The organism is Methylobacterium tarhaniae, from assembly GCF_001043955.1.
Lineage (GTDB): Bacteria > Pseudomonadota > Alphaproteobacteria > Rhizobiales > Beijerinckiaceae > Methylobacterium > Methylobacterium tarhaniae.
Map to the genome: position 1 here is coordinate 1 of NZ_LABZ01000070.1, position 57671 is coordinate 57671.

Genomic DNA, 57671 nt, shown 5'->3' on the forward strand with positions numbered 1-57671 from the left:
GGTCGGGGTGGTGGTGGTGTAGCGGGTGCCGCTGGTCACGCGCGGCGCGGCCGGGGGGGTCGCGTCCACGGTCAGGCTGACCGAGTTCGCGTTGGCCGACTTGTTGCCGGCCGCGTCGGTGGCATAGGCGGAGATGGTGTGGCTGCCGTCGGTCAGGGGCCGCTTGGGACCCTCGATGCTGAAGACGCCCGTATCGCTCGCCATGGTGACGCCGGCGGTGCGTCCGTCGACGAGGATCTGGATCTTGCTGCCGGCCTCGGCGGTGCCGGTGATGGTCGGAGTGCTGTCGTTGGTCAGCGTGCCGGCGGTCGGGGCGGTGATGACCGGGGCGTCGGGGGCGGTGGTGTCGATCGCGATGGCCTTGGCGTTCCCGAGGGAGCCGGAGGCTCCGGGGGCGGCCAGGGTGAGGATCGCGGCGTTGCCGGCCGCATCCGTGATCGTGCCGCCGTTGAGCGCCAGGGCGTTGGTGGCGACGACGTCGAGGTCGGCGGCGGTGTCGCCGGCCTGGACGGTGTAGGTGAAGGTCAGGCTGTTGCTGCCCGAGCCGCTGGCATAGTCCACCGCCCGGCCTGTGCCGCCGGTGGCGAGGGTGAGCTGGGGCGTGCCGGTGACGGTGACGGCCTCGGAGAACCCGACCTGCAGGCTGATCGTGGCGCCGGCCTTGTAGGTGCCGTCGGCGGTGGTGGAGCTCACGCCGGTGACGGTCGGGGCGGTGGTGTCGATCACGATGGCCTTGGCGTTCCCGAGGGAGCCGGTGGTGCCGGGGGCGGCCAGGGTGAGGGTGGCGGCGTTGCCGGCCGCATCCGTGATCGTGCCGCCGTTGAGCGCCAGGGCGTTGGTGGCGACGACGTCGAGGTCGGCGGCGGTATCGCCGGCCTGGACGGTGTAGGTGAAGGTCAGGTTTTTACTGCCCGAGCCGCTGGCATAGTCCACCGCCCGGCCTGTGCCGCCGGTGGCGAGGGTGAGCTGGGGCGTGCCGGTGACGGTGACGGCCTCGGAGAACCCGACCTGCAGGCTGATCGTGTCGCCGGTCTTGTAGGTGCCGTTGGCGGTGCTGGCGCTCACGCCGGTGACGGTCGGGGCGATGGTGTCGACGACGACGCCGGTATCGGCGCCGGTGGCGGTCGACAGGTTGGCCAGGTTGAGTTCCGCGCCCGCCGACGAGAAATTCAGCCGCACCGAGACCGTTTTGCCGTTCTCGTCCGTCATCAGGACATCCGGCCGCCCATCGCCGTTCACGTCACCCGTCGTCATGGCGCCGGGTGCCGATCCGACGGAGTAGGCGAAGCCTTCGAGGAAGGTGCCGTCGCCCTTGCCCAGGAACAACGACAGGGTTTTGCTGTCTTTGTTCGCGATCAGGACATCGAGCTTACCGTCACCGTTCAGGTCCCTCGCCGCAATCGAAGCGGGGTTCAGCCCGGTCGGAAGCTCGTCCTGCTGAGGCACGAAGGTGCCGTTTCCGGCGCCGAGCCACACTTTCGCGGTCTGCTTGCCGGCGAGCAACGCCAGGAGGTCCTGCTTCCCGTCACCGTTGAAATCCGCCATCGTCACCATGCTGGGAGCGGAGTTGCTCCCAGTGTCGAGGTCCTGCCGGGTCGAGAAGTTGCCGTTGCCGTCGTCAATCAGCACCGACAGGGTATTGTTGCCGCTATTCGCGGTGACAAGTTCAACCCTCCCGTCTCCGGTCAGGTCCGCGACAGCTACGGAGGTGGGTTTGCTGCCGGCTCCGGTCGATATGGTCTGGGAAAACCGGAGGGTGCCGTTGCCGTTGCCCAGCAGGATCGATACGCTGTCACCACCGAAATTCGCGGTGACGAGATCAGGCTTGCCGTCGCGGTCGACATCCGCGACCGCCACCGATTTGGGGTCGGTGGTGTTGCTGCCGCCGCCGGAACCCATGGTTTTCTGCTGCTGGAACGTGCCGTCGCCGTTGCCCAGCAACACGCCCACTGCAGAGTATCCGATCGCCGAGTAGACGATATCGAGCTTGCCGTCGCGGTTCATATCCGCAGTCGAGACCGATGCGGGGATCATAAAGTCCGAATACCCGGCCGGGAAGGTCCGTTCGGCCTGGAAGCTTCCGTTGCCATTGCCCAGCAGAACCGAAGCTGCACCGCCGTTTTTGTTCACGGTGATGAGGTCGAGATTGCCGTCGCCGTTGACATCCGCGCTCGTCACCGCGACCGGATTGCTCGTTATGGAGTCGGTCGTCGACGGGCTGAAGCCGTTGACGCCCGGCATGCCGATCAAGCCGCCGTTCAGGGTCAGGCCGGTGACCTTCAGGCTGGTCGTGTCATCGCCGGCCGCCACCGTATAGGTGAAAGCCGGGTTTCCGTTAGTGTCGGAGCCGGTATAGGCCGCCTGCTTCCCGTTGCTCAGGGTCAGGTACGGCGTACCGCCCGTCGTATCCACCTCGACGGGAGCTTCGGGGGTGAGGGACAGCGTCAGCTGGTCCCCTGCCTTGAGCTTGGCACCCGAGGCCTGAGAGGCATTGACGGCCGTGATGCCGACCGCCTGCGCCCCCAGAAGCACCGACACGTTGCCGGCGCCGTTATTCGCGCTGACGAGATCGAGCTTGCCGTCTCCGTTGAAGTCCGCGACCGCCGCGGAGTGGGGTGATGTCCCGGTGCCGAAGGTCTGACTGGCCTGGAAGGTGCCGTTGCCATTGCCCAGCAGAACCGACATCGACGTGGCATTCGACTCCGTGACCACGAGGTCGAGCTTGCCGTCCCCGTCCACGTCGGCACTGGTTACCGAAGTGGGCCCGTCCGAAGCGTCGATGCTGATGCTGTGCTGCGTCTTGAAGGTGCCGTTGCCGTTGCCCAGCAGAACCGACACGGTTTTGTCGCTGACGTTCGCGGTGGCGATGTCGAGGTTGCCGTCCCTGTCGAAATCCGCAATCGCCACCGCTCTCGGACCGGCTCCGATGCCGAACGTTTCCTGGGCCTGGAACGCGCCGTTGCCGTTGCCCAGCATCACCGACACGGTGCCGGTGGCGAACGTCGTGACCACGAGGTCGAGCTTGCCGTCCTTGTTGACGTCCGCAAGCGTCACCGCGGAGGGCTGGCTCCCGACGCCGGTGGTCTGATGGGCCTTGAACGTGCCGTCGCCGTTCCCCAGCAGAACCGAAAATGTGTTCTGGTTGTAGTTCGTCGTGAAGAGATCGAGCTTGCCGTCCCCGTCCACGTCGGCGAGCGCCACCGAGCTAGTGCCGGCTCCTGCGGCGAGGGTCCGCTGGGCCTGGAACGTGCCGTCGCCGTTCCCCAGCAGAACCGAAACGTTGTTGCTGCCGAAGTTCGAGGTGATGAGGTCGAGCTTGCCGTCCCGGTTCACGTCCGCAAGCGACGAAGTGAGAGGGATGCTGCCCACGCCGAAGGTCTTCTGGGCCTGGAACGTGCCATCGCCGTTGCCCAGCAGAACCGAAACATTGGAACCAGCGACATTCGTGACCACAAGGTCGAGGTTGCCGTCCCGGTTCACGTCCGCGGTCGCCACCGCGTTGACGCCAGACCCAGCAGCGAAGGTCTGCTGGTTCTTGAACGTGATGGTCATGCGTGTCTCGCTCGCTCTTGTGCCGTGCGGTCATGGTGCCGCCCGCGTTGCTCGACCTGTGCCATCTCCTCCGGGGCAGGACGGATGGCGGCATCGATTGCGGAGCGCGCCGGTCCACCCGGCTCATGCCACTTCGGTGATTACGCAGATGAGGTACCGCATCCGATCGGCTTACGCAACGAGGACCGCAAGAGACCGGCAGGAGAAACTGTTGCGCCTTAGGCATTTCGATGGGGTGTATCTGCGTCGCAATTATCAGTTCTCAGGGTAAAAACACATAAAATCAGCAGTTAATTTTTTATTAACAATAATTTTGTTATTGAAAATATATCATAATCGACCAATCAACGCGCCGGAAGGCGTCTGGACTGATCGAGCAACATGCCGGAAAACGAGCATGAGCCGGGCGCCGACAGCTTGGCTGTTCTGGTTCGCCCGCCTTCAGAGCGGGGCGTGGGCCAGGATATGGAGCGCGAGCCGGTCGGTCAGCGCGGTCCCGCCGAGCGCCTCCGAGTGACCCTGCGGCAACGACGCGGCACGCGCCTCCTCGGCCCAGCCCTCGCGCTCCGCCCCGGTCCGGCGCAGGCTCCGCCCGTGCAGCCGCGCCAGGGCGGCGCTCTCGGGAAAGGCCGCGCAGGCCCGGCCGAGGAGCGCGCAGCGCTCCGCCTCGCTCTCCTGGCGCGACTCGGTGACGACCTGCACCAGGGACGCGGCGAAGCCCTCCCGCTCGGGACCGTGCAGGACCGGGCCGAAGCGGTCCACGGCCTGCTCCAGCGCTGCCATCCGCCCCTCGGGCAGCAGGGCCGCGGCCAGGAGGGCGATCACGGCATTCTCCGGCAGCGACGCGACGGCGCGGGCGGCGAGGCCGGCGCCGTCCGGCTCACCGGTGACGGCGGCCACCCGCAGCCGGTACTGCCAGGCCGTGATGACGGCCGGCTCGGCGGCGATCACCGTCTCCAGGCACCGGCGGCTCGCCGCCACGTCCCCGTCGAGGAAGAGCGCGCGGCCGAGCTCGGCACCGAGGGCGGTGTCGGACGGGTCGCAGGCCAGCGCCCGCCGGAGGATCTCCAGGGCCGGCGCGATCTCCCGCCTGGCGAGGCCGGACCTGGCCCGCGCCCGGGCCGCCATCCGGTGCCCGGGCTCGGCCGCGAGCAGCCGGTCGAGCCCGGCCCGGTCCTCCTCCGAGAGCGGTCCGCCCGCGAGGGCCGCCTCGTCCGGGGCGAGGTCGATGGCGTGGTAGCCCGGCGCGGCGTTGAGCCGGGCCCCGCGCGGCGGTCCCGCCCGGCGCACCAGCGTCTCGTACCAGGCGAGGCGCTCCCCGACCCGATCCGGGAGACGCCGTGTCTCGCACATGCGCCGGTAGGCTTGGGCCCGGATCCGCTCGCGCAGGGCCGCGTCCCCGGCGAGGCGGTCGAGGCCGGCGCACAGGCCGGCGGGATCGCCGAACAGCAGCCCGGTTTCCCCCGGGACGACCCGGCCCTGGTAGGGATCGAGGTCGGCATAGAGCCCCGCCACCCCGCGGGAGGCGTATTCGAGATGCTTCACGTCCGAGCGGCCGCGGTTGTAGCCGCTCGGCAGCAGCGGCGCGAGGCCGATATCGAGACCGTCGAGGAAGCCCAGATAATCGGCGCGGCTGCCGAAGGGGACGAAGCGGTAGCGCTCCGGCGGCAGGTCGAAGAAGGCCCGGGCCGGTTCCCCCGTCATGATCGCCAGTCGGGTCTCGGGATGGGCGTCGAGCCAGCGCTGGAGCGCGGGCGCGATCCAGTAGAGATCGGCGAAATGCCCCGGCGAGCCCGCCCAGCCGATGGTCAAGGGGCCGGAGCGGGGAGGGGACAGGGGCGGCGGTGCCTCGGCGAGGTGGTTGTCGAATACCGCGACCTCCCGTGCGCCGAGGTCGCGCCAGCGCTCGGCGAGGCGGGGCGTGCTGGCCTGGACGCCGTCGGCCGTGCGCAGCAGGTGCCGGTAGAGTGCCGGCACGGCGGGTTCGGCCCAGGTCCCGGCGATGGGATTCCAGGGCTGCAGGTCGAAGAAATCGTCGTTGGCCTCGAACACCGTCGGGCGGCCCTCGGCCCGGCGGTGCCGCACGAGGTCGGCGAGGCCCGCATCGTCGGCGAAGTGGAGCACGAGGAGATCGGCGCGGCGGGCGAGCGTGAAGCCGTGGCGCCCGGCGAGATGCGCATCGACCATCGTGACGCCGGGCAGGCTCGCGAGCGCCTGGGCGGGTTCGTGGATCCGGTAGAGGGCGTCGCCGTCCCGGCCGAAGCCGCAGAGCTGAACGATCCGCATGACGGGCTCCCCCGGCCGTGATAGGTGCGGTCTCCCCTAGAGGAAGACGCGGGCCGGGACCATCCCGGACGGCCCGGGCGCGAGGCTGACTGGGCGTGAGGATCGGCGCATGAGGGTTCCGGCCCGGCATGGCAGGGCGTCCGCCTCCGGTCCCGGACGGCGATGAGCCCGGCCTCGCCCCATCCCGATGCCGTGGCCCTGCTGCGCCGGGGCAATGCGCGGCTGACGGCCGGCGCCCCCGCGGAGGCGCTGGCCCTGTACGGCGCGGCCCTGGAGCGGGCGCCGGCCCTGGCGGAGGCCTGGTTCGGGCTCGGGGGCGCCCTCGTCCAGCTCGGCAGGGCCCGCGAGGCGGAGGAGGCCTGCCATCGCGGGTTGCGCCACGCCCCGGCGCACCGGGTCGGCCTCGCCAATCTCGGGGTCGCCCTGTCCAGCCAGGGCCGCTACGGCGAGGCCCAGGGCTGCTTCGAGGCCGCCCTCGGCCGCGACCCGGGCTTCGTGCAGGCCCATACCGGCCTCGCCCACGCCCTCCTGCAGCAGAATCAGGTCGCCGCCGCGCAGGCGCGCTACGAGCACGCGCTGAGCCTGGATCCGGACATGCCGGACGCCCGCACCGGCCTCGCCGACCTGCTCAACCGGACCGGCCGGCCGACACAGGCCTGCGCCGTCGCGGCCGAGACCCTGCGGCGGAACCCGGACCACGCCCCGAGCCGCGCGGCCCTGTTCGACCTCCTGGTGCGCTCGACCCGCTTCGCCGAGGCCGAGGCCTTGTTCGAGACCTGGGAGGGAGCCCCCGTGTCCGACCCCGACGCGGCCTCCCAGGTCCTGATGGGCCTCAACCTCCTGCCGGGCCTCGCCCCGGAGCGGATCGCGGCGGCGCACCGCGCCTGGGGGGCGGCCCAGGAAGCCGCCGCCAAGGCCGCCCCGGTCCGCGTCGCCCATGGCGACCGTGATCCGGAGCGCCGGCTGCGCATCGGCTACGTCTCGGCCGACCTGCATTTCCACCCGGTCGGCCGCTTCCTGCTGCCGCTCCTCGCCGCTCACGACAAGCGGGCCGTCCACGTGACGTGCTACAGCCAGTCGCCGGGGCGGGACGCCGTCACCGGGCAGATCGCGGCCTGCGCGGATCTCTGGCGTGCCTGCCAGGGAATGGGGACCGACGAGCTGGCCTCCCTGATCGCGTCCGACGGGATCGACATCCTGGTCGATCTCTCGGGCCATACCTTCAGAAACCGTCTCGACGTCCTGGCCCGCCGGCCCGCGCCCGTGCAGGTGAGCTGGCTCGGCTACCTCAACACGACCGGGCTCGCGGCGATCGACTACCGCATCACCGACCCCATCGCGGATCCGCCCGGGGCCGCCGACGCCTTGTCCGCGGAGGCGCTGATCCGCCTGCCCCGCTTCGTCTGCTTCGCGCCGCCGGCGGAGCCGCCGCCGGTCGCCGAGCCGCCGGCCCGGGCCGGCCGCGGCGCGGTGCTTGGGGTCTGCAACCGGGCGGAGAAGATCAACCCGGCGATCGCCGGCCTCTGGGCACGGGTGCTCGCCGCCTCGCCCGGCAGCCGGCTGCTGGTGCGCACGGGCAATTTCGCGGACGCGGAGCTGCGCCGGCGCGTCGGTCGCCTCCTGACCGAGGCGGGCATCCCGGCCGAGCGGCTGGACCTCGCGGAGGACCCGCCGGACTACACCGCCTACCTCGCCGCCTTCGCGGAGATCGACATCCTGCTCGACCCGACCCCGTATGGCGGCCTCACCACGACCTGCGAGGCCCTGTGGCAGGGGGTGCCGGCCGTCACCCTGTCCGGCGACCGGCAGGCCGGGCGGGTCGTGGCGAGCGCGCTGACCGCGGCGGGATTGCCCGACCTCGTGGCCACGCGCCCGGACGAATACGTGCGGATCGCGGCCGGGCTGGCGGGCGACGTCGAGCGCCTGGCGGCCCTGCGCCGCGGGATGCGCGAGCGCCTGCGCGGCTCGGCCCTGTGCGACGCGCGCGGGTTCGGTGCGGCCGTGGAGGCCGCCTACCGCACCGCCTGGCGCCGCTTCTGCGCCGGGGAGGGGGCGACGGCCCTGACGGTCGCCTGAGGCGGGCCAGCGGCTCGGGATGCCGGCGCGGCCCCCGGTCACGACGCGGGGTCCGGCCGGCGGAAGGTCGCGAAGCGCCGTGCCAGCACCGGCAGGACGGAAAGGTTCAGGAGCGTCGAACTGGCGAGCCCGCCGAGGATCACGATCGCCATCGGGCCCTCGATCTCGCGGCCCGGCTCGCCGGCGCCGAGGGCCAGGGGCAGCAGGCCGAGGCCGGTGACGAGGGAGGTCATCAGGATCGGCACCAGGCGGTCGGCGGCGCCGTCGATCGCCGTGGCGGTGGTCCAGGGCCGTCCCTCGACGAGCACCAGGTGCTCGTAATGGGCGATCATCATGATGGTGTTGCGCAGCGAGATGCCGAACAGCGTCACGAAGCCGACGATGACGCCGAGGGAGACGAGGCCGCCGGTCGCGGCCACGGCCAGGACCCCGCCGACGAAGGCGAAGGGTGTGTTGACGAGGATCAGCATCAGGTTGGCGGGTGACCCGGTGACGACCGCCAGCAGGAGCAGGATCCCGAGCCCGGAGAGCCCGGCATGGAGCGCGAGGTCGCGGCGGGCCTGTCCCTGCGCCTCGGCCGCGCCGCCGATGCCGACATAGACCCCGGGGGGCAGCGTCACCTCCCGGGCGATCTTGCGCGCGACGGCCTCGGTGAACGAGGCGACGTCCCGGCCCGCGACATTCGCCGTCACCACCCGCACCCTCTGTGCCCCGTGATGCGCGATGGCGTAGCGCCCCATGGTCTCGTAGACGTCCCCGACCTGCGACAGGCGGATGGTGACGCCGCCGGGCGTGCGCAGGGGCAGGTCGCCGAGGCTCGACAGCCGCGAGCGGGCGGCGGGGTCGAGGACGACCACGACGTTGAACACCGCGTTGCCCTCGTAGGACTGGCCGACCGTGTCGCCCTGGAAGGCCGTGCGGGCGAGCTCCAGCACCTCGATCGCGTCGAGGCCCCAGTGGCGCAGGTCGTTGGGGCGCAGCGCGATGGTGATCTGCGGCAGGCCCGCCGGCGACCTGAGCTGGATGTCGGCGGCGCCCCGGACCTCCGCGATCTCCCGCGCCACGTCCCGGGCCGCCGCCTCGATCCGGTCGAGATCCGACCCGTAGACGCTGACCACCACCGGGGCGGTGAAGCCCGACACCACCTCCTCGATGCGCTCCGCGAGGAAGGTCTTGAGCGAGAAGGTCGCCCCGGGCGTGGCCGCCATCAGGGCGCGGATCCCGGCCTCGGCCCGCTCCTGGGCCTCGCCGTCGAGGCCCGGCGCGAGGTCGATGTGGATCTCGCTCTCGTGCGTCCCGCCGAGATCGTAGCCGGCTTCGGCCCGGCCGACCTGCTGGGCGACGGCCCTTACCCCCGGCACCGCCTTGAGGCCCGCCGTGACGTGGCCTCCGAGCCGCAGGGTCTCCTGCAGCGAGGTGCCGGGGGCGGTCGCCATGTGCAGGATGAAGTGCCCCTCCTTGAGGTCGGGAAGGAAGGCGCCGCCGAAGGACGGCACCGGGACGGCGCTGCCCAGGACGGCGAGCAGGCCGGCCGTGGCCACGAGGACCGGGTGCCGCATCAGGACCTGGAGAAGCCGGACGTAGACGCCCCGCGCCGCCCGGGTGACCGGCGGCTCCCGGGCGGGCAGAGCCTTGCGCCCGGCGAGCAGCAGGCGCGCGAGGGCCGGCGTGACCGTGAGCGCCACGGCGAGGGAGGCCAGCACCGCCAGGATGTAGGCGAGCGCCAGGGGGCCGAACAGGCGGCCGGGCACGCCGGAGAGCGCCAGGACCGGCAGGAAGACCAGCAGGACCGCGAAGGTCGCGTAGGCGACGGAGACCCGGACTTCCAGGATGGCGTCGAGCAGCACCCTGGCATCCGGCAGGGGGACCGCCCGGCGCCGGTTCTCCCGCAGGCGGCGCATCGCGTTCTCGACCCCGATCACCGCGTCGTCGACCACCTCGCCGATGGCGATGGCGAGCCCGCCGAGCGTCATGGTGTTGAGGCTCAGGCCGAACGCCCCCAGCACGAGGACCGCACCGATGAGCGAGAGCGGGATCGCGGTCGCGCTGACCAGCGCCGTGCGCCAGTCGAACAGGAAGACCAGCAGGACCGCGACGACGAGGATACCGCCGAGCGCCAGGGCCTGCAGGACGTGGCCGGTGGCCCGCGCGACGAACTCGGCCGGGCGGAAGAGATCGGTGCGCAAGGTGATGCCGTCCCGGGCGAGGCCGGGCTTCAGCTCGGCGAGGGCCGCCTCGACCCCGGCCGCAACCTCAACGGTGTTGGCGCCGACTTGCGCGCCGATCATCATCAGGACGCCCGGCTGCCCGTCGACCAGGGCGGCGCTGATCGCCGGCTCCGGGCCGGCCACGACGTCGGCGACGTCGCCGAGCACCACGCTCGCGCCGCCCTCGTTGATCAGCACTGTGCGGGCGACCGCCGCCGGGGTCACCGACTGGCCCTCGGTCTGCAGGGTGATGCGCTGGTTGGCCGTGTCGATGAAGCCGGCCCCGCGCACGCCGGTCGCCTTGCGGCCGGCGGCGAGCACGTCGGCGAGGCCGATGCGGAAGCGGATGAGGTCCTGCGGTCGGACCTGGATGCGGATCGAGCGGACGTCGCCGCCATAGACCAGCACCTCGCCCACTCCCGGCGCCGCGAGGAGGCGCAGGCGCACCCGCCAATCCGCGACGCTGCGCAGGTCCATCAGCGAGCGCGTCTCATGCGAGATCCGGTCGACCGCGTCCGGCGATCCTGCCGGATCGCCTGCGCAAGGCGGATTTCGGCTCCGCTCAGGCGCCGCGCGGGCTTGCGACACGCAGTCCGGCCCCGATCGTCCGGATTGCGTGTCGGCAGTCAGGCCGACGAGCAGGATCGCGCTCGTCGAGGAGGTCAGCGCCGTCATCGTGGGGGCCGCCACCCCCTGCGGCAGCCGTCCCGCGACGCCGGCCAGCCGCTCGCCGACGAGCTGGCGCGCCCGGTAGATGTCGGTCCCGGAGCGGAAGGTCGCGGTCACCACCGAGACCCCCTGGATCGAGTTCGAGCGGAGGGCCGCGAGGCCGGGCAGGCCGTTCACGGCACCCTCCACGGCCTGGGTGACGAGCACCTCGACCTGCTCCGGGTTGAGGCCCGGCGCCTCGGTCTGCACCGTCACGGCGGGCGGGGCGAATTCCGGGAAGACGTCGTACTTGGCCGTGCTCAGGGCGAGGAGGCCGTAGACGATGAGGGCGAGGGCCAGGGCGACGACGAGGCCCGGCCGGCGCACGGCGAAGGTCACCAGGGCCGCCTGCAGACCCGACGAGGCGGCCGGTGCCGGCGTTCCGGCGCGGGCTTGCCCCTCGGCCGGCTGAGGATCGGGGGTGCTCACGCTCGTCGCTCAGTCGTCATCCGCGGCGGTGCCGGGCTGGGTCTGGCCCTTCAGCTCCTCGCTGAGCACCGCCTGCGGGCCGGTCACGACGATGTCCGCCGCCCCGCCGAGGTCGTCGACCACGTAGCGGTCCGCGGAGATCGCCGCGTCCGGCTTGAGCGGGTGCCGGGTGAAGCTGTCGGCGCCGACGCCGCGGTAGATCCAGGCGCTGCCCTGCCAGTGGATCACCGCGCTCTCCGGCACGGCGATCCCCACGCTCTCCTGCGGCGAGGTGAGGAAGGCCTGCACGCTCATGCCGGGCAGGAGGCCGGAATCGCCGGCCACGAGATAGTAGTAGCTGACGCCCTGGATGCGCTGGTCGGTCCGCGTCGCCGGCGCGACGAAGCGCATCGTCACCCGCTCGCTCTGCGGCGGCACCTCGGCGAAGGCCGTGGCAGGGGGAGGCTTCATCGCCTCGCCGGACGGCAGCGTCACCTGCACCAGGAGATCCGCCCGCTCGATCAGGCGGGTGACGAGGGGAGCCCGCTCGACGATCGCCCGGCCCAGCACCGGCCCCCATTCCTGCTTCGCGGTGGCGGCGAGGGTCCGCACCTGCGATTCGGCGGCCGTCACCGTCGCCTCGTCGGTGAAGGCGGTGCCCTCGACCGTCTCCAGCTGGGCGCCGGCAACGACCGTGGGACCGAGGCTCCTGGCGCGGCGAAGCGCTCCGGCGGAGACCTCCGCGCGGGCTTTCGCGGTCCGCAGGGCGGCGACCGCACCGGCGTAGCTGTTGGTCAGGTCGGTGATGCGGGCGGGATCGAGGACGCTGCCATAGGCCAGGATCTCGACCCGGTGCGGCTGCGGCAGAAGGTGGGCCGTCACGACGCCGATGCGCGCGCGCTCCTCGGCCGTCAGCCGCACGGCGACGCGGCCGCCCTCCGGCAGGATACGGGTCCGTCCCTGGCCCTGCGCCGGCCCGATCATGCTCGCGCCCGCGCTCAGGATCAACATCGCGGACAGCCCCGCCCGCCGCATCATCGCGCCTTCTCCTTCGCCCTTCGGTTCCCCGTGGAAGGCCGCTTCTGCCGCGCTTTGCGTGAACGGTCTACCCGACGATCGGGCATGGAACGGGGAAGCCGGCGCCGGCCGGGGCGGCTGGCGAATGCCGGCCCTCTACGCGGCCGGGACGACCGGGGCCCCGTCACGCTCCGCCACCAGGGCGGCGCCGGCGGTACGAGCTGGGCTGGGATGAGCGTGGCGTTGGTCATCCCGAGACCCTCGCCGCCTTCGGCCGACGGCAAGTTCTCTGAGAAAAACCGCTTATGCGAATCATGGGTGCAGGGGCGAGGCCATCCCTGGGCCGGACGATCCCCCGTCCGTGCCATGGTGCTCGCACCGCACCTTTCAGGACGATCCGACGGGCGTGATCGGGATGGCTCCCGTCCCCCGGCGGTTGTCGGACAGCCCGGCCGGTCAGAATTCCATCGAGGCCGAGAGCAGGAAGCTCCGCGGCGTGCCCTGGCTGAGGATGCCGCGGCCGGTCGTCGCCCAGTAATCGTGGCCGGTTACGTTGACCACGTTCGCCCGCAGCGTCAGCGGACGGTCCTGGAACGTCGTGGCGTAGCGCAGGCCGAGATCCAGCGTCGCCCAGTCGGGGATCTTCTGGCTGTTGGCGAGGTCGTAGTACTGCGCCGCGGTGTAGATCACCCGTCCGGTCAGCGTCAGGCCCGGGACCAGGCTCCGCGGCAGGTCGACCTCGCCGTAGAGGTTGAGTTGCACGTCCGGCACCCCGACCGCCGTTCGGCCGACATTGCGCGGGTCCTGCGAACGCACCTGCACCCCGTCGAGCAGGGTCACGCCGCCGAGCAGGCGCACGCCCGGCGCCGGCTCGCCGAACACCGTCATCTCGACGCCGCGGTTGCGCTGGCGGCCGTCGACCGAGAACAGCAGCGTGCGGGTGTCGAGGAAGCCGAAGGGCTGCTCGATGTCGAAGGCGGCGACGCCGAGCCCGAGCGTCCCGAAATCGTACTTGGCGCCGACCTCCGTCTGGCGCGACACCGAGGCCGGGAAGGTGGCGCTCGCGTTGACGGCGTTCACCGGCGGGGCCGGCGAGGTCAGGCCCTCGATGTAGTTGGCGTAGAGCGACAGCCGCTCCCACGGCTTCACCACCAGGCCGACGCCCGGCGAGAACGCGCCGCTCTCGCTCGCGCCGGTCCGGAAGCCGTTGGCCGGATTGTAGGAATTGACGTCGAGGCTCTGCCAGCGGCCGCCGATCGTGAGGAGCACCCGGTCGTCGAGGATCGAGAGCGTGTCGGCGATGGCGATGCTGCGGTTGATGCGGCTCGAGGTGCGCGGGGTCGCGTTCGACAGCCCGAAGGTCGAGCGCGGGGCGACGTAGGTCGGGTCGTAGAGGTTCGACACGATGGTCGGGCCGACGGTCTGGGCCGGGGGTTGGGCGAGGTCCTGCCAGAACCCGACCGCGGCGAGGCCGAAGCTGTGCTTGACCGGCCCGGTCTCGAGCGTGCCGCGCAGGCCCGCCTCGGCGGTCTGGTTGACGATGTGGAACGGCAGGTAGCTGATCGGGTCGCGGTAGTCGCCGCGCGCGTTGAAGATCGTCAGCACGCCCCCGAAGTACTCCTGGCGGAAATTCGACACGCCGTAGGCGCCGTACACCGTCAGGCCCGGGGTCAGGTCGTACTCGACCCGGGTGGCGAGCTGCTGGTTGGCGCTGTCGCGGTACTCCCAGGGCTGGTGCTGGTTGAGCGTCAGGTCGGGCGCGCGCGGGATGCGCACGCCCGCCGCCACGCTGCGGTTGCGCAGCGGCGAGGTGAAGTCGAGTTCCTGATAGCCGAGGTCCAGGCTCGCCCGCAGGCGCTCGCCGCGATAGTCGAGGGCGAGGGCCGCGACGCCGAAATGGAGGCTCTGGTTGTCGATGGGGGTGGCGCCGTTGTTGAAGGCGCCGTTGAAGCGGATGCCCCACTCCTTCGCGTCGCCGAAGCGGCGACTGACGTCGACCGCCTTGTACATCTGGGCGGTGGACCCGTAGCCGAGCGTGACGCGGGTGAGCGGATCGTCTCCCGCCCGCTTCGGGATCAGGTTGATGCCGCCGCCGATATTGCCGAAGGGCGGCACGCCGGAGAGGAGCGTCGAGGGCCCGCGCAGCACCTCGACGCGCTCGATCGGCTCGATCGCCGGGTTGAAGGCGTCGGCGACGCCGTAGAGCCCGTTGAACGCCATGTCCTGGGCGAAGACCGGGAAGCCGCGGATGAAGAAGCCGAGGATGCCGGAAAAGGCCGGGACGTTGGTGCGGATCGACGGGTCGTTGTTGACCACGTCCTGGACGCTGCGGGCCTGCTGGTCGCGGATCAGCTTCTCGGTGTAGCTGGTCGCGCTGAAGGGCTGGTCGAAGACGCTGCGGTTGCCGAGGAACCCGAGGCGCGACCCGGAGCCGACGTCGCCGCCCGGATAGGCCGGGGGCGGCGGCCCGACGATGGCGTTCCGGTTCACCGGCGCCCCTCCGCCCGACGCCGCCACGGAGATCTCCTCGAGGCGGATCTCGCCCTGGGCGAGCGCGCCCTGGACGAGGCAGGGCATCGTCAGCGTGGCCAGACCGAGGCTTGCCCCGAGGCGGCGGCGGTTCCTGGGACGGGGGCGTCGGGCGTGCCGCATGTGATGACGATCCAGCTGTTCACGATCTCGGGCCGACTCGCCGTCGGCGGAATTTTCTATTCGGTGTCTCGCCGCAAGACGCAACGGCACTGTCGTCGGATCATCCGAAAATTCGCGCGATTGTTGTGATGATGGAACAAAATTAAAAATAGAATATGTCTAATCTGGCTTCTTTGATGCCGGCTGCCCCAGCGTGAATACTGTAGGCGCGCGTCGGTACACTTTCCTATCTCTGCGGCATTGCGCACGAAGCAGCGTGCCGCGCGACCCAGAGCGTGGCGTGCAGGCCCGACGTCGCCACGACCCGCGATTCCTGGATGTCGTTGCCGAAGCGTGCGTCGTCGGCCGCCGAGGCATTGCTGAGCTCGGCCGCGAGGTGGTCGAGCCGGATCGGCATGAGGCGAAGACGATCCGGACGGTCCACGCGCTCCCTCCCCTCGGTGGGGGCCGGCTCCGCGTCAGTGGCCGGCATTCTCCAGGGCGCGCTGGAGCGACTGCTCCATGAGGTCTCCCCCGACCGGCTTCTCGAGAAACGCGAAGGCCCCGCTCGCGAGCGCGCGCCGGCGCAGGGCGTCGCTCGCGAAGGCCGTGACGACGATGATCGGGAGCGTCCGCCCCTCCGCCCGCAGGCGCTCCTGCAGCTCGACCCCGGTCATCCCGGGCATCTGCACGTCGGTGATCAGGCAATCGGGCGGTGAGCCCGGCCCGTCGCGCAGGAAGTCCTGCGCGCAGGCATAGGTCTGCGCCGCGTAGCCCAGGGAGCGCACCAGGCTCGCCGTGGCGGTCCGGACGGATTCGTCGTCGTCCACGATAGCGATGGTCGGGGGGTTGGACATCGTGTGCCTTGCGCCGCCAGGGGCCGGCTGCCCGAACGTGAGGAGCCGGTCCCCGATATGGACCCGCCGACGACGCTTTGAAATCATACTCAGGTTTGGGTGATCCCGAGCGCTTCGGCCATGCGGACGAGGTCGGCGAGCGAGCGGGCCGCCATCTTCTTCATGACGTTTCCGCGATGTATCTTGACGGTGATCTCGCTGAGATTGAGGTTGCCGGCGATCTGCTTGTTCATCAACCCTGCGGTAACCTGAGCCAGGACCTCCCGCTCGCGCGGCGTGAGCGTGTCGTAGGCCGTCCGGAGGGCTTGCAGGCCGGTGTCGCGGCTGCGGCGCTCCGCGTCACGGGCGAGGGCGGCCGCGACGGCGTCGAGCATGTCCTGGTCGCGGAACGGCTTGGCCAGGAAATCGACCGCGCCGGCCTTCATCGCCCGCACCGACATCGGGATGTCGCCGTGGCCGGTCATCAGGATGATCGGCAGGCGGATCCCGTGCTCCGCGAGCCGGGCCTGGAAGTCGAGCCCGCTGAGGCCCGGCATGCGCACGTCGACGACGAGGCAGCCCGGCGCGTCGGCGTGCCGCGCCGCCAAAAGCTCCGCTGCCAGGAACTCCGTCGCCGAGGCGTAGGTCACGGCGGCGAGGTCGACGGAGCGGAACAGGCCGGCCAGGGCCTCCCGCAGGTCCGCGTCGTCGTCCACCACGAACACCGTCGGCGCGAGGTGGGTTGGGTCGGCCTTGTGGATCACGGCGTCCCCTCCCCCGGTTCCTCCGCCGGCAGCAGCAGGTGGAACGTCGCCCCAGGCCCCGCCTCGGAGGTCCCAAGCCCCGCCTCGGAGATCCCGGGCCCCGCCTCGGAGATCCAGAGCCGGCCGCCATGGGCCTCGACCGTCGAGCGGCAGATCGCCAGCCCCATGCCCATGCCGTCCGGCTTCGTGGTGTAGAAGGGCTGGAAGATCCGCTCCCGCGCCTCCGGCCCGATCCCGTCGCCCGTGTCGGTCACGTCCACCCGCACCTGCCCGTCCTCCTGCCGGGCGGTCCTCACGGTGAGCACCCGCGCCCGGTCGCGGGTGGCCGCCATCGCCTGGATGCCGTTGACCATCAGGTTGATGACCACCTGCTGCATCTGCAGGCGGTCGCCGCGCACCCGCGGCAATCCGGGCTCGCTCCCGATGCGCAGGGTCACGGCGTGCCGCGCCAGCTCGCGGTCGAGGAGCTGCGCCGCCTCGCCGATCAGCTCGGGGAGAGCGAGGCTCTCGTGCCGCGTCGACGTCTTCTTCAGGAAGCCGCGGATGCGCGCCACGATCTCGGAGGCCCGCTTGCCGTTCGCCACGGCCCGGCCGAGGGCGTCCGTCGCCTCGCCGAGGTCGGGCGCGGGGCGCTTCAGCCAGCGCAGGGCCGCCTCGCCGTTCGTCACGATGGCGGCGAGAGGCTGGTTGATCTCGTGCGCCATGGTGGCGGTGAGCTCGCCCATCGTCGCCACGCGGGCCGCGTGGGCGAGGTCGGCCTGCACCGTGAGCAACGCCGCCTCCGCCTCCTTGCGATCGGTGATGTCGAGGGCGTGGACGAGCACGCAGCCGAGGTCGGAGGGGTCGGCCGGAAAGCTCACGCCGAACAGGACCGGGACGGTGGTACCGTCGAGGGCGCGCAGCTGCGCCTCGCCCTCGAAGGACCTGGCTCCGGCGGCGAGGGCCGCGAGGGCCTGCGGAAAGCTCTGATCGGTCTCGGGCAGGAGCGCGTCGAGGAGGAGCGTGTCGCGGGGGCCGAGCAGGGCCGCGCGGTCCGGGGCGCGCAGCATGCGCAACGTCGCGGCGTTCACGTCGACGATGGCGACGCGCCGGCGCTCCCGCGCCACGAGGCCCGGATCCGCCGCGCAGGCGGCGGCAAGGTCGTGGAGGCCCTCCTCGCGCAGCCGGTCGAGATCGGCCTTCACGGCCGACCAGTCCTGCTGGAGGATCGAGACCTGGGTGTTCTCGAAGATCGAGCGATAGCGCCGCTCGCTCGCGACGAGGCGGGCATGGGTCCGCTTGCGCTCGGTGACGTCGGTGTTGGTCTCCAGCACGGCGAGCGGTGCGCCCGCCGCGTCGCGCTGCAGCGCCCAGCGGCTCTCCACCGTGATGGCGGCGCCGGTGCTCACCCGCTGGACGAGCTCGCCCTCCCAGCGGCCGGTGCGGTGCAGCTCGGCCAGGATCTCCCCCTTCTCGGCCGGGAACTCCGTGCGCAGGAGATCGTGCGCGAGGCAGCCGACGGCCTCGGCGGCGGTCCGGCCATAGAGCGTCTCGGCGGCCGGATTCCAGAACGTGATCACCTCGCGCGCGTCGCGCACGAAGACCGCATCGTGGGTGAGATCGAGCAAGTGGGCCTGCTCGGCCAGGACCGCCGCGTCGTCCTTGTGGCGCAGCGCGAGCGCGGTAACGATTCCGATCGCCGCGAGGCTGACGAAGCAGCGCAAGAGCGGCGCGCCCGTTTCCTCCGGGCCGTGGGAGACGAGGTAGGCGGTCGCCGTGAGGGCGAGGCACCCGGCCGTGGTCAGGATCACGCCCCGCCGGCTGAATGCCCGGGCGGCGATCAGCACCACCACGACGTAGAGCACGGCGACCGCCCCCTCGACGGGCGAGAGCACGTCGACCAGGAAGACCCCGAGCGCGATCAGGAGAGCGGCGACGCGCGGGGCTGCCCCGGCGCCGGTCCCGGACCTAGGCGGCGCGCGCATCGCGGGCCCCGGTCGCCGGGTGGATCGGGCTCGCCCCGCAAACCGCGCCGCGCCCCGGCGCCGCAACGGCCGGCGATCGCCGCCCGAGGCCGTCCGCGGCGGCACGTGCCACGCCATGGCCCGCGGCCTTGCCCGCCGCCTGTCCTGCCCGGACCGGCACCGCCACGTCCATCCCCGCCTCCTCTCCGCGCCGTCTCAGCTGTTAGTCCTTAATCGGACCATGCCCCGCGCCGCGATCCTCCGAAATCATACGGAGGGATGATCCGGCCTCCTTCGGCACGCTCCCGTCGCCGTCCCGGCGCAGGCGTGAAACCAGCCTGTGCGCCGTCGCCGTCGAGACGAAATCCGCCCAAGCTTACAATCACGGCGTGCATCCCTGCCTGGCCGAAGGGGCCGGGAGCCGGCGCGACGAGGTGACGGAGCTCGGCTCCAACCCGCCGGCCGTGAACGGGATCGTCCCTCGACCAACATTTGATGGTGCCCGCTTAACCTGTGTTAACCATCGGCGATAACACCACAGGTTGTGGTCTTGTCGGCGCCCGCGCGGTTGCCACTATTGGTTGCAGTTCCACCAATCGGTTGTATCCGCCCATGGCTACGCAGACGTTCGACAGCTCCCTCGGCGTGTCCGGCAACCCCGTGACCCTCGGCGGATTCAACTACGCGTTCCGAAACACCAGCGGAGCCAATGCCGGGACCCTGCGCGTGGGGAGGTCCGGGCTGGGCGGGCTGCTCGGGCTCAGCGATCCGTCGCTCGGCCTGTCCGATGCCGCGGCGCGCGGCTATCTCTCGATCTCTCAATCATCCGGTACCGCGTTCGCCCTGGACAGCCTGGTGGTGGAACGCCTCCTGTCGGTGGCCGGCAACACGGTCTTCGTCGGCTATCGGAACGGCCAGCCGGTGGCGACCCAGGTGGCGAGCAACCTGATCGGCCTCGGCGACCAGACGGTCCGCTTCACGGATCCCGCCTGGCAGAACGTCACCGAGGTGCGCATCTACGCGCGCGATCTCCTCGACGTCGATATCGGCTTCAGCTTCAGCATCGACGACGTCGTGACCTCCCCGGCCGATACGACGCCGCCCCCCGCCCCGACGCTCACCGCGGGCACGGGCGCCACCGCCGACAACACGCCGACGCTCACCGGCACGGCGGAGGCCGGCAGCACGGTCACGATCGCGAACGGCACCACCGTCCTCGGCACGGTGACCGCGGGGGCGAACGGCACCTTCTCGTTCACCCCGACGACCCCGCTCGCCGACGGGACCTATGCCCTGACGGCGACCGCCCGCGACCCGGTCGGCAACACGAGCGCGCCCTCCGCGGCCATCGGCCTGCAGATCGACACGGTGGCGCCCGGAATCCCGACCTTCACGGCCGGCGGCGGGCTGACGAACGACGCGCGGCCGACGCTGACCGGCCGGGCCGAGGCCGGCAGCACGGTGATGCTGTTCAACGGCACCACGGCGCTCGGCACCGCGACCGCCGCGGCCGACGGAACCTTCACCGTCACTTCGGGCACCGCCCTGAGCCAGGGCACCTACAACCTGACGGCGACGGCCCGGGACGCGGCCGGCAATGTCAGCGCGGTATCCGGCGCCCTGTCCGTGACCATCGACACCATCGCCCCCGGCGTCCCGACCGTGACGGCCCCGAGCCTGACGAACGACGCGACCCCGACCCTCACCGGCACGGCGGAGGCCGGCGCGACGGTGACGCTATTCAACGGCACCGCCGTGCTCGGCACGACCACCGCGCTCGCCGACGGCACCTTCTCGTACACGCCCACCGCGGCCCTCGCCGACGGCACGGCGAGCATCACGGCCACGGCGCGCGACGCGGCCGGCAACGCCTCGAGCCCGTCCGTCGCCGTCAGCGTCACGATCGATACCGGCATCCCCGCCGCCCCGGCCTTCGACGTGCCCTCGCCCACGAACGATTCGACGCCCGCCCTCACCGGCACCGCGGAGGCCGGCAGCACCGTCACCATCAGCAGCGACGGGACCGTGCTCGGGACCGCCGTCGCCGGGGCCGACGGCATCTTCTCGTTCACGCCCGCCACCGCCCTGCCGGACGGCACCACCAGCCTGACGGCGACGGCGCTCGATGCGGCCGGCAACCTCTCGCCCGTCTCCGCCCCGGTGTCGCTGACGATCGACACCGCGCCCCCGGCCGTGCCGTCCCTGGCCACGATCCCGCTCACCAACGACGCGACCCCGACGCTGACCGGCACGGCGGAGGCCGGCAGCACGGTCACCATCCTCGACGGCACCACCGTGCTCGGCACCACGACGGCTCTTGGCGACGGCACCTTCTCGCTCACCCTGGCGACGCCGCTCGCCGACGGCACCACGAGCCTGACCGCGACCGCCCGCGACCTCGCCGGCAACCTCTCGGGCGCCTCGCCCGCCGCGACCGTGACGGTCGATACCGGCGCGCCCACCGCCCCGGTCATCACGCCGCTCGGCCCGACGAACAGCACCACGCCGACGCTGACCGGCACGGCGGAGGCGGGCAGCACGGTCGTCGTCCTCAACGGCACCACCGTGCTCGGCACCACGACGGCTCTCGGCGACGGCACGTTCTCGCTCGCCCTGACGACGCCGCTCGCCGAGGGCACCACGGCCCTCACCGCCACCGCCCGCGACGCGGCCGGCAACGTCTCGGTGCCGTCCGCGACCCTCACCGTCACGGTCGACGGGACGCCCCCCGGAGCGCCGTCCATCGATCCGCTCGGCCTGATGAACGACGCCACGCCGACGATCACCGGCACGGCCGAGGCCGGCTCCACCGTCACCATCAGCGGCAACGGCGGCGTGCTCGGCACGGCCGTGGCGGGCCCGCAGGGCACCTTCTCGTTCACCCCGACGACGGCCCTCGGCGAGGGCGTGACGAACCTAACGGCCACCGCCCGCGACCCGGCCGGCAACGTCTCGGCCGCCTCGCCGGCGGTGACGCTGACCGTCGATACCGCGGCCCCGCTCACGCCCACCCTGGCCTCGATCCCGCTCACCAACGACGCGACGCCGACCCTCACCGGTACGGCGGAGGCCGGCAGCACGGTCACGATCGCGAACGGCACCGCCGTTCTCGGCACGACGGTGGCGCTCGGCGACGGCACCTTCTCGTTCACCCCGGCGACGGCCCTCGCCGAGGGCGCGAACAGCCTCACCGCCACCGCCCGCGACGCGGCCGGCAACCTCTCGGGCGCCTCGCTCGCCGCCAGCGTCACGGTCGACACCGCCGCTCCCGCCGCGCCGACCCTCGATCCGGTGGTCGGCCCGGGCACCGACACGACGCCGACCATCACCGGCACGGCGGAGCCCGGCAGCACGGTCACGCTCTTCAACGGCACTACCGTGCTCGGCACCACGAGGGCGCTCGACGGCACCTTCTCGCTCACGCCGACCGTCCCGCTGCCGAACGGCACCTCCCAGATCACCGCGACCGCCCGGGACGCCGCCGGCAACCTCTCGGGCCTCTCGGCCGCCCTCCCGGTCTCCGTCATCAACGGCGTCGCGGACTTCCTGAGCGTCGACTACCTGCCGCCGACCAACGACGCGACGCCGACCGTCAGCGGCCTCGCCACCGCCGGCGACCTGATCACGATCAGCTTCGACGGCACGCAGGTCGGGACCGGGACGGCGCAGGCCGACGGGCGCTTCAGCATCGCCGTGGGGACCGCCCTCCCGGAGGGCGTGCGGACCCTGACCGTGGCCGCGACGGATGCGGACGGCACCGGCGCCGTGGCGACGGCGACGCTCGACGTACTGATCGACCTCACCCCGCCCGGGGCGCCGACCCTCGCGCCCCTCACCGGGCCGACCAACGACGCGCTGCCCGTCATCCGCGGCAGCGGGGCCGAGGCCGGCTCCACGGTGACGGTCACGGCAGGGTCCCTCGTCATCGGGTCCGCCCTCGCCGACGCCGACGGCAACTTCGCCGTCACGCCGAGCGCGCCGCTCCCGGAGGGCCAGTTCTCCCTCGAAGCCACCGCCCGCGACGTCGCGGGCAACGTCTCCCCTCCCTCGGACGCGGTCGCCCTGGAGGTCGACCTGACCCCGCCCGCCGTGCCGTCGGTCGACCCGCTCCGGCCGACCAGCGACACGACGCCGACCATCACCGGCTCGGCCGATCCCGGATCGGTCGTCCTGATCTCGGTCAACGACGCCGAGATCGGGAGCACGGTGGCGACCAGCGATGGCACCTTCGCGTTCACGCCCGCCGCTCCCCTGGCGAGCGGCGCGATCTCGGTCACCGCGACCGCGCGGGACGCCGCCGGCAACCTCTCGGCGGCCTCGGCGGCGGTGCCCGGTCTCATCGACACGACCCCGCCCGCCATCCCCGTCCTGACCACGGCGTCGGGCGCGATCGGTGACAACACCCCGACCATTACGGGGACCGCCGAGCTCGGCACGACCGTCGCGATCAGCAGCAACGGCACCGTCCTCGGAACCGCGCCGGTCGACCAGAACGGCCAGTTCTCCTTCACCCCGGCCCAGGCCCTGGCCGACGGGGCCGCCGTGATCACGGCGACGGCCTGGGACGCGGCCGGCAACGCCTCCGCCGCCTCCGCGGCGATCACGCTCGCCGTCGACACGGTGGCGCCGCCGGCCCCCGCCTTCACTATCGCCTCGGGCGCCACGACCGACAACACGCCCACCATCACGGGCACGGCCGAGGCCTTCGCATCCGTCACCATCTCCACGGCGGCCGGCACGCTCGGCACCGTGACGGCGGATGCCGATGGCGTCTTCTCGTTCACCCCCGCGGCGCCGCTCGCGGACGGGGCCTACATCCTCACCGCCACGGCCCGGGACGCCGCCGGCAATCTCGGACCGGCCTCCGCCGCGGTCACCCTCGGCATCGATACCGGCGTGCCGCCGGCCCCGACGATCGACCCGCTCGCGCCCGCGACGCGGGACAACACGCCCACCATCACGGGCACGGCGGAGGCCGGCGCGACCGTGACCGTCCTGAACGGCACCACCGTGCTCGGCACGGCGGTGGCGGACGGCACCGGCGCCTTCAGCGTCACGCCCGCGGCGCCGCTCGGCGACGGCACCTACACCCTCACGGCCACCGCCACCGACTTCGCCGGGCAGGTCGGTCCTGCCTCGGCACCGATCTCCTTCGACATCGACACCGCGGCGCCTGCCGCGCCGACGGTGACGAGCCCGGGCGGGGCAACCAGCGACACCACCCCGGAGATCACCGGCACCGGCGAGGCCGGCGCCACCGTCACGCTGTTCGACGGCACCACCGCCATCGGCACCGCCACGATCGGCCAGGACGGGGCCTTCACGGTCAGCCCGTCGACCCCGTTGGCGGAGGGGGCCCACAGCCTCACCGTCCAGCTCACCGACGCGGCCGGCAATGCCAGCGCGGCGACCGCCCCGCTCGGCGTCGTCGTCGACACGCTGCCGCCCTCCGCCCCCGTCATCACCACGGCGGGCCCGACAAACGACAGCACGCCGACCCTCACCGGCACGGCGGAGGCGGGCGCCACCGTCACCGTGAGCAACAACGGCGCGGTGCTGGGTAGCGTCGTGGCCGACGGCGACGGCACCTTCAGCTTCACGCCCGCCGAGCCCTTCGGCGAGGGCGCCAACCAGATCACGGCGGTGGCCCAGGACGCGGCCGGCAATGTCGGCCCGGCTTCCGCTTCCGTCACCCTCACCATCGACTCCGCGGCGCCAGGGGCTCCGACCCTCACGCCGGTGGCCGGCCCGACCAGCGACAACACGCCGACCCTCACCGGCACGGCGGAGGCCGGCACGACGGTGACGATCCTCAACGGCACCACCGTGCTCGGCACGGCGGTGGCGGACGAGACCGGCGCCTTCAGCGTCACGCCCGCGACGCCGCTCGGCGACGGCACCTACACCCTCACGGCCACGGCCACCGACGCCGCCGGCAATGCGGGCGGGGCCTCGGCCCCGGTGGTCGTCGCCATCGACACCGCGGCGCCCGCCGCGCCGATGGTGACGAGCCCCGGCGGCGCAACCGGCGACACCACCCCGGCCATCACCGGCACCGGCGAGCCCGGGGCGACGGTGACGCTCCTCGACGGCACGACGCCGATCGGGACGGCGGTGGTGGGGTCCGACGGCACCTTCACGGTCAGCCCGACCGACCCGCTCGCCGACGGGACCTACGGTCTCGCCGTGCAGCTCACCGACGCGGCCGGCAATGCCGGCGCGCCCTCGGCCCCCGTCAGCGTCGTCGTCGACACGCAGATCGATGCCGCGCCCGGGGTCGCCCTCACCGTCGACACCACGGCGGACGGGACCCTCAACGCCACCGAGGCCGCCGCGACGGCCTTCACGGTGACGGGCCTCGACGACGCCACCACGGCGGCGGCCACGTTCAGCGACGGCCGGGCGAGCGTGACGGTCACGGTCGGCGCCGACGGGACCTACGCGGCGGATCTCGGCGCGCTGGACGGGGCCGTGACCGCGAGCCTCCTCCTCACGGATGCCGCCGGCAACACCGCCACGATCGCCGGTCCGGCCTTCGCCCTCGACACCGCTTCGCCCGTCGGCACGGCCTTGGCCGACACGGCTGACGGCGCCGCGGTGGCCAGCTTCACCTACGGGTTGAGCTTCTCAGAGGCGGTCGTCAATGTCAGCCTCGACGACTTCGTGCTCACCGGCACGAACGGGGCGACCGGCACCGTCACCGGCATCGTCGGCTCGGGCAGCGCCTACACGGTGACGGTGGCGGGGGTGAGCGGCACCGGTTCCCTGACGCTGGCCCTCGCGGCGGGGTCCGACATCGCGGATTCCGCCGGCAACCGCGCCACGCTCGCGGCGGGAAGCCGCGACGTGATCGGCACCCCGCCGGTCCTGCCGGTGGTCACCGGCTACGGCGACGATACCGGCGTGCCGAGCGACGGCATCACCCGTGACACCACCCCGACCTTCACCGGCATCGGGGCTGCGGGGGCGTCGGTGACGCTCACCGCCGCGAGCGCCGCGGGCGCGGTCACGGCCACCGGCCTCGTCGCCGCCGACGGCACCTGGAGCGTCGCGCTGCCGAGCCTGGCGGACGGGGCCTACAGCGTCACGGCCAGCCTGGCCGACGCCGCCGGCAACCCGATCGGCACCTCGGACCCGTTCGCGCTCACCATCGACACCACCGTCGATGGCGGGACCGCCGCCACCCTGACGCTCGACGCGACCGCCGACGGCGTCATTGACGCGGCGGAGGCCGCCGCCGTCGCCTTCGCGGTGGCGGGGCTCGATTCCGGCACCAGCGGCAGCGTCACCTTCACCGACGGAATCCGCCGGACGAGCGTCGCCGTGGCGGCGGACGGCGCCTATACGGCGGACCTGTCGGGCTTCAGCGGGAGCGTGACCTCGACGCTCGTCCTCGGCGACGCGGCCGGAAACACGGCGACGGTCGCGGGCGGCACGCTGGTGCTCCAGGTCGGGCGGCCCGGCGCCCCGGTGGTCACGGGCTTTGCCGATGATACCGGCATCCCGGGCGACGGGCTGACGGGCGACACGACGCCGACGCTCTCAGGGCTGGCTGATCCGGGCAGCACGATCCGCGTCACCGCCGGCAGCCCGACGGGACCCGTCACGGTCGAGACCCAGGCCGATGCGGCCGGCGCGTGGTCGGCGACCCTGCCGGCCCTCGCGGACGGTCCCTACGCGGTCACCGCGGTGGCGATCGACGCCGCCGGCGCTGTCAGCGCGGTCAGCGACCCGTTCACCTTCGGGATCGACACCGCCGCACCCGGCGCCCCGGCGGTCACCGGCGGAGGCGGTGCGACCAACGACGCCACCCCGGCGATCACCGGCACCGGCGAGCCCGGATCGACGGTGACGCTCCTCGACGGCACGACGCCGATCGGGACGGCGGTGGTGGGGCCCGATGGCACCTTCACGGTCAGCCCGACCGACCCGCTCGCCGACGGGACCTACGGTCTCGCCGTGCAGCTCACCGACGCGGCCGGCAATGCCGGCGCGCCCTCGGCCCCCGTCAGCGTCGTCATCGACACGGGCGCGCCGGCCGCCCCCGTCCTGACGGGAGCGACGGGTCCGACCAACGACAGCACGCCGACCCTGGCCGGGACCGCCGAGCCCGGGACGACCGTCACCATCCGCAACGGCGACACCGTGGTCGGGACCGTGGCGGCGGGCGGCGACGGAACGTTCAGCTTCACTCCGACCGCGCCGTTGCCCGACGGGAACTACGGCCTGACCGCGACGGCGACCGACGCGGCCGGCGTGACCAGCGCCCCCTCGCAGCCCGTCAGCCTGACCATCGACACCGCCGCGCCCGGCGCCCCGGTGGTGACCGGCGGGGGTACGACCAACGACTCCACCCCGGCGATCACCGGCACCGGCGAGCCCGGATCGACGGCGACGCTCCTGAACGGCACGACGCCGATCGGGACGGCGGTGGTGGGGCCCGACGGCACCTTCACGGTCAGCCCGACCGACCCGCTCGCCGACGGCACCTACGATCTCGCCGTGCAGCTCACCGACCCGGCCGGCAATGCCGGCGCGCCCTCGGCCCCCGTCAGCGTCGTCATCGACACCGCCGCACCTCCCGCTCCCGTGGTCGGCAATGGCGGTACGGACGGTGAGATCGCGCCGGTCGTCACCGGCATCAGCGAGCCCGGATCGACGGTGACGCTCCTGAACGGCACGACGCCGATCGGAACGGCGGTGGTGGGGCCCGACGGCACCTTCACGGTCAGCCCGGACGACCTGCTCCCGCCCGGGACCTACAGCGTCGCCGTGCAGGTCACCGATCCGGCCGGCAATGTCGGTGCGCCCTCACCGGTCGTCGACATCGTGGTGGCACCGGCCCCGTTCGCGTTCACCGAGGGGGACGACGTGTACACCGACGGCGATGCGGGCAGCGATCTCGCGGCTCTCGGCGGCAACGACATCGTGGACGGTGCCGGCGGCGACGACTGGATCCGGGGCGACGCCGGCGACGACCGGCTCATCGGCGGCACCGGCAACGATACGATCGACGGCGGGACCGGCAACGACACGGTGTTCGGCGATTTCGGCGCCGACCTGCTCTTCGGTGGGGACGGCGACGACTTCCTCGATGGCGGGGTCGGCAACGACATCGTCGAGGGCGGTGCCGGCGACGACACCATCGTCAATTCGCCCGGCGACGACATCCTGCTCGGCGGCCGGTCCCTGACCGGGCCCACCGGCACCGACACCCTGGTGTTCAATTCGGCCCTCGCCGACACCATCGTCACCCGCGACGGCGCCTACACGCTGATCGTCGGGCCGGAGGGCCAGGACCGGATCACCGGATTCGAACGCCACCTCTTCACCGATGCGACGGTGGTGACCGCCGACGGCCAGCCGCTCGTCGACGACCTCTTCTACCTCGCCAACAACAAGGACGTGTTCGAAGCCGGCCTGGATGCCGACGACCATTACGCCGCTTACGGCTGGAAGGAGGGCCGCGACCCGAATCTCCTGTTCTCGACGACCGGCTACCTCGCCGCCAACCCGGACGTCCTGGCCGCCGGCATCAACCCGCTCCAGCACTACGCCGAGTATGGCTGGAAGGAAGGCCGCGACCCCTCGGCGAGCTTCGACAACGAGCTCTACCTCGCCCGCAACCCGGACGTGAAGGAGCTCGGGCTCGACCCGCTCGCGCACTACATCGCGTACGGCCAGGGCGAGGGACGGCCGATCTACGACGCGATCGGCCGTAAGGACGACCTCGCCGCGCATCCGGGCTTCGACGCCGAGTACTACCTCCTGTCCTACGGCGACGTGGCCCAGGCCGCGACGACCTCCGGCAAGGATCCGTTCGCCTATGCCTACGATCACTACGAGACCTATGGCTGGAAGGAGGGCCGCAACCCGAACGCGGTGTTCGACACCGAGGGCTACCTGAACGCCTATGCCGACGTGAAGGCGGCCGGGATCGACCCGCTGATGCATTACGACCAGTATGGCTGGAAGGAGGGCCGCGACCCCTCGGCGGAGTTCGACACCACGTCGTATCTCGGGGCCTACGGCGACGTCGCCCAGGCGAAGCTCAACCCGATGCAGCATTACCTGCAATACGGTGCGCTCGAGGGCCGCGCCACCTTCGGCGACACCACCTTCGGCGGCGGCACCACCGGGTGATCGCTCGCGAAGGCCGAGGGAAGCGCTCGACCGCCCCGCGGTCGGGCGCTTCTTCATGATACCGCCGCGCCTTCGAACAGATCCGTTCGAAGGCGCAAGGCAAGCCCGAACGGGCGCCGGCGCCGATGCGCCGGACGCCTTCGCATCGACGTGTCGATGCGAAGGCGCGGAGATATGAGACGTCGGATTCCTGGGATGTCGGATTCCTGGGACGCCGGATTTCTGGGACGCCGGATCGCGACGGCACCTTGACCTGGGGCCGCGGGGCCGGTCCTGTGCCTCGTATCCGGCAGGTCCCCGCCGGCCTCGCCCTCGACCGGGCGGATCGCCATCCCGCGACCGCCCTCTTCCCGTGACGCCCCTCCCCCATGCCCCTCCTCCTGAAGACGACCCTGCCGCGCAGCCTCGACGCGCTCCTCGCCCGGGACTGGCCGGCGGGCGCGGCGGTCGAGGCCTGGCTGTTCGAGGATGCGGAGAGCCGGGCCCGGGCCGAACGGGCGCTCGCCGCGCGGGGCGTCGCGGCGCGGCTGCGCAGCGCCTACAAGCCGCTGCTCCACGCCTTCCTGGAGGAGATCGACCTCGCCGGCGTCGCCGACATCGCGATCGCCTATCCGGTGCACCCGGCCGCGGCACCCCAGCGCTTCCTCACCGAGGCCTACCCCCTGGCGGCGTTCGTCGGTGCGGTGCCGATCCGCTTCGCGGCCCAGGACCCGCGGGAGACCGACCTGCCGACCTACGAGGTCCGGCTGAGGCAGGCGGGGGGCGAGGTCCGGGACCTCCGCGTCCCGGCCCCGAACCGGCGCCACGCCGACGCCTTCGGCCGGGCGCTCCTCTCGCCCACCGGCTGGCTCACGGTGGATGGGGCCGGTGCGCGCCTCGAGACCGATTACGAGGCCGCCTTCGCGCAGGCGGTGGCGGCGGTGGCGGCCCACCCGTGGGGAGACGCGGAGCCGTTCTTCGAGGAACTGTCCCTGCGGATCGGGATCCCGGCCCGCGACCGGGCGCTGCCTTGCGGCGAGGAGGTCGTCAGCCTGGCCGAGGCCCTGCACGAGGACCTCTACTTCTCGCTCCTCGAGCATTTCCAGCACCGCACCGGCCGCCCGCCGGGCGACCGGCACCTGCGCCCGGGCCAGATCGTGCCCGAGGTCGCGATCCGCGACGGCGCGATCGACGTCGCGGTCGAGACCCGCCCGCTCTGCGGACCCGGCGACCGCCTGCCGGTGGCCGGGGCCGGAATCCTGGCCGAGGAGGACCTGCCGTCGGCCCTCTCGGCCCTCGGCGGCCATGCCCTCACGGCGACGGCGCGCTCGGGCCGCTCGGTCCTGGGCCGCTACATCGAGGGAGGCGACCGCGCGGTGATGATCGGCTCCGGCCAGCATCCGAACGAGGTGACGGGGCCCGCCGGGGCGCTCGCCGCGGCCCGGGTCCTGGCCGGGCGCGACGGCGCGCATTTCACCGTCTCGCCCCTGGAGAATCCGGACGGCGCGGCGCTCCAGCGCCGCCTCGCGGCGGAGAACCCGCGCCACATGCACCATGCGGCGCGCTACACGGCGCTCGGCGACGACATGGAGTACCGGATCGCCCCGCCCTTCCACGAGACCGCGCTCCGGCACGCGGCGGAGCGGTGCGGCGGCGCGCTGCTGCACGTGAACCTGCACGGCTATCCGGCCCATGAATGGACCCGGCCGCTCTCCGGCTACCTGCCCGCCGGCTTCGAGAGCTGGTCGCTGCCCCGGGGCTTCTTCCTGATCCTGCGCCACTGGCGCGGCTGGGCGGAGGCCGCCGAGGCCCTGGCCGCCGCCGTCACGGCGCGGCTCGCGGAGGATGCGGCGCTGATGGCGCTGACCCGGACCCAGCTCGCCCTCAGCGCCCGGCACGCGCCGCCGCCGCCCCTGCGGATGCTCAGCGGCATCCCGTGCCTGATCGCCGAGGATGCGCGCCACCGCGTGCCCCTCACGCTGATCACCGAGTATCCGGACGAGACCATCACGGGCGACGCCCTCGCGGCCGGGATCCGGGCGCAGGCGCGCACGGTCCTCGCCGCCTACGACGCCTTCCAGGATCTGGCGCTGCCGGAAGCCTGAACCCGAGTCGGGGACGCTCTCCCGTCTCCCCTGCCCGTCCTGCGCGCCGCGGCGATGCACCGCGACGCGATCCGGGCAACCGTCCGGTGACGCTACGACACGACGGCGGATCGACGAAATAAGTAATGAATCATGACGACCGATAGTATTTGAAAGATTTTATGAGACGATAGCGGAGACGCCTCCCGCCGACCGTGCTAGAACAAGCAAAAATGTCCGGACCGAACAATCGGCCGGTGCGGGAGGAAGATCGCCATGACCGGAGCCCTGCAGCTCAAGCTCGCGCTCCTGCGGGGGGAGACGCCCTGCCCGATGGATCTCGCCGATTTCGGCCGGCTGGCCGCCATCGACCTGCGCACTCAGACGAGGTCGGCGCGCTCCGATCGTCTCGCGGTCGCGATGCTCGGGCTGATCGCGTCCGGGCGGCTGCCGCCGGGCGCCCGCCTGCCGCCGGAGCGCCGGATCGCCGAGGCGGCGTCGGCCAGCCGGGTCTGCGTCCGCAGCGCCCTCGACCGCCTCAAGATCGAGGGCTACATCGAGGCCGTGCAGGGGTCGGGCACGCGGGTCGTCGCGTTCGAGCGCAGCGAGCGCCTCGTCCAGCTCGTCCGCGCCAACCAGGAGAACCTCGAGGATCTCCAGGACTTCGTCGCCTTCCTCGACCGCTGCGTCGTCGAGCAGCTTCTGCGGCGGGCCTCCGACGCGGCGCTCGACCGCGCCGCCGGGCAGGTCGCGGCCATGCCTCTGGACCGAGACCTCCAGGCGTTGGCCGACGACGAGATCCGCCTGCGCCTCGCGCTCGCCGACGCGTCGGACAGCCCCATCTACGCGATGATCACCCGCCAGCTCGCGCGCGGCATCCGCAGCCTGTTCGGCAGCCTGCTCCGGGCGGCGGACGGGGCCGGGTTCGACCGGTTGGCCGAGGAGCGTCGGGCCCTCGCCGGCGCCCTCGCGCGGCGGGACGCGGCGGGCGCCCTCGCGGCCCTCGCGAACCGCGCCGCCGTCCTGCGCGACCACGACTGGACCCGGATCGCCGGCGAGCGGGGGCTGCGGGACGAGGCGGTCCTGCGCCGGGATGGGACGTCGCGGGAGGATGCGACCTCGCGCGAGGACGCGATCCTGCGCGACCTCGCGGTCGCCAGCCCGGAGCAGCTCAAGGACCGCCTGACCCGGGAGATCGCCGGGATGATCGCGACCGGGCATGCCCGGGACGGCGCCCGCCTGCTCAGCGAGCGGCGGCTCGCGGCCCTGTTCGGCGTGAGCCGGGCCTCGGTGCGCGAGGCGCTGGCGGCGCTGAAGGCCGAGGGGAGCGTGGTCGCCGACGAGCGCTGCGGCACCCGTGCGGTCGACGTCCCGATGGCTTCGGCCCCCGACGCCCTGACCTCGCTCGCCGCGGCCGATCTCGATCACCTGCAGACCATGTCGCGCCTGCGCGGCTACCTCGAGGTCTGGGCGGCGAGCCGCGCCGCCGCGCGCGGCAGCGAGCGCGACTTCGGCGACCTGCGCCGCATCCTGGCCGAGATGCGCCGCTCGCATCTCAGCCCGCGCCGCCGGATCGACCTCGACCTGCGCCTGCACCTGACCATCGCGCGGGCCGCCGGCAGCGCCGTCCACCTCTACATCACCGAGGTGCTGCGCGACCTGATGACGGCCTATTTCGACTACTCGCTCACCACGCCCTCGATCGGCGGCGGGCGCGACGCGATGCTGCTCTCCCACCACACCCAGATCGTGACGGCGATCCTGGCCCGCGATCCGGTGGGCGCCGGCCGGGCGATGGCGGAGCATTGCGGCGCCTTCAGCGACCGCTACGCCGCCCTGGTCGCCGAGGGCGAGATGCTGCCCTGCGGCCTCGCCGGCGATCTCGCGCCCGCCCCGGCCGGGGCATGATCCGCGCGGCGGCGGCCCGCGCGGGCCGCCGCGACGGCGGGGTCAGCGGCCGGTGAAGACCGGCTTGCGCCGGGTCCGGAAGGCGTCGACCGCCTCCTGGTGATCCTCGGTCCGGTTCGACAGGGCCTCGTAGGCGACGCTCGCGTCCATCACGCCGTGGACGATGCGCTTCAGCTCGATGTTGGTCACGGTCTTGCTCCAGCGGATCGCCTTGGTGGCGCCCGCGAGCAGCTTGGCCGTGAAGGCCGACACCGCCGCGTCGAGCTCCTCGGGCGGGACGGCGTGGTTGATCAGGCCGATCTCGGCCGCCTTGCGGGCGGGCAGGAGCTCGCCCGTCATCAGGTATTCCTTGGCGCGGGCGTAGCCGATGAGCTGCGGCCAGATCGCCGGGCCGCCATCGCCGGCGACGAAGCCGATCGAGACGTGGGGGTCGCCGATCTTGGCCGTGTCGGCGGCGAAGATGACGTCGCAGAACAGGGCGAGCGTCGCGCCGAGCCCCGTGGCATGCCCGTTCACCCGCGCGACCAGGGGCTTCTCGAGGTCGAGCATCGAGAACACGATGCGCTTGGCCTCCCGCGCGGTCTGCTCGAACGACTCGGGGCGGTCGATCGCGGTCTGCATCCACGGGATGTCGCCGCCGGCCGAGAAGGCCCGCCCTGCCCCCGTGAGCACGATGACGTCGCTGCCCGGATCGGCGGCGACGTCGTAGAACACGTGGGCGAGCTCCTCGTGCAGGAGCGCGTCGGCGGCGTTCAGCGCCTCCGGGCGGTTCATCGTGATGGTGAGAAGCCGCCCCTCGCGGGTGATCGTCAGCGTCTCGTAACGCTCCTCAAGCGGCACCTGCCTCATCGTCTCGTCTCCCCTCCGGCGACAGGGTGGCTGTCGCGAGCTTCCGGATCTCCGCCTCCGTCCCGCCGTGAAGCCCGGCTGCGACCTGGAGGCGCTTGTAGACGTGCCCGACCCGGTAATCCTCGGTCATGGCGATGCCGCCGCTGGCCTGGATCAGGCGCGAGGCCGCGGCCAGCCCCTCCCGGCCGAGCGCGATTTTCGCGGCGCTCGCCGCCCGGCGGCGCTCGCCGGGCTCGCCCTCCAGGGCGGCCGCGGTCCAGAGCAGGAGCGAGCGCAGCGTCTCGAGGTCGCAGAACGCATCCGCCATCAGGTGCTGGACGGCCTGGAACGAGCCCAGCGTCTGCCCGAACTGGCGCCGCTGGTTGAGGTAGCCGACCGTGAGGTCGAGCCCCGCGGCGAGCGCTCCGTAGGCGTCCGCCACCAGGGCCGCGACGGCGCAGTCCCGGATCTCGGCCATCCGCGCGAGGGCGTCGTGCCCCGTCGCGAGCACGGCCTCGGCCGGGAGGTCGAGGCTCTCGAAGGCCAGGACCGCGCCCAGGCGCCCGTCGATCAGGCGCCGGCTCTCCACCGCCGGGCCGGCCGCCTCTAGGCAGAGCAGCGTCGCGCCGTTCGGCGAAGGCCCGCCCGCCTCGACGAGCCAGTGCGTCGCGCTCCCGGCATCGAGGGATAGGGCGCTGCGGCCGGTAAGCCGCAGCCCGCCGGACGTGCGCGTCACGCGGATCCCTCCCGGGCCCTCCGGCACGAGGGCGAAGCGCACGTCGCCGGCGGCGAGGCCGGGAGCCAGTCGCGCCAGCCCCGCCGGTCCGTCGCGCATCAGGCGCGGGACCACCAGCACATCCGCGGCGAGGGAGCGCCGCAGCAGCACCCGGCCGGCCTCCTCGATGATCGTCAGGCATTGCAGCGCGTCGGCGCCCGCCCCGCCCAGGGACTCCGGCAGGCCCAGGCCGAGCCAGCCGAGCTGCGCCATCTCGCGCCCGAGCGCGTCCTGCGCCGCGGCGGGGGGAGGCGCCGGCGTCCAGGCGCACCGCTCCTCCAGGAAGCGGCGGGCGCCCTCGCGCAGCAGGCGGTCGTCGTCGCGTTGGTCGGGGGATCGCCGCATGGCAGCCTCAGCGCAGGCCCAGGGTGGAGCGGGCGATGATCGTCTTCTGGATCTCGTTCGAGCCCGCGTAGATGGTCACGACGCGCCGGAACAGGTGGCGCTCGGTCCAGCCGGCGACCTCCTCGTCGCGGGCGGCCTGCGGCACCTCGAGGGCGTCCTCGCCGATGACATCCATCGCCAATTCGCTGATCGCCTGCTGGAGCCGCGACCCGATCACCTTGACGATGGAGGCCTCGGGGCCGGGCTCGCGGCCCTCGGTCTGGTCGACGAGGACGCGCAGCACAGTCGCCTCGAGGCCGGACAGGCCCGCCTCCAGCACCGCGAACCGGCGCAGGAAGGCGGGGTCGTCGAGGACCGGCCGGCCGCCGGCGACGGGGCGGGCGGCGAAGGCCTTCAGGCGCTCGAACTCGCGCCGCGAGCGATGGACCTGGGCGTTGTTGGTGCGCTCGTGGTTGAGCAGGAACTTGGCGTAGCCCCAGCCCTGGTCGGCCGCGCCGATCAGGGCGTCGTCGCCGACCCGCACCTCGTCGAGGAACACCGCGTTGACGCTGTGCCCGCCGTCGATCGTGATCACCGGGTCGATCGTGACCCCGGGGGCCCGCATGTCGACGATGAACAGCGAGAGCCCGGCCTGGGGCTTCACCTCCCGGTTCGTGCGGGCGAGGCAGATCATCAGGTCGGCGAAATGGCCTTCCGTCGTCCAGGCCTTCTGGCCGCTGATGACCCAGCCGCCCTCGACCCGGCGGGCGGTGGTGCGCACCGAGGCGAGGTCGGAGCCGGCCTCGGGCTCGGAATAGCCCTGGCACCAGAATTCCCGGCCCGACCGGATCGGCGGCAGGTAGCGGTCCTTCTGCGCCTGCGAGCCGAAGGCGTGCAGCGTCGGGCCGACCAGGTAGACGCCGAACACGCTGAGCGGCGGCGCGTCGGCTGCCGCGCATTCCGCCTCGAAGAGGAAGCGCTGGATCGGGGTCCAGCCCGGCCCGCCGGCCGCCTCGGGCCAGTGATGCGCCGCCCAGCCCCGGGCATCGAGGAGCGCGTTCCAGCGCGCCATGTCCTCGCGGGAGAGGTGGATGCCCGCGCGCGTCCGCCGCGCGAGGTCGGGCGGCAGCATCGCGCGGATCGCCGCCCGGATCTCCGCCCGGAAGGCGCGCTCGTCGTCCGTGAAGAAGGCGTCCACCTGCCGCGCGCTCCCTGGCCTGTTCCGGGTTCGTCCTCGGGCCCCGACGTTCGTCCGCCGCCCCCTGCGGCGGCAAGGCGGATGCTGGCCCTGCCTCAAGACCAATCGCCGGCCTCGCCGCCGGACCGGGCCGCGAAGCGGCCGAGCGCGTCGCGCTCGGCGATCGTGAGCGGGCGGGCGCGGCGGGTGCGGCCGTCCATCACGACCGTGACCGAATGCGCCGTCGCCGCGCAGGCGTCGCCGACGAACAGGCCCTGCCCCATCACGATCGATCGCGCGCCGAGCCGCAGCACGGCGGTCCCGATCTCGGGCGCGTCGGCGAAGGTGACCTCCCGGGCGAAATCCACGCTGAGCGCGGCCAGAGCCGGCAGGTCGCCGGGCGGGATCAGCGGCAGGAGGATCGCGCTCAGCAGGGCGTAGCGCCCGTCGTCGAGCCAGGCGGCGAAGACGCTGTTCGTGACGTGGCCGTTGGGATCGAGGTCGGCATGGCGCACGACCGCTGGGCGCCAGTGCGGGAAGAGGGCGCGGGCGGCGAGCCGCGGCTCCTCGGCCAGGGTGCGCTTCATGGTTGCCGTCCCTCCCTCACGGCAGGAGCACGGTGGCGCCGGAGGTCTCGCCGGCCTCGAGCCGGCGATGGACGGCGCCGGCCTCGCGCAGGGGCGCGCGCAGGCCGATCACCGGCCGCAGGTGCCCGCGAGCCACCATCGCGAACATCTCGTCCGCGGCTGCCTGCAGGTCCGGCACCGTCCGCAGATGCGCGAAGACGCCGGGCACGCTCACGCAGAGCGAGCGCTGCGGCCCGAGCCGCGCGAGGTCGATGGCGGCCAGCTTTTCGCCCGCCTGACCCAGGTTGATCGCGGTCCCGAACGGCTTGAGGCAGTCGAGGGAGCGTTCGAGCACCGGGCCGCCGAGCCCCTCGCAGACCACGTCGACTCCCTCGCCCCCGGTCAGCCGCAGGGTCTCGGCCACGAAGTCCTGTGTGCGATAGAGGATGGTCGCCTCGCACCCGGCGGCGCGGGCGGTCTCCGCCTTGGCCTCCGAGCCGACCGTGCCGATGACCCTGGCGCCCGCGGCCCGGGCCCATTGCGTCAGCAGCAGGCCGAGCCCGCCGGCCGCGGCATGGACCAGCACGGCGTCGCCGGGCCGGAGCGGCCGCACCCGGGTGAACAGCATGTGGGCCGTCATCCCCTTCAGCATGAGGGCGGCCGCCTCCGCATCCGGGATTCCGTCCGGCAGCCGCACGAGGCGCGCGGCGTCCATCACCCGGGCGCTGGCGTAGCTGCCGACCGGCGGGCCGGCATAGCCGACCCGGTCGCCGGGCCGCAGGGACACGCCGGGGCCGGCGGCCTCGACGATGCCGACGCCCTCGACGCCGACCGCGCCCGGCAGGGCCGGAATCGGGAAGATCCCGCGGCGGTGATAGACGTCGATGAAGTTCACGCCCACCGCGGTCTGGCGCAGCAGGACCTGCCCGGCGCCGGGCCGGGCCAGGTCGATCTCGACCGGCGTGAGCCGGTCGGGCCCGCCATGGGCGTCGATCCGTATCTCCGTCGCGCGCAAGAGCACCGCCTCCCTGTCCGTGGCCCCCCGTCTGTGCGTCCCCGAGGCGGCCGGCGGCAATTCGCTCATTGGTCCGCCGACGAGACCAAACCGGGCTTTGACGGGAGGCGGCGGCGGCGGGCGAGATGGTGCGGCCTTTCGCGATCCGGGGCCCGCGCCATGACCGATCCCACCGAGATCCTCACCCTCACCGTGCCGCAGCTCCTCCGCCGGCGGGCGCGGGAGACCCGCACCGGGATCGCGCTCTCGGCGCGTGCCGTCGCGGGCTGGCGCGACCGGCTCACCTACGGCCAGCTCGTCCAGCGGATGGACGCGGTGGCGGCGGGCTTCCACGCCCTCGGCCTCCGGGCGGGCGACCGGATCGGCGTGCTGCTGGGCAACGAGGCGGGGCGGGAATGCCTGCTCACCGCCCTCGGCGCGCTGCGGATCGGCGCCGCCGTGGTGCCGTTCAACACCCGCGCCTCCGACGAGGAGCTCGGCCACGCCCTCGCCCTCGCCGAGCCCGCGGCGATCGCCTGCACCGCCGCGGGGGCCCTGCGGCTCGGGCGGCTCGCCCCGGGGCCGCGCCTCCTGGTGATCGACGGGCCGCCGCCGGAGGGGGCCCTGGCCTGGCCCGAGCCGCTCGCCGCCGAGCACGGCCCCCCGCCGGAGGAGGATCCCGATCCCGACCGGCTCGGCTGCCTGCTGTTCACCTCGGGCACGACCGCGCGGTCCAAGGCGGTGATGCACAGCCACGCGACGATGCTGGGCGCCGGGCTCGCCTGCGGCGCGGCTCTGGGCCTCGGGTCCGACGACCTCTACCAGGGCGGCTGGCCGTTCTTCACCAGTTCGCCGCTCAATCTCGGCGCCATGTCGTGCTGGATCGCGGGCGCCGGCCTGGTGCTGGAGGAGCCCCTCGACAATCGCGGCCGCCTCCGGCTGATCGCCTCCGAGCGCACGACCTTCTATCACGGCGTGCCGTCGGTGGTGCATTTCCTGATGGAGGAGTTCGCCCGCGCGCCGGCCGACGTCTCGAGCCTGCGGCGCATCGGCTATGGCGGCTCGGCGATGCCGCCGGAGGTCATCCGCCGGCTCGCCGCGCAATGGCCCCATGTCGAGCAGGTGCAGATCTACGGCATGACCGAGAGCGGACCCGCCGGCACCCGGCTCGAGCCGGCGATGATGGAGGAGAAGCTCGGCTCGATCGGCACCGCCATGCCCCATTGCACGGTGGCGATCGTCGACGAGGCGGGCCGGCGCCTCGGGCCCGGCGAGACCGGGGAGATCCTGATCCAGGGGCCGGGCGTCGCCAGGGGATACTTCCGCAATCCGCAGGCCACCGCCGAGGCCTTCGCGCTCGGGGGCATCCGCACCGGCGATGTCGGCCACCTCGATCCGGAGGGGTTCCTGTACTTCACCGACCGGCGCAAGGACGTGATCAACCGCGGCGGGCTGAAGGTCGCCTCGGTGGCGGTCGAGGAGGTGCTCTACCGGCACCCGGGCGTGCGCGAGGCCGCGGTGGTCGCCGTGCCCCACCCGGCCCTCGGCGAGGACGTCGCGGCCTGCATCGTGCCCCGCGAGCCGGGCGGCCTCGACACGGATGCCCTCTCGGCCTTCTGCGCCGAGCGCCTGGCCGACTATGCCCGCCCCCGCCGCTGGCTCGTCCTCGACGAGTTGCCCAGGAACCCGATGGGCAAGGTGCTCAAGACCGTGCTGCGGGCGCGCCTCGCCGCGGGCGCGTGACGGACCACATCCGGGCACCCGGCGCGGCGGCCTCCGGCGGGAATGGTCTCTCGACCAGCCCAGAACCCGGCTTGCGGACGACCGGCCTCCTCTTCGAAGCTCGACCCCAAGATCGAAGCTCGACCCCAAGAGGACGCGAGAAGCGGCCCGACAACGACGAACCGGAGGAAACGCCGATGACGACCTCTCTCTCGCGCCGCACTGCCCTGGCGCGCGGGGCGCTCGCGCTCACCGCCATGGCCCTCGCCGCACCCGCCCAGGCTCAGACCCAGCCCCAGGCCGAGATCCCGGTCGGCTGGGTCCTCCCGCTGAGCGGCGGCTCGGCGGCGATCGGCCAGCAGGCCCGGGCCGGCGTGCAGATCGCCGTCGAGCAGATCAACGCCGCCGGCGGCATCAAGGCGCTCAACGGTGCCAAGCTGAAGCTCGTCTTCGCGGATTCGCAGTCGAAGCCCGATATCGGCGTCTCCGAGACCGAGCGCCTGATCCAGCGCGAGAACGTCGCGGTGATGAGCGGCGCCTTCAACAGCGCCGTGACCTTTCCGGCGACCGAGGTGGCGGAGCGCTACAAGACGCCCTGGATCGTGATGGGAGCGGTGAAGGACGAGATCACCGAGCGCAACTTCAAGTACGTGTTTCGCATCAACAACAAGGCGACCTACGACGCCCGCGAGCAGCTCGACGCCATGGACCTCCTGAAGAAGGAGACGGGCCAGGGGCCGAAGACCCTGGCGATCTTCTACGAGGGCTCCGACTGGGGCCGCTCGCACGCCGCCAACGTGCGCAAGCTTGCCAAGGAGCGCGGCTACACCCTCGTCCTCGACGAGGCCGCGCCGCCCAACCAGGTCGATTTCTCGGCCCAGCTCCTCAAGATCCGGGCCGCGCGGCCCGACGCGCTCATCGCCGCCTTCTACACCCCCGACCACCTGCTGCTGTCGCGCCAGCTGCTCGAGCAGCAGCTCAACCTGCCCTACGGCGTGCACTCGGTCGGCGGCGGCACCGAGGATCCGTCCTTCTACAAGGCGATCTCGCCCAAGGCCGTCGCCTACTACTTCGTGCAGGAGGACCGCCAGGTCGACGCCCTCCAGGGCGCGCGCCTGCCCGAGTTCACCGACGTCGAGACGAAGTTCAAGGCCCAGCTCGGCTACGACATGAGCGCCTACGGCGCCCAGGGCTTCGCGGTGATGTACGTGATCAAGGACGCCCTGGAGCGGGCGCGCAGCGCCGACCGGCAGGCCCTGCGGGACGCGGTGGCGGCCACCGACATCACCGCCGGCCCGGCCCTCTATGCCGGCTACCAGCGCATCAAGTTCGACGAGCAGGGCCAGAACACCTTCGCGCACGGGGCGATCTCGCAGAACCTGAACGGCCAGCGCCGCACGGTCTGGCCGGCCGAGAGCCGCTCGCCCGAGACCAAGCCCGCCTGGCCGGTCCCCGCCTTCGGCGCCCGCTCCTGACGTCGCGACGGGGCCGCCGGCCCCGTCATCCCACCGTCCCGGACGGCGGCGCGGCAAGCGCCGCCGGCCCAGGCAGGCAGGCCCATGGACCCGCTGATCCTCTCCTTCGCGCTCGTCAACGGCCTTCTCATCGGCGGCATCTACGGCGGCGTGGCGCTCGGCCTCAGCCTGATCTTCGGGGTGATGCGGGTGGTGAACTTCGCGCACGGCTCGCTGCTGATGCTGGCCCTCTACGCCGCGTTCTGGCTCCAGGCGCTCGCCGGCATCGATCCTTATGCCAGCGTCGTCGTCACGGTGCCGCTGCTGTTCGCGGTCGGGTTCCTGATCCAGAGCGTCGTCATCGCGCCGCTGATCCGGCGCGAGAGCGCCCTCGTGGTCGAGCCCCTGAGCGCGCTGCTCCTCACCGCGGGCGTCTACCTCGTCATCGACAACCTCGCGCTGATGGCCTTCGGGCCGGACGTGCGCTCGGCCTCGACCGGCCTCGCCCTGGCACCGCTGATGCTCGGGCCGATCCCGGTCAACAGCCAGCGCCTGATCGCCTTCTCGGCCGCGATCCTCGCCGCGATCCTCCTGTCGCTGTGGCTGCGCAGCACGCGGCTCGGCCGCGCGATCCGGGCCACCGCCCAGAACCGCGACGCCGCCGCCCTGTCGGGGATCGACGTGCCGCTGATCTACGCCGTGACCTTCGGCATCGGCGCGGCCCTGCTCGGCCTGTTCGGCTCGCTGCTCGCGACATTCATCCCGATCTCGCCGCAGGTAGGCCTGAGCTTCGGCATCCGCTCGTTCATCGTCGTGGTCCTCGGCGGCATCGGCAGCATCCCGGGCTCGATCGTCGGCGGCCTGGTGATCGGGGTGTTCGAGGCCCTCGCCTCGCAATTCGTCCCGGCGACCTCGGCGGCGATCCTGTCGCTCGGCCTGTTCGTCCTGATCCTCCTCGTGCGGCCGAGCGGCCTGATGGGGCGCGCCTGATGACCACCGCCCATCCCGGCCGGCCGCGGAGGCCCTTCGTGCCGCTCCCCGACGAGACCCCGACCCTGAGCCTCGGCGCCGCGGCGCCGCGCCGCCCGCACGGCGCGCGCGCCGCGGGGGCGGCGGTCCTCGGCGCCATCCTGCTCGGCGGCCTCGCCGCCGCCGCCCTGCCGCTCGTCGTCCAGGACGCCTATTTCCTGCATTCCTGCATCGTCGTGCTGTTCTTCGCCTACATGGCGACGGCCTGGAACTTCGTCTGCGGCTATGTCGGCCAGCTCTCGATCGGGCATGCGATGTTCGCGGGCGTCGGCGGCTACGCCACGGTGCTCCTGTTCACCGGGCTCGGCCTCTCGCCCTGGCTCGGGATGCCGGTGGGCGGGCTTCTCGCGGCGCTCCTCTCGGTGGTGGTGGGCTACCCGACCTTCCGGCTGCGCGGGCCCTACTTCGCCCTCACGACGATCGCCTTCGCGGAGATGATCCGGATCTGGGTCGAGAACACCGACAGCGTGCTCGGCATCCCCCTCAACGGCGCCGCCGGCCTCACCGTGCCGCTGCGCGGCGAGAGCCTGGCGGCCCTGCAGTTCAACGGCAAGGCGCCGTATTACTGGGTGATCGTCGCCCTGCTCGTCGGGGCGCTCGCGGCGACGTGGTGGCTCGAGCGCTCGAAGCTCGGCTTCTACCTCAAGGCGATCCGCGGCGACCGCGACGCCGCCGAGAGCCTCGGCATCAGCCCGGCCCGCTACCAGCTCGTCGCGCTCGCGATCAGCGCCTTCATGACCGGGATCGGCGGCGGCTTCTACGCCCAGTTCTTCCGCTACGTGAATGCCGAGCGGCTGATCGGGGTCGACCTCTCGATCGACATGGCGCTGATGAGCATCATCGGCGGCCAGGGCACGGTGTTCGGGCCGCTCCTCGGCGCGGTCCTGCTCGCGCCGCTCGCCGAGATCACCCGGGGCAGCCTCGGCGGCTCGCTCCTCGGCCTCCACATCGTCGTCTACGGGATCATCCTGATGCTGGCGGTCCTCTACCTGCCGAAGGGGCTCATCGCCCCGCTGCGGGCGGTCCTCGCGCGCGCGGGCCTCGGCGGAGGCCGGCGATGAGCGCCCCCCTCCTTGAGGTGCGCGGCATCAGCAAGCGCTTCGGCGGCCTCCAGGCGGTCCGCGACCTGTCGTTCCGCCTCGAGCCCGGCGAGATCCTGGCGCTGCTCGGCCCCAACGGCGCCGGCAAGACCACCGCCTTCAACATGATCGCCGGCTACACGCGGGCCGATTCCGGCGAGATCCTGTTCCGCGGCCGAAACATCGCGCGCCTGCGGCCCTGGGACATCTGCCGGGCCGGCATCGCCCGCACCTTCCAGCTCTCGAAGCCCTTCGCCGACCTCACGGTGGTCGAGAACCTGATGGTCGGCGGCTTCGCGCGCTCCCGCGACGCTCACGCGATCCGCGACCGGGCCGAGGCAATCGCCGACTTCCTCGGCATGGGCCGGCAGGCGCAGACCGAGGTCCAGCACCTCACCGCCTTCGACCGGCGCAAGCTCGAGCTCGGCCGGGCGCTGTCGACGGAGCCGACCCTCCTGCTGATGGACGAGGTCGTGGCGGGCGCCACCCCCGCCGAGGGGCAGGAGATGGTGGCGCTGGTGCGCCGCATCCGCGACCGGGGCGTCACCATCCTGATCGTCGAGCACGTCATGAAGGTGATCATGGCCCTGAGCGAGCGGGTGATCGTCATGGAATCCGGCCGCCTGATCGCCGACGGGGCGCCGCGCGACGTGGTGACCCAGCCCGAGGTGCTCAAGGCCTATTTCGGGGAGCATTATGCAGCAGCCCGCGCTTGAGGCGGTCGACCTCCGGGCCGGCTACGGCGACGCCCAGATCCTCGACGGCGTGTCCCTGCGGATCGACCCGGGCGAGATCGTCGCGCTGATCGGGGCGAACGGCGCCGGCAAGACCACGCTCCTGCGCACCGTCTCGGGCCTGGTCCGGGCGCGGGGCGGGGCGGTGTCGCTGTTCGGCGAGCGCATCGACGGGCTGGCGCCGCACCGCGTGGCGGAAGCGGGCTTCGTCCAGTCGCCCGAGGGCAAGCAGCTCTTCCTCGGCATGTCGATCCGCGAGAACCTGATGGTGGGCGCGCATAACCGCCGCGCCTATGCGCGCTGGCGCACCACCATCGAGGAGGTCTTCCAGCTCTTCCCGATCCTCGCCGAGCGCCGGGACAAGGCCGCCTCGACCCTCTCGGGCGGGCAGCAGCAGATGCTGGCGGTGGGCCGGGCGCTGATGGCCCGCCCGCGGGTGCTGGCCCTCGACGAGCCGTCGCTGGGCCTGGCGCCGATCATGGTCGACCGCCTGTTCGAGGCGATCCGCGCCGTGCGCCAGCTCGCCATCCCGATCCTCATCATCGAGCAGAACGTGTTCCAGGTCCTGTCGATGGCCGACCGCGGCTACGTGCTGGAGAACGGCCGCGTCACGCTCTCCGGCACCGGCCGGGACCTCATCGAGAACGAGCACCTGAGGGCGACGTATCTCGGCCTGTAGGACGCGCAAACCCCGATCGGAGGGCGGACGGCATGCAGCTCAAGGACAAGGTCGCGCTCATCACCGGGGCCGGGAGCGGGCTCGGCCTCGCCACGGCCACGGCCTTCGCCCGGGAGGGCGCGCGGGTCGTCGTCAACGACCTGCGCGAGGCGGCCGCCGAGGCGGCGGCGCAGGGCCTCGGCGAGGGCCATGGGGCGGTCGGCGGCGACGTGTCGAAGGAGGCCGAGGTCGCCGCGATGGTCGAGGCCACCCTCGCGCGCTGCGGCCGGATCGACATCCTGGTCAACAATGCCGGGGTGCCCGACAGCTTCGTGCCCACGATCGAGCAGCCGCTCAGCCACTGGCAGCGGCTCATCGACGTCCATCTCACCGGCACCTACCTCGTCTCGAAGGCGGTCGCCCCCGCGATGATGCGCCAGGGCGGCGGCGCGATCCTGAACCTCAACTCGATCGCGGGTGTCCTCGGGCTGCCGGTGCGCACCGCCTACAGCGCCGCCAAGGCCGGCATCGGCATGCTCACCCGGGTGCTCGGCTGCGAGTGGGGCCCCCACAACATCCGCGTCAACGCGGTCGCTCCGGGCTACATCCTGACGCCCCTCACCGAGGGGCTGATCGCCGCCGGGCGCATCGATCCGGCCCGCATCCGCCGCCGCACCCCGATGGGCCGGCTCGGCGCGCCGGAGGACATCGCCGAGGCGATGGTCTTCCTGGCCTCGGACCGGGCCCGCTTCGTCACCGGCATCACCCTGCCGGTGGATGGCGGCTACTGCGCCTTCGGCGCGCCGAGCGACGCCTTCGCGCTGGACGACCTCGACCCGCGGACGGACCGGCCGTGAGCGGCCCCGGGAGGAACCCCATGAGCGTGAGGATCTTCGGAGCGCCGCCGCGCTACCATCAGGGGCCGGGCGCGATCCACGGCATCGGCGGGATCGCGCGGGCGCTCGCGGCCTCCGCCTGCGTCGTCGTCGACGAGGGGGTGCGGGGGATCGTGGCCGATCCGATCGCCGCGAGCCTGCGCGAGGCGGGCGTGGCCGCGCGCCTCGTGCCCTTCGCGGGCGAGATCACCTACGCGGCGATCGAGGCGCTCGTCGCGGCCGTGCGCGCGGAGGCCCCGGGCCTCGTCGTCGCGGTGGGCGGGGGCAAGGCCCTCGACGTGGGCAAGGGCGTGGCCGAGCGCCTCGGCGTGCCGGTCGTCACGGTCCCGACCATCGCGTCGAACGACGCCCCCACCAGCGCCACCTACGCGGTCTACGACGAGAACCACGTCATGGTGGCGGTCGACCGCATGAGCCGCAATCCCAACGCGGTCGTGGTCGACACGGCGCTGATCGCCCGGGCGCCGGCCCGCTTCCTGCGCGCCGGAATCGGCGACGCGATCACCAAGGCGTTCGAGGCCCGCGGCTGCCGGGCCGGGACCGGCGTGACGCCCTTCGGCACCAGGCCCCTCTTGACCGGCGGCATCATCGCGGAGGCCGGCTACGCGACGCTGCGGGCCCACGCCGCGGCGGCCCTCGCCGCCGTCGAGCGCGACGAGGTCACGCCGGATGTCGAGGCCACCGTCGAGGCCTGCATCCTGATGAGCGGGCTCGGCTTCGAGAATGGCGGGCTGTCCCTCGCCCACGCGATGACGCGGGGCCTCGTCAAGGCCCGCGGCGCCAAGGACGCGCCGCACGGCGAGCAGGTGGCCTACGCCGTGGTGGTGCAGCGCGCCGTCGAACGCCACGCCGATACCGAGATCTGCGACCTGACGGGCTTCCTGCGCGGGATCGGGCTGCCGGTCCGCCTCGCCGATCTCGGCCTGGCGGATGCGACGGCCGAGGAGATCGACGCCATCGCCCGCCTGACGATGACGGCGCCGCACATCCCCAACCTGCCCTTCCCGGTCACGGCGGCGGACATCGCCGCCGGCATCCGGCGGGTCGAGGAACTGGCAGCCTCGTCGTGAGGCCGCCGGGGGAGCCGGACCACGCCGGGCGCCGCCCGGCCGCGGGGCACGACGACCGAGACCCTTTTCGAGGTGGGAAGCGAGGCGCGGCATGAGGCAGCAACCGGTCCCGGGCAACGGGTTCGCCCCGCTCGGCCTCGACGACCTGCGGGAGATGGCGCGGGTCAACCGCCTGGACGTCGCCGCCATGTTCATGGCCGCGGGCAACGGCCATTTCGGCAGCTGCTATTCCTGCACCGAGATCGTCACCGCCCTCTACTTCGCGGTCATGCGGGTCGATGCGGCCAGCCCGGACTGGCCCGACCGCGACCGCTTCGTCCTGGGCAAGGGGCACGCCGCCCCGACCCTGTACTCGGCCCTGATCCGGCGCGGCTTCATCCCGGAATCCTGGATCCCGGACTTCGAGACCCGGGTCGGCGCAAGGCTGGCGACCCATCCGTCGCGCCGCAGCCAGCCCGGCGTCGATTCCTCGCAAGGGGCGCTCGGCCACGGCCTGTCGAATGCCTGCGGCATGGCGCTCGCCGGCCGCCTCGACGGGCGCGACTACCGCGTCTACGCCGTGCTCGGCGACGGGGAGCTGCACGAGGGCTCGGTATGGGAGGCCGCCGCCTTCGCGCCCAAGCACCGCCTCGACAACCTCGTGGCCGTCGTCGACCGCAACGGCTTGTGCGTCGACGGGCGGACCGACGAGGTCCTGCCGCTCGAGCCCCTCGCCGACCGCTGGCGCAGCTTCGGCTGGGACGTGGTCGAGACCGACGGCCACGACCTCGCGACCCTCGTCCCGATCCTCGACGTGCCGCGCTTCGACGGCAGCGGCCGGCCCCGGGTGGTGATCGCCAGGACGGTCAAGGGCCGCGGCGTCTCGTTCATGGAGGACGTCCGCAGCTGGCACGCCGACGCGATCTCGCCGGCCCAGTACGAGGCGCTCCGCGTCGAGCTTCGGGAGGTGTTGCGGTGAGCCTGCTCGATCATCCGGCCCGGCTGCGCGACCACGTCGCCGCCTTCCGGGCGGCCCATCCGCGCAAGGACGTGCGCAGCCAGTTCGGCGAGAGCGTGGGGGCGCTCCTGGACCGGCGGCCCGACGCCGTCGCGGTGACGGCCGACCTCCTGCACGCGACCGGCCTCGCCGGGCTCAGGGACCGCCACGCCGACCGCCTGATCAATGTCGGCATCGCCGAGCAGAACCTGACCGGCGTCGCGGCGGGGCTGGCCGCCTGCGGGAAGCTGCCGGTCGTGTGCGGCTACGCCGCCTTCCTCACCCTCAGGGCCGTCGAGCAGGCGAAGGTCGATTGCGCCTACAACGAGTTCAAGGTGATCCTCGCGGGCCTCGCCAGCGGCCTCAGCTACGGGGTCGGCGGTCCCACCCACCAGACCTTCGAGGACGTCGCGATCATGCGGGCGATCCCGAACACGATCGTGGTGGCGCCCTCCGACCCGGTCGAGCTCGACCACGCGCTCCAGGCCGCGGCCGAGCATCCGGCGGCGACGCCGGTCTACCTGCGGCTCGGCCGGGGACCCGAGCACGTCCTCGACCGGCCCGGCGCCCCCTTCGCGATCGGGCGGGCGGCGCGCCTGGCCGAGGGGCGCGACGTCTGCATCGTCGCGCACGGCGCCATGGTGCTGGAGGCGCTGCTCGCCGCCGACCTGCTCCGGGCGGAGGGGATCGCCGCGGAGGTCCTGAACATGCACACGGTGAAGCCGATCGACCGCGGGGCGATCCTGGCGGCGGCCGCGCAGGTGCGGGCGATGGTGGTGGTGGAGGAGCACAGCACCGTCGGGGGCCTCGGCTCGGCGGTGCTCGAGGTGCTGGAAGGCGGCCACGCCTTCCCGGTGGTCCGCATCGGCATCGAGGACGCGTATCCGCCGATCGGCCCGACGCCGGAGCTGCGCGAGGCGCTGGGCCTCAGCGGCCCCCGGATCGCCGGGCGGATCCGGGGCCTGCTCACCAAGGCCGCGGGCTGACGGGACGTGCCGCCGCCCGCATTCGCCGCGCCGGCCGGCAGGATCAGCGCCAGCCGAGGGCCGGGGCGACCTGGGTCAGGAGGGTCTCCAGGATGTGGGCGTTGTAGGCGACGCCGAGCTGGTTCGGCACCGTCAGGAGGAGAGTGTCGGCCTCGGCGATGGCCTCGTCGGCCCTGAGCTGCTCGATCAGCCGCTCCGGCTCGGCCACGTAGGAGCGGCCGAACACCGCCCGCATGGTGTCGATGATGCCGACCTGGTCGCTGTCGCCGCCGCGTCCGAAATAGGCCCGGTCGCGATCGCTCGCGAGCGGGAAGATCGACCGCGAGACGGAGACCCGCGGCGTGCGGGCATGGCCCGCCTCGGTCCAGGCCTGCCGGTAGCGGCGGATCTGCCTCGCCTGCTGGATGTGGAACGGCTCGCCGGTCTCGTCGGCCTTCAGCGTCGAGCTCTGCAGGTTCATGCCCTGCTGCGCCGCCCAGATCGCGGTGGCGTCCGACGCCGACCCCCACCAGATCCGCTCGCGCAGGCCCTCGGAATGCGGCTCGAGGCGCAGGAGCCCCGGCGGGTTGGGAAACATCGGCCGTGGGTTAGGCTGGGCGAAGCCCTTCCCGCTCAGGAGGTCCAGGAACACCTCGGCGTGCCGGCGCCCCAGATCGGCATCGCTCGCGCCCTCGGGCGGGGCGTAGCCGAAATGCCGCCAGCCGTCGATCACCTGCTCGGGCGAGCCCCGGCTGATGCCGAGCTGGAGGCGGCTTCCCGCGATCAGATCCGCCGCTCCCGCATCCTCCACCATGTAGAACGGGTTCTCGTAGCGCATGTCGATGACGCCGGTGCCGATCTCGATGCGCTGCGTCCTCGCCCCGATCGCCGCGAGCAGCGGGAAGGGCGAGGCGAGCTGGCGGGCGAAGTGGTGGACCCGGAAATAGGCGCCGTCCGCCCCCAGCTCCTCCGCCGCGATCGCGAGGTCGATCGATTGCAGCAGCACGTCCCGCGCCGAGCGCGTCGCCGATTGCGAGTTCGGCGACCAGTGACCGAACGACAGGAACCCGATTCTCTTCATTGCCGCATCCATTCCCATTCCGGTGGCCCGCCCCGAGGTGGGGGCCGGGCCTGACGATCACGGCCGGCCGGCGACCCGCTGGTCCCAGCCCAGCATCGCGTGACGGGCCACCGCCTCCAGCTCGGCGCGGCTCGCCCCGTCGCGGGCCTGGAGCGACAGGCCGCCCTGCACCGTCATCACGAAGCGCGCGAGCGACGGGAGGTCGACCGAGGCGGCGACCTCGCCCTCCGCCACCGCGCGCGCGAGGCGGGCGGCGACGCGCTCCAGCCCGCAGGCCCGGGCCGTCCGCACGATCTCGCCGAGTTCCGCATGCCCTTCGCTGCCGACCATCGACAGCGTCACCATGCAGCCGCAGGGCTCCGCGCGCCCGCTCGACCCGGTCAGGGCGGCGGCCGAATCCATCAGCAGCGCCTCGATCGCCTCCCGCGCCGTCGCCGCCGCCGCGAACCGGGCCCAGACGGAGGCCTCGTAGCGCGCGCCGTAGTGGCGCAGGGCTTCGGCGTAGAGCGCCTCCTTCGAGCCGAAGGCCGCGTAGAGGCTCGGCGAGCCGATTCCCATGGCCTGGGTCAGGTCGGCGATGGAGGTCGCCGCGAAGCCCTTGCGCCAGAACAGGCGCATCGCCTCGGACAGGGCCGCCTCGCGGTCGAACGCCCGCGGCCGGCCGCGACCGCGGGCGGGCTGGTTTTCGCGGGGGGCCGCCGGGGATCGGGCGGACGGAGAATTCTGCATCGATCGTTATATAAATCGCTTGACCCGGCTTCACAACGCGCATAGCCATTTTTGTGTCGATCATTACACAAAAGGCCGGACCATGAGCGAACTCGCAGGCAAGCGCGCCCTCGTGACGGGCGCCTCCCGCGGCATCGGCGCCGCCATCGCGCTGGCGCTCGCCGGGAAGGGGGCGGATGTCGCCATCACCTATGAGCGCTCCGCCGACCGGGCGGCCGAGATCGTCCGGCGCATCGAGGCGACGGGCCGCCGCGGCGTCGCGCTCCAGGCGGACAGCGCCGATCCGGCGGCGGTGACGGGCTCGGTCGCGGCGGCCGCAGAGGCGCTCGGCGGTCTCGACATCCTCGTGAACAATGCCGGCATCGCCCGCGGCGGTCCCCTGGCGGAGATGAGCCTCGCCGACATCGACGCCCTCCTCCAGGTGAACATCCGCTCGGTCGTCCTGGCCTCGCAGGCGGCCATCCCTCATCTGACGAAGGGCGGGCGGATCATCTCGATCGGCTCGTGCCTCGCCGAGCGCGTCCCCTTCGCGGGCGTGACGGTCTACTCGATGTCGAAATCCGCCCTGCTCGCCTTCACCCGGGGCCTGGCGCGGGAGCTCGGGCCCCAGGGCGTCACGGTGAACCTCGTCCAGCCGGGATCGACCGACACCGACATGAACCCGGCCGACGGCGCGCTCGCGGACGGGCAGCGGGCCATGACGGCGCTCGGCCATTACGGCAAGCCCGAGGACATCGCCGCCGCGGTGGCGTTCCTGGCCAGCCCCGCGGCGCGCCAGATCACCGGCACCGCCCTCACGGTCGACGGAGGCGCCAACGCCTGAGTCGATCGACCTCCCGCCGCCGAAAGAGGGCGGCCAGCGTGTCGCGCCACACCGGACGATCGCGCGGGCCGCCGACGGACGGGCGACTTGCGTTAGAGCTTGCACCACGCCCATAAGCCTGGGCGTGGAGAGCGAGGCAACCACATGAGCGCGCCGCAAGGGCTGGCCAGGCTCCTGGCCGCCAACCCGTTCTTCGCCGAGCTGGGCGAGGACGCCATCGCGGCCATCGCCGGCCTTTGCCGGACCCGCAGCCTCGCCCGGAACGAGACGCTGTTCCAGAAGGGCGACCCGGGCGACGCCCTCTACGCCCTGCGCCGCGGCCAGGTCCGCATCGGCGCCGGCACGGAGGACGGGCGGTCCGTGACGCTCAACCTCCTCGGGCCCGGCGACGTGTTCGGCGAGATCGCCCTCCTCGACGGCCGCCCGCGCACGGCGGAGGCCGTCGCGCTCGAAGCGGCGGAGCTGTTCGTCATCGAGCGGGGGGATTTCCTCGGCCTCCTCGCCCGCGACGCCGCGATGGCGGTCCGGATCATCGGGCTCCTCTGCCAGCGGCTGCGCTGGATGAGCGAGCGCATGGAGGAGGCCACCCTGCTCCCGCTCGATACCCGGCTGGCGCGGCGCCTGGTCATGCTGTCCGAGGATTATGGGGCGGAGATCCAGGTGACGCAGGCCGAGCTCGCCGCCTTCGTCGGCGCGGCGCGGGAGAGCGTCAACCGCGTCCTCCAGGACTGGCGCCGATCGGGCATCATCGACCTCGGCCGCTCGCGCGTGACCGTGAGGACCGCCCGGCGGCTGGCCGCGCTCGGCGAGCGCTCACGAACCTGACGCGGGAGGATCCACCCCATGAGACATCCGGCGCGCGCGGCGGTCCTCGCCCTCGTCCCGATCCTTCTGGCGGGCGCCGCCTCGGCCCAGTCGCGCTGCACCGAGGAAACGCGGTTCGATCCGCCCCTGCGCGTCCTTCGCTGCGCCGACGGGCTGGTGCTCGAGACCGAGCAGGGCAGCGGGCTGCGGCCGATCGACCGGGATCAGGACGGGCACCTGGAGGGCGCCGAGCTCGGCGGCCGCGCCGTCCTCGTCACGCTGCCGCCGGGCCGGCGCGTCCGCCGGGACGGCTTCCAGATCCTGACGCCCCACGCCATCGCCTCGGTGCGCGGCACCGTCTACGCCGTCGACGTGACCCAGGCGCGGACGTCGGTCTTCGTGGAGCAGGGGCGCGTCGCCGTCGCGCGGCGGGGCAGCCCCCAGGAAGCCGTGACGCTCGGGCCGGGCGAGGGCGTCGACGTCGATGCGGACCGGGCGCCCCTCACCGTGCGGCGCTGGCCGCAGGAGCGCGTCCGGGCCCTCCTCGAACGCTTCGGGCGCTGAGCTGATTTCGCAAAAGTGGTAGCCGGTTTTGCAACAAAAATCCGCGACCGAACGAGAACCTGAGCGGACGAAGCGGTGGCTTGCCACCGCAAGTCTGCTGAGGGCCTGGGCCGGCGACGCGGGTGGCGGCCCGTCGCGGACCGCACGGCACGACCGGCGCTTCGCGCTCCTCGCCCTCGCCGTCGCGCTCGCCTGGAGCGGCTGGCTCTCCCACCTGCACCTCTCCGGCCGCGCCACGCCCCTCGACCGCGCCGAATCGGCCCTCACGGACCTGCGCCTGCGCCTGGCCGGACCGCGCACGCCGCCGTCCGGCATCGTCATCGTCGCCATCGACGACGAGACCGTCCGGCGCGAGGGCGGGTTCCCGGTCTCGCGCGCGATGATGGCGCGCCTGATCGAGACGATCGCGGCGGCCCGGCCGCGCGCCCTCGCCGTCGATGTCCTGTTCCTGGAAGCCGGCCGCCAGCCGGAGGCGGACCGGGCTCTGGGCGCCGCCCTCGCCAAGGCCCCCTCGGTCCTTGCGGCGGCGGCGGTGTTCGACGGCGGCGCGAGCGAGGACGGCATCCCGGTCGCCGCCGCCCTGCACCGGCCGACCCCGGTGATCGGCCGGGAGGCCGCGTCGGGCCTCGTCAACGTGTCCGAGGATGCTGCCGGCGTTCCCCGGCACCTTCCCCTCGTCGTCCGCGCGGGCGAGGAGGTCGCCGCCTCCTTCGTGCTGCGCGCCGCCTCCCTGGCGGCCCGGAGCGATCCGGTCCTGGGCGCGCAGGCGGTGCGGATCGGGGCCGCGCGCGTCCCGCTCGATCTCGGCCGTCACCTGCCCCTGCGCCCCTACGGCCCGCGCCGCACGATCCCGACGGTGAGCGCCGCCGGGCTCCTCGACGGCACGGTCCCGGCCCCCGCGCTGGCCGATCGCGTCGTCGTCGTCGGCGCCACGGCGCTCGGCGGGAGCGACACCTTCGCCACGGCCTTCGACCCGGTCATGCCGGGCGTCGAGCTGCTGACGACCGGGATCGCCCACCTGATGACCGGCGGCGGGCTCACCCGCGATGCGGGCGTGCGGCGGCTCGATGCCGCCGTCTCCATCGGCCTCGCCGGCGCCGCCGCGCTCCTGATCGCGCTCGCCCCGCCCGGCCCGGCGATCCTGCTCGTGCTTTTGCTCCTGGCGGGATGGCTCACCGCGGGGGCGGTCGCCTTCGCCTGCGGGATCTGGTGGAGCGCCGCCCTGCCGCTGGCGGCGGCCGGGCTTCCGGCCCTGTCCTGCGCGGCGGCGCGCCAGGCGCTCGACCGCCGCAGGGCGGCGGCTCTGGCCCGCTCGGAGCAGGCGCTGCGCCGGCTGCAGCCCGCCGCCCTGGCGGAGCGCCTCGCCTGGGACCCGGCCTACCTCACCGAGCCCGTCGCGCGGGACATCCCGGTGCTGTTCATCGACCTCACCGGGTTCACCCGCCAGAGCGAGCGCCTCGGCCCGGCCCGTACCCGGGCGGTGCTCAAGTCGTTCCACGACCTCGTCGACGAGACCGCCTCCGGGCATGGGGGCCTCGTCGTGAACTTCATGGGCGACGGCGCGATGGTGGTGTTCGGCGCGCTCGATCCCGATCCTGCGGTGGCTGCCCGGGCGGTCGCGGCGGCCGAGGCCCTCATCGCCCGCACCGCGGAGTGGATCGCGCGCGAACCCGAGCTGGCCGGGGCCGGGCGCGCCCTCGACGTGCGGATCGGCGCGCATCACGGGCCGGTGATCCTCTCACGCCTGGGCAGCGACACCAACCAGCACATCACGGCGACGGGCGACACGGTCAACGTCGCGAGCCGCCTGCTCGCGGTCGCCTCCCAGGCCGGCATCCGCCTCGCCGTCAGCGGCGACCTCCTGGCGGCGGCCGGCCTCGACGCCCCGGGCGCGATCTTCGACGGGCCGCACGCGACGGCCATCCGCGGCCGCGCGCAGAGCCTCGACGTCTGGCTGGGGCGCGGCCCGGAGCCGTCACAGGCCCCGGAGGCGTGAGCCGGCCCCCCGGGGCCCGCGTGACCATGGATTCTGTGACCATGGATCTGTGACCTGGGTCACGGATCCCGGGCGCGAACGGGCCGAGGATGGCGTCACTCCAACAGGGAGAGACACCATGACGACGATCTCGACGAAGATGATGGTGGCGGCCGGTATCACCCTGGCGGCCCTGGCCGTCGGTACCGGCAGCGCGGAGGCCCGCGGGTTCGGGCGTGGCGGGTTCGGACATGGCGGCTTCGGACATGGCGGGTTCCGGCATGGCGGGTTCGGCCATCATGGCGGCTTCGGGTACCGGGGCGGCTTCGGACACGGCCGGTTCGGCCATCACGGCCGTTTCTACCGCCACGGCCACCGCTACCGCTTCGGCGGCCTGGGCTTCGGCGGCCTTGCCTCGGGCATCTACGGCGATTGCCGCGTGATCTTCAGTCCCGCGCTCGGCCGTTACGCACGCTTCTGCGGCTGACCACCTCCCCGCCGGATTCCCGGACCGGGCAGGTCGGCCCGGGGAACGGAGACGTGGCGAGCGGAGGCGTAGCCGGAGCGACGGTGAGGGGGCTCGACGAGCGAGGCTCCTCCGCAGACGCCCCCTCACCCTCGCGGCGAACCTTCGGTGCGCTTTGGGCGTCCTGAGCCCCTTCCCCGCCCACGGGGATGGGGATGTCCGCGCCCATCCTGCCGCGGAGCCTGGCCCGCACGCCTCCGGCCGTCGCCGGCGCCGGGGATGTTGTAATAGTGTTACGCTTGCGGTGTTTGCCGCTCGGTCGGCATTCGCGCGCTTGTCAGCCGGGCCCCGAGCGGCACAGATGAAACATTATAACGTTCATCTGGATGAAAGATGCCCTATCGCCGCCGCCTGGCCCTGCTGGCAGTCAGCACCGCGCTCCCGCTCGTCACCGGTGCCGCGGGGCAGGCGCGGGCCGAGGACATCAAGCTCGAGGAGATCACCGTCTCGTCGCCGAGCCCGATCGTGGGGCGCCCCGCGGCGGGACCGGGGACCGGCATGGGAGCTGCCTACCCGATCGGCGTGCTGCCGGTCGTCACCAACACGTTCTCGCCCGTCACGGTGGTCACCCGGGAGCAGATCGCGCGGGACCAGCCGCGCACCCTGGGAGATGCGCTGTTCGACCGGCCGGGCATCTCCTCGACCACCTACGCGCCCGGTGCGGCCTCCCGGCCGATCATCCGCGGCCTCGACAATGCCCGGGTGCGCATCCAGGAGAACGGCATCGTCAATGGCGGCGTATCCGATCTCGGCGAGGACCACGCCGTCCCGGTCAATCCGCTCGTCGCCGACCGGCTGGAGGTGATCCGCGGGCCCGCCACGCTCCGCTACGGCTCGGGCGCCATCGGCGGCGTCGTCTCGGCCGAGAACAACCGGGTGCCGACCTTCATCCCGGCCAACGGCTATACCGGCCAGGTCACCACGGGCTATTCGACGGTCGATAACGGTCGCCTCGGCGCGGCGACCGTGGATGCCGGCAAGGACGGCTTCGCCGTGCACGCCGACGGCTTCAGGACGGCCGCCGACAGCTATGCGATTCCCGGCGGGATCCAGCGCAATTCCTACAACGAGTCGCAGGGCGGCTCGGTCGGCGTCTCGGCGATCGGCGACCGCGGCTTCGTCGGCGTCGCATTCAGCCATTACAACGCGATCTACGCCATTCCGGGCGGGGAGGCCGAGCAGGCCCGCACGCGCCTGACCCCGAACCAGGACCGGGTGCTGTCGCGGGGCGAGTACCGCCCGCTCGACGGTCCCTTCGAGGCGATCCGCTACTGGGCCGGCTACTCGGTCTACCGGCACGACGAGATCGGCATCGGCGAGAACGGGATCGAGGGCCGGCAGGCGACCTTCAAGAACCGCGAGGCCGAGCTGCGGATCGAGGCGCAGCACGTTCCGGTCTTCACCGCGCTCGGCACGCTCACCGGCGCCATCGGCGTCCAGGCCGACCGGCGGTCGATCAACACCCAGCTCGAGGCCTTCCTGCCGCAGACCGACTCGCGGGCGGGCGCCATCTACCTGTTCGAGCAGCTCGAGGTGCTGCCCGGGACGCGGCTGCAGGCCGCCGGCCGGATCGAGGGCGACCGCATCCGCAGCACCGCGGCGCTGTTTCCGGGCGACTACCTCCCGGTCGATGGCGAGGACCCCCTCGCCTTTCGCCTGACCCGCCGCTTCGCCCCGAAGAGCGCGAGCGTCGGGCTGTTGCAGGACCTGCCCTACGGCTTCGTGGCGAGCCTCACCGGATCCTATGTCGAGCGGGCGCCGACGGGCTACGAGCTGTTCTCGCAGGGCCCCCACGACGCGACCGCGACCTTCGAGATCGGCGATCCGACCCTGCGGCTGGAGCGTGCGCGCACGGTCGAGGCCAGCATCCGCCACGGCGACGGGCCGCTGCGCTTCGAGGCGACCGGCTATTACACCCGCTATACGGGCTTCATCTACAAGCGCCTGACCGGGGCCCTGTGCGACGACGACTTCGCGAGTTGCGGCACCGGGGACGAGCTGCGCCAGGTCGTCTATTCGCAGCAGAACGCCACCTTCTACGGGGCGGAGCTGATCGGGCAATACGACGCCGTGCCGGTCCGCAACGGGTTCCTCGGGGTCGAGGGACGCTTCGATGCCGTGCGGGCGACGTTCGACGACGGCACCAACGTGCCGCGCATCCCGCCCTACCGGCTCGGCGGCGGCGTCTACCTGCGCGCGGAGGGATGGTTCGCGCGGGTGAACCTGCTGCACGCCTTCGCCCATACCCGGATCGCGCCGTTCGAGACCGACACGCCCGGCTACAACGACCTGCGCGCCGAGGTGAGCTACACCAAGGCGCTCGACCCGGCGGTCTACGGTGCCAGCGAGGTGACGCTCGGGTTGCAGGGCCGCAACCTGCTCGACGACGACATCCGCAACTCGGCCTCGTTCAAGAAGGACGAGATCCTTCTGCCGGGACGCAACCTGCGGCTGTTCCTGACCGCGCGGTTCTGAACCTGCCGGCCTCCGGCACGGCGCGATCGGGCCGTGCCTCGGTCCGGATGCGGGTCCTCGCAGGCCCGCTTTCCGGGACCGGAGCGAGGACACAAGGCGCGCCGCCCGCGATCAGGCGCGGGTGAGCTTCGAGACGACGGCGAGCAGCTGCTCGGGCTTGAACGGCTTGGTGATCCAGCCCGTCGCGCCGGCCGCCTTGGCCTGCTGCTTGATGCCCTCGTCCGATTCCGTGCTCAGGAACAGGATCGGCACGCCGGTCAGGCTCGGCAGCGTCCGGATGTTCTTGATCATGTCGAGGCCGTTCATCACCGGCATGTTGAGATCGGTGATGATGAGGTCGAGCGCGCTCGACTTGGCCTTCGCGACCCCTTCGGCGCCGTCGGCGGCCTCGATGACGGTGTGCCCCGCCGGTCCGAGAACCACTTTGATCATCTGCCGGATGCTCGCGGAGTCGTCGACGGCGAGAACGGTAGCCATGGGGTGAACACTCCGGGATGGTGATGAGGGGCCGCGCGCGGGAATCAGTTCGCCGAAGCGAGGGAGCCTTGAACCGTGAGGCCGGCCCGGGCGAAGGCGGCCTGCACGATGTCGGACGCATCGACGACGGTGAGCCGCTTGGCCCGACGCTCCGCCGTGCCGGCCGCCGAGACGACCAGCTGCACGAAGGCGATGTCGGCACGCTCGACGCCGGCGCAATCCAGAACCAGGTCCGTGCTCGCGGCGAGGGCGGCGGCGATCTCGCCGTGAAGGGTGCGGATCGCGCGCAGGGAGCAATCGCCCGGCATCGTGACCGTGAGGGAATCTGACATGGCGGCCCCGGCGTCCTCGGGAGGCGTCCAAACCGCGCCTCGCCGCAAGACTAAGCGGGAACTGTGTAAAACTTTCTTGAACCAGCCGATCCGGTC

General features: G+C 72.8%; 38 protein-coding genes. 20 read left to right on the top strand and 18 right to left on the bottom strand.

What is annotated here, in order from left to right; translation table 11 throughout:
- Nucleotides 1-3552, bottom strand: a 3552-nt coding sequence (locus tag VQ03_RS35000; protein WP_048450937.1) for a beta strand repeat-containing protein, incomplete at its 3' end; no start/stop codon positions are given.
- Between the two features lie 441 nt (nucleotides 3553-3993).
- Nucleotides 3994-5838 carry a glycosyltransferase gene (locus VQ03_RS11105; RefSeq protein WP_048450938.1) on the bottom strand — a complete coding sequence of 615 codons (1845 nt, stop codon included), beginning with the start codon at nucleotides 5836-5838 and terminating at the stop codon, nucleotides 3994-3996.
- A 162-nt stretch (nucleotides 5839-6000) separates the two neighbouring features.
- Here VQ03_RS11105 and VQ03_RS11110 point away from each other — a divergent pair, with 162 nt between their 5' ends.
- Nucleotides 6001-7914, top strand: coding sequence for an O-linked N-acetylglucosamine transferase, SPINDLY family protein (locus tag VQ03_RS11110; protein WP_053078502.1), 1914 nt, complete (start codon nucleotides 6001-6003; stop codon nucleotides 7912-7914).
- Nucleotides 7915-7952: 38 nt separating this feature from the next.
- On the opposite strand, the gene VQ03_RS11115 is transcribed toward VQ03_RS11110, so the two are convergent.
- The 7 genes from VQ03_RS11115 to VQ03_RS11145 all read right to left on the bottom strand — a co-directional run bounded on the left by VQ03_RS11115 (nucleotide 7953) and on the right by VQ03_RS11145 (nucleotide 18449).
- Complete coding sequence (locus VQ03_RS11115; RefSeq protein ID WP_048450939.1) at nucleotides 7953-11258, bottom strand: efflux RND transporter permease subunit; 3306 nt, start codon at nucleotides 11256-11258, stop codon at nucleotides 7953-7955.
- A gap of 9 nt (nucleotides 11259-11267) precedes the next feature.
- Nucleotides 11268-12248, bottom strand: coding sequence for an efflux RND transporter periplasmic adaptor subunit (locus VQ03_RS11120; protein WP_425350058.1), 981 nt, complete (start codon nucleotides 12246-12248; stop codon nucleotides 11268-11270).
- 462 nt (nucleotides 12249-12710) lie between these two features.
- The gene (locus VQ03_RS11125) at nucleotides 12711-14906 is read right to left on the bottom strand and encodes a TonB-dependent receptor (RefSeq protein ID WP_245292037.1); all 2196 of its coding nucleotides are present in this window, start codon (nucleotides 14904-14906) and stop codon (nucleotides 12711-12713) included.
- Between the two features lie 226 nt (nucleotides 14907-15132).
- Nucleotides 15133-15330: a hypothetical protein gene (locus VQ03_RS32985; protein ID WP_157064066.1), complete on the bottom strand. Its 198-nt coding sequence runs from the start codon at nucleotides 15328-15330 to the stop codon at nucleotides 15133-15135.
- A gap of 34 nt (nucleotides 15331-15364) precedes the next feature.
- The gene (locus VQ03_RS11135) at nucleotides 15365-15742 is read right to left on the bottom strand and encodes a response regulator transcription factor (RefSeq protein ID WP_048450941.1); all 378 of its coding nucleotides are present in this window, start codon (nucleotides 15740-15742) and stop codon (nucleotides 15365-15367) included.
- Nucleotides 15743-15831: 89 nt separating this feature from the next.
- Nucleotides 15832-16485, bottom strand: coding sequence for a response regulator transcription factor (locus tag VQ03_RS11140; protein ID WP_048450942.1), 654 nt, complete (start codon nucleotides 16483-16485; stop codon nucleotides 15832-15834).
- Nucleotides 16482-18449, bottom strand: a complete 1968-nt coding sequence (locus VQ03_RS11145) for a PAS domain-containing sensor histidine kinase (protein ID WP_053078506.1) — start codon at nucleotides 18447-18449, stop codon at nucleotides 16482-16484. Before VQ03_RS11145 ends, VQ03_RS11140 begins: the two co-directional genes overlap by 4 nt.
- Before the next feature lie 591 nt (nucleotides 18450-19040).
- On the opposite strand from VQ03_RS11145, the gene VQ03_RS11155 reads away from it, so the two are divergent.
- The 3 genes from VQ03_RS11155 (at nucleotide 19041) to VQ03_RS11165 (ending at nucleotide 32542) form a co-directional block, all read left to right on the top strand.
- Entirely contained in the window at nucleotides 19041-28571 is a 9531-nt protein-coding gene (locus VQ03_RS11155; protein WP_048450944.1) for an Ig-like domain-containing protein, read from the top strand.
- A 368-nt stretch (nucleotides 28572-28939) separates the two neighbouring features.
- A complete protein-coding gene (locus VQ03_RS11160) occupies nucleotides 28940-30655 on the top strand; it encodes a M14 family metallopeptidase (RefSeq protein WP_048450945.1) in 1716 nt (571 codons plus the stop codon).
- 255 nt (nucleotides 30656-30910) lie between these two features.
- Entirely contained in the window at nucleotides 30911-32542 is a 1632-nt protein-coding gene (locus VQ03_RS11165; RefSeq protein ID WP_048450946.1) for a FadR/GntR family transcriptional regulator, read from the top strand.
- A 42-nt stretch (nucleotides 32543-32584) separates the two neighbouring features.
- On the opposite strand, the gene VQ03_RS11170 is transcribed toward VQ03_RS11165, so the two are convergent.
- From VQ03_RS11170 to VQ03_RS11190, 5 genes are all read right to left on the bottom strand, one after another.
- Nucleotides 32585-33391: an enoyl-CoA hydratase/isomerase family protein gene (locus VQ03_RS11170; protein ID WP_048450947.1), complete on the bottom strand. Its 807-nt coding sequence runs from the start codon at nucleotides 33389-33391 to the stop codon at nucleotides 32585-32587.
- The gene (locus tag VQ03_RS11175) at nucleotides 33372-34490 is read right to left on the bottom strand and encodes an acyl-CoA dehydrogenase family protein (RefSeq protein WP_048450948.1); all 1119 of its coding nucleotides are present in this window, start codon (nucleotides 34488-34490) and stop codon (nucleotides 33372-33374) included. Before VQ03_RS11175 ends, VQ03_RS11170 begins: the two co-directional genes overlap by 20 nt.
- Before the next feature lie 7 nt (nucleotides 34491-34497).
- Complete coding sequence (locus VQ03_RS11180) at nucleotides 34498-35667, bottom strand: acyl-CoA dehydrogenase family protein (protein WP_048450949.1); 1170 nt, start codon at nucleotides 35665-35667, stop codon at nucleotides 34498-34500.
- A 95-nt stretch (nucleotides 35668-35762) separates the two neighbouring features.
- Nucleotides 35763-36233, bottom strand: coding sequence for an acyl-CoA thioesterase (locus tag VQ03_RS11185; protein WP_053078508.1), 471 nt, complete (start codon nucleotides 36231-36233; stop codon nucleotides 35763-35765).
- A 16-nt stretch (nucleotides 36234-36249) separates the two neighbouring features.
- Entirely contained in the window at nucleotides 36250-37233 is a 984-nt protein-coding gene (locus VQ03_RS11190) for a quinone oxidoreductase family protein (protein WP_245292038.1), read from the bottom strand.
- A gap of 153 nt (nucleotides 37234-37386) precedes the next feature.
- Here VQ03_RS11190 and VQ03_RS11195 point away from each other — a divergent pair, with 153 nt between their 5' ends.
- The 10 genes from VQ03_RS11195 (at nucleotide 37387) to VQ03_RS32990 (ending at nucleotide 47810) form a co-directional block, all read left to right on the top strand.
- Nucleotides 37387-38949, top strand: a complete 1563-nt coding sequence (locus VQ03_RS11195; RefSeq protein WP_048450950.1) for a class I adenylate-forming enzyme family protein — start codon at nucleotides 37387-37389, stop codon at nucleotides 38947-38949.
- Between the two features lie 176 nt (nucleotides 38950-39125).
- Entirely contained in the window at nucleotides 39126-40403 is a 1278-nt protein-coding gene (locus VQ03_RS11200; protein ID WP_048450951.1) for an ABC transporter substrate-binding protein, read from the top strand.
- 84 nt (nucleotides 40404-40487) lie between these two features.
- Nucleotides 40488-41372 carry a branched-chain amino acid ABC transporter permease gene (locus VQ03_RS11205; RefSeq protein ID WP_048450952.1) on the top strand — a complete coding sequence of 295 codons (885 nt, stop codon included), beginning with the start codon at nucleotides 40488-40490 and terminating at the stop codon, nucleotides 41370-41372.
- A 38-nt stretch (nucleotides 41373-41410) separates the two neighbouring features.
- Entirely contained in the window at nucleotides 41411-42472 is a 1062-nt protein-coding gene (locus VQ03_RS11210; protein WP_245292039.1) for a branched-chain amino acid ABC transporter permease, read from the top strand.
- Nucleotides 42469-43206 carry an ABC transporter ATP-binding protein gene (locus tag VQ03_RS11215; RefSeq protein ID WP_048450953.1) on the top strand — a complete coding sequence of 246 codons (738 nt, stop codon included), beginning with the start codon at nucleotides 42469-42471 and terminating at the stop codon, nucleotides 43204-43206. The genes VQ03_RS11210 and VQ03_RS11215 overlap by 4 nt, the downstream gene beginning before the upstream one ends.
- A complete protein-coding gene (locus VQ03_RS11220; RefSeq protein WP_048450954.1) occupies nucleotides 43187-43903 on the top strand; it encodes an ABC transporter ATP-binding protein in 717 nt (238 codons plus the stop codon). The genes VQ03_RS11215 and VQ03_RS11220 overlap by 20 nt, the downstream gene beginning before the upstream one ends.
- 32 nt (nucleotides 43904-43935) lie before the next feature.
- Nucleotides 43936-44739, top strand: a complete 804-nt coding sequence (locus tag VQ03_RS11225; protein ID WP_048450955.1) for an SDR family NAD(P)-dependent oxidoreductase — start codon at nucleotides 43936-43938, stop codon at nucleotides 44737-44739.
- Between the two features lie 20 nt (nucleotides 44740-44759).
- On the top strand, nucleotides 44760-45848 hold the full coding sequence (locus VQ03_RS11230; protein WP_048450956.1) for a glycerol dehydrogenase: 1089 nt from the start codon (nucleotides 44760-44762) through the stop codon (nucleotides 45846-45848).
- 91 nt (nucleotides 45849-45939) lie between these two features.
- Nucleotides 45940-46806 carry a transketolase gene (locus VQ03_RS11235; protein ID WP_048450957.1) on the top strand — a complete coding sequence of 289 codons (867 nt, stop codon included), beginning with the start codon at nucleotides 45940-45942 and terminating at the stop codon, nucleotides 46804-46806.
- Nucleotides 46803-47810, top strand: a complete 1008-nt coding sequence (locus tag VQ03_RS32990; protein ID WP_167376075.1) for a transketolase family protein — start codon at nucleotides 46803-46805, stop codon at nucleotides 47808-47810. The genes VQ03_RS11235 and VQ03_RS32990 overlap by 4 nt, the downstream gene beginning before the upstream one ends.
- A gap of 43 nt (nucleotides 47811-47853) precedes the next feature.
- Here the strand turns inward: VQ03_RS32990 and VQ03_RS11245 are convergent, their stop codons facing one another.
- The gene (locus VQ03_RS11245; protein WP_048450958.1) at nucleotides 47854-48870 is read right to left on the bottom strand and encodes an LLM class flavin-dependent oxidoreductase; all 1017 of its coding nucleotides are present in this window, start codon (nucleotides 48868-48870) and stop codon (nucleotides 47854-47856) included.
- A gap of 57 nt (nucleotides 48871-48927) precedes the next feature.
- The gene (locus VQ03_RS11250) at nucleotides 48928-49599 is read right to left on the bottom strand and encodes a TetR/AcrR family transcriptional regulator (RefSeq protein ID WP_048450959.1); all 672 of its coding nucleotides are present in this window, start codon (nucleotides 49597-49599) and stop codon (nucleotides 48928-48930) included.
- An 82-nt stretch (nucleotides 49600-49681) separates the two neighbouring features.
- Between VQ03_RS11250 and VQ03_RS11255 the strand changes: the two genes are divergently transcribed.
- The 6 genes from VQ03_RS11255 (at nucleotide 49682) to VQ03_RS11280 (ending at nucleotide 56766) form a co-directional block, all read left to right on the top strand.
- On the top strand, nucleotides 49682-50422 hold the full coding sequence (locus tag VQ03_RS11255) for an SDR family oxidoreductase (RefSeq protein ID WP_048450960.1): 741 nt from the start codon (nucleotides 49682-49684) through the stop codon (nucleotides 50420-50422).
- A gap of 144 nt (nucleotides 50423-50566) precedes the next feature.
- Nucleotides 50567-51247 (top strand): Crp/Fnr family transcriptional regulator, encoded by a 681-nt coding sequence (locus VQ03_RS11260; RefSeq protein ID WP_048450961.1) that lies wholly within the window; start codon nucleotides 50567-50569, stop codon nucleotides 51245-51247.
- Between the two features lie 18 nt (nucleotides 51248-51265).
- Nucleotides 51266-51790: a FecR domain-containing protein gene (locus VQ03_RS11265; RefSeq protein ID WP_048450962.1), complete on the top strand. Its 525-nt coding sequence runs from the start codon at nucleotides 51266-51268 to the stop codon at nucleotides 51788-51790.
- Between the two features lie 28 nt (nucleotides 51791-51818).
- Entirely contained in the window at nucleotides 51819-53786 is a 1968-nt protein-coding gene (locus VQ03_RS35005; RefSeq protein WP_280948485.1) for a CHASE2 domain-containing protein, read from the top strand.
- Nucleotides 53787-53904: 118 nt separating this feature from the next.
- Complete coding sequence (locus tag VQ03_RS11275; RefSeq protein ID WP_048450963.1) at nucleotides 53905-54252, top strand: hypothetical protein; 348 nt, start codon at nucleotides 53905-53907, stop codon at nucleotides 54250-54252.
- Between the two features lie 372 nt (nucleotides 54253-54624).
- Nucleotides 54625-56766, top strand: a complete 2142-nt coding sequence (locus VQ03_RS11280) for a TonB-dependent receptor (RefSeq protein WP_083467933.1) — start codon at nucleotides 54625-54627, stop codon at nucleotides 56764-56766.
- 111 nt (nucleotides 56767-56877) lie between these two features.
- Here the strand turns inward: VQ03_RS11280 and VQ03_RS11285 are convergent, their stop codons facing one another.
- Nucleotides 56878-57243 carry a response regulator gene (locus VQ03_RS11285; RefSeq protein WP_048450964.1) on the bottom strand — a complete coding sequence of 122 codons (366 nt, stop codon included), beginning with the start codon at nucleotides 57241-57243 and terminating at the stop codon, nucleotides 56878-56880.
- 44 nt (nucleotides 57244-57287) lie between these two features.
- Nucleotides 57288-57575 (bottom strand): STAS domain-containing protein, encoded by a 288-nt coding sequence (locus tag VQ03_RS33720; RefSeq protein ID WP_048450965.1) that lies wholly within the window; start codon nucleotides 57573-57575, stop codon nucleotides 57288-57290.
- Nucleotides 57576-57671 lie beyond the last annotated feature (96 nt).

Bases quoted from the DNA above. Each gene is read 5' to 3' on its own strand.
- VQ03_RS11125 (WP_245292037.1), bottom strand. From the start codon at position 14,906: ATGCGGCACGCCCGACGCCCCCGTCCCAGGAACCGCCGCCGCCTCGGG.
- VQ03_RS11220 (WP_048450954.1), top strand. From the start codon at position 43,187: ATGCAGCAGCCCGCGCTTGAGGCGGTCGACCTCCGGGCCGGCTACGGC.
- VQ03_RS11255 (WP_048450960.1), top strand. From the start codon at position 49,682: ATGAGCGAACTCGCAGGCAAGCGCGCCCTCGTGACGGGCGCCTCCCGC.
- VQ03_RS11260 (WP_048450961.1), top strand. From the start codon at position 50,567: ATGAGCGCGCCGCAAGGGCTGGCCAGGCTCCTGGCCGCCAACCCGTTC.
- VQ03_RS11225 (WP_048450955.1), top strand. From the start codon at position 43,936: ATGCAGCTCAAGGACAAGGTCGCGCTCATCACCGGGGCCGGGAGCGGG.
- VQ03_RS11285 (WP_048450964.1), bottom strand. From the start codon at position 57,243: ATGGCTACCGTTCTCGCCGTCGACGACTCCGCGAGCATCCGGCAGATG.
- VQ03_RS11165 (WP_048450946.1), top strand. From the start codon at position 30,911: ATGACCGGAGCCCTGCAGCTCAAGCTCGCGCTCCTGCGGGGGGAGACG.
- VQ03_RS11200 (WP_048450951.1), top strand. From the start codon at position 39,126: ATGACGACCTCTCTCTCGCGCCGCACTGCCCTGGCGCGCGGGGCGCTC.
- VQ03_RS11155 (WP_048450944.1), top strand. From the start codon at position 19,041: ATGGCTACGCAGACGTTCGACAGCTCCCTCGGCGTGTCCGGCAACCCC.
- VQ03_RS11215 (WP_048450953.1), top strand. From the start codon at position 42,469: ATGAGCGCCCCCCTCCTTGAGGTGCGCGGCATCAGCAAGCGCTTCGGC.
- VQ03_RS11185 (WP_053078508.1), bottom strand. From the start codon at position 36,233: ATGAAGCGCACCCTGGCCGAGGAGCCGCGGCTCGCCGCCCGCGCCCTC.
- VQ03_RS11175 (WP_048450948.1), bottom strand. From the start codon at position 34,490: ATGCGGCGATCCCCCGACCAACGCGACGACGACCGCCTGCTGCGCGAG.
- VQ03_RS11195 (WP_048450950.1), top strand. From the start codon at position 37,387: ATGACCGATCCCACCGAGATCCTCACCCTCACCGTGCCGCAGCTCCTC.
- VQ03_RS11265 (WP_048450962.1), top strand. From the start codon at position 51,266: ATGAGACATCCGGCGCGCGCGGCGGTCCTCGCCCTCGTCCCGATCCTT.
- VQ03_RS33720 (WP_048450965.1), bottom strand. From the start codon at position 57,575: ATGTCAGATTCCCTCACGGTCACGATGCCGGGCGATTGCTCCCTGCGC.
- VQ03_RS11250 (WP_048450959.1), bottom strand. From the start codon at position 49,599: ATGCAGAATTCTCCGTCCGCCCGATCCCCGGCGGCCCCCCGCGAAAAC.
- VQ03_RS11135 (WP_048450941.1), bottom strand. From the start codon at position 15,742: ATGTCCAACCCCCCGACCATCGCTATCGTGGACGACGACGAATCCGTC.
- VQ03_RS11145 (WP_053078506.1), bottom strand. From the start codon at position 18,449: ATGCGCGCGCCGCCTAGGTCCGGGACCGGCGCCGGGGCAGCCCCGCGC.
- VQ03_RS11245 (WP_048450958.1), bottom strand. From the start codon at position 48,870: ATGAAGAGAATCGGGTTCCTGTCGTTCGGTCACTGGTCGCCGAACTCG.
- VQ03_RS11120 (WP_425350058.1), bottom strand. From the start codon at position 12,248: ATGTTGATCCTGAGCGCGGGCGCGAGCATGATCGGGCCGGCGCAGGGC.
- VQ03_RS11160 (WP_048450945.1), top strand. From the start codon at position 28,940: ATGCCCCTCCTCCTGAAGACGACCCTGCCGCGCAGCCTCGACGCGCTC.
- VQ03_RS11280 (WP_083467933.1), top strand. From the start codon at position 54,625: ATGCCCTATCGCCGCCGCCTGGCCCTGCTGGCAGTCAGCACCGCGCTC.
- VQ03_RS11105 (WP_048450938.1), bottom strand. From the start codon at position 5,838: ATGCGGATCGTTCAGCTCTGCGGCTTCGGCCGGGACGGCGACGCCCTC.
- VQ03_RS11235 (WP_048450957.1), top strand. From the start codon at position 45,940: ATGAGGCAGCAACCGGTCCCGGGCAACGGGTTCGCCCCGCTCGGCCTC.
- VQ03_RS11205 (WP_048450952.1), top strand. From the start codon at position 40,488: ATGGACCCGCTGATCCTCTCCTTCGCGCTCGTCAACGGCCTTCTCATC.
- VQ03_RS11170 (WP_048450947.1), bottom strand. From the start codon at position 33,391: ATGAGGCAGGTGCCGCTTGAGGAGCGTTACGAGACGCTGACGATCACC.
- VQ03_RS11110 (WP_053078502.1), top strand. From the start codon at position 6,001: ATGAGCCCGGCCTCGCCCCATCCCGATGCCGTGGCCCTGCTGCGCCGG.
- VQ03_RS11275 (WP_048450963.1), top strand. From the start codon at position 53,905: ATGACGACGATCTCGACGAAGATGATGGTGGCGGCCGGTATCACCCTG.
- VQ03_RS11230 (WP_048450956.1), top strand. From the start codon at position 44,760: ATGAGCGTGAGGATCTTCGGAGCGCCGCCGCGCTACCATCAGGGGCCG.